Genomic DNA, 55659 nt, shown 5'->3' with positions numbered 1-55659 from the left:
GCGGCAACCTGAGTTTCTGTTTGCCCATAAAGTGCGCGGAAGAAGGCGTCGTTGCGGGCGCGGCCTGGATCGAACCAGGGTGTGTCACGCGCCGCGAGGTCAAAGGCCAGCGGATAAATCTGTGCGAACTGGTCGGTGATGGAGGCGTTCGCCAGCCGTTCCTTCGGCGGACCGTTATGAGCCGCGCCAAGTGGCAGCGTCTGGCCGCCCGTTGTCAGCGTTTTCGCTGCTTCGTCGACGGTCAGGCCGGGATATGCGGTCTCAAGTGCTGTGGCGATGGCGGACCGACCCTGCGGTAATGGCATCGCCAGAAAATCGCGGGGGACGCAGCCATCTGCACGCGCAAAACTCGGCAAGAGTCCAAGCGCAAGAGAGACAGCGACTAGCCGCGATATTAGCATCCATTGGCCCTTTCGAGCGCTTGCAGACGCTGCACCTCGCCTTGTTCGGCTGCTGTCAGGCGCGGGTTTCGAGTGGTGCATTGGCTTGTGTCAAAGGCAGCCCGCGCACGCGTGGACTGAAAGCAGAAGCCGTTGTTATGAAAAATGAGGTTGCGCGAGTACCAAAGCTGTTCGCAGGTGCTGGGCGGCGAAGGCACTGGTGCCACGGCCCTTTCGGCGGGTTGGGTAGCGGCACTGAGCGTGTCGATCCGATCCTGAGCAGCGGCGGCATAGATGGGGCAGCCCGCGTGCATGGTCATGAACGCTTCCAGCGCGGAGGTGCTAGACGTGGTTTGTAGCACCTCCCAGTCAGCGCGTGCCGCGTCGCATGGGCTGATCTGAGGGGCAGAGGGTTGGGGCGTTGGAACAGTTACTGGGAGCGGGGCGGGGCCGCCGCGCTCAAAGGTAAATGTGCCCTGTAGCTGGTCGTAGTAAGCTGGGAACTGGTTGTGGTTCACACTGGCAGCCAGTTGACGCACGTCGGTCCGCACAAGGCGCACTAGCTCGTTCAGAGGTAGGCCGGGTGTGGTCATCCGCTCCAGCAGGGAGCGAGTGAAGACCGAGTTGGGGTTTGGGTCATTGTCCGACAGTCGGTCCAGCGCCGTCTGGCCTGTACCGGCAGAAAAGAGGACGAAGGCCCCTTCGGCCGGCTCCATTCGCGATAGCCCGCTCGAGCGGCCCACGGACCGGGTACCTTGGGTGGGGAATGGGTTGTCGCGGCAGGCATCGAGTATCATCAGTGCCACGCGCGCACCGCGGGACTGGATTACATCAAGGATCTGGTCAGCAGCGATGCTTTCGCCGGTCACAAAATCTTCTTCGCCCGGACGCACTTGGGGTACGTCGGTGGGCAGCAGGTAATTGCGACCTTCTACTTCGATGCCGTGTCCTGCAAAGTAGAACACGACCTCGTCGCCAGGACTGATCTGGCGAGAGAAATCTACAAGGCCGCGCCGCAGGTCCAGCCGCTCGGGGTCGATCAGTTCGGTGACCACAAATCCGAGTTTGCTCAGCGTGGCAGAGACGGCTCGAGCGTCATTGCCTGCCTTTTGCAGGTCGTTAATATTTTCATAGCTGTCGATCCCAATAACCATCGCCAGCCGTTCCTCGGCAGTGGCGAGCGAACCGCATAGCAGTGTGGCGGCGATCCACATAAATAAACGCAAAACGGTCTCCTTAACGTTTGTCGTACCGCTCTGAATTTAAGGCTAACGTGTGTGTGAGGTCGTGTCCAACTTCACCTAGAAAGCCGGGCGGAGCGTTGTCCACATTTTTGACAATGTCGACATCCAGAGAAATGGATGATGCAAATCTTTGCTTTCGCTGCTGCGCTGAAGTTGGATGTCCGCTCCGACGCGCAGAATCTCACTGGAACCAGCCAAGTTCCAGCCGTGCGGTGCCATTAATTTGGGGCAACGTAGTGGTTTGAGGGTGCCGGTGTTTCTGCTTCTTTGATCTGCGTTCAGACGCGCTTATTGAGAACTTTGAACCAAAGATATATTTTGACCGGATTGCGAACGAAAAGGAAAGTTCATGATCAGAACTACTGCACTGACGCTCTTAGCTCTCCTCTCGGCAACCTCGGCATTCGCAACTGTCGGGCTGTATTGCGAGGCCCCTGATGGGTCAGGCGCTGTATTTGATGTCGGATTGGGAACTGTCCCTGGTCTCGCAGTCGTAAGCGCGACCATTCACGCAGACGGCAAACACTGGAGCCTTACTGAAGTCGATGGTGCGATACCAATCATCGTGGCACAGGGGGCCGATGTCGACATGCGTACTGTAATCGACTTTGCCGATCCCGAATACAGTCGGATCGTTGCCTCGGTTCGATTGATAACCGCTGTCGCAGGAGACAAATCCGTCACTGTAGGCACGCTCACGATTCCGGAAATCGGTGCCTTCCCTCTGGTTTGCGAAGGGCCGTAGCCGTCCGATGTTGTGCAGTGTACCGGGGCTAGCTCGGCGGAAGCGGTCATCCCAAATTCTGCTTTGCTTAAATGTCTGAAATGGGCCGCGAGAGAGAGTAGTTTTAGATTGGAGGTGCTGCACGTTCTGTGACCAATTGTCTGGCTACGACTCTTTCGCGATGAATCATGTACAACCCTGCACTGATGATGATTGCAATACCAAGTAGGCTAAGCGTGTTCGGGAAGTCATTGAAGACAAGATAGCCGAACAGGGTCGCTACCGGCAGCTCAAAGTACTGCAAAGGCGCCAATGTGGCCGAAGGCGCGAACGAAAGCGCATAGGTCATCATCATGTGGCTCACCGTTGCAAAAAAACCAGCTCCCAAAAGCCACAACAAAGCGATGTCTGTCGGCCAAACAGGATCGAACAGCTCCGAACCAGAGCCTTGCGCAAATATTAAGATTGGAATGGAAAACAGGCTGGCAATCAGGCCAGTGTGGAATTGCAGAGCTACGGGATGCATCCGACGCGACAATCCTCGCGTCACAAGAATGTAGAAAGCGAAAGCAACTGCCGTACCAAGCGGAATTATTGCAACCGCGCCGAAGGCCGCGAAACTGGGCTGGATGACGAACATTACCCCAACAAACCCGACAAGAGCTGCCCCGACACGACGCGGACCTACGTCTTCACCAAGGTAAAACTTACCAACCAACAAGACAATGAACGGGGCCACAAACACGATTGCCAACGCATCGGCGAGTGGCATCACACGGATGGCAGCAATGAAGCAAAATGTTGCGAACAGCAAAAGTAATGAGCGGAATGCGAGTACGATCAATTTGCCTCGCGCTACATGCAACGACAGCCCCATTATCCAGACGAACGGGGCCATCAACACGCACTGCACTACAAAGCGAGCAGCCGTAATCTGCCCAACTGGTACGCTAGCCGACGCGAGTTTTGCAGCTACGTCCAGCAAAGGAGCGGTGAGGCAAAATCCAAGCATCAGTGCAACTCCTGCAAGGATGCGATCCGTAGATTGAGGTATGGAATCAGCCGAGGACATCTCATCTTGTAGAAACGTCGCTAAACGCGTGTCTGTTCTCTATGCGACGCGGAGCAAAAATCCCTCAACTTGCGAGTTGGGGGTGGGTTAGAATTTGCGCTAGCAACGAACAGCAGGTTCGATGAGATGCGCAGCAGCAGATGGCCGGTTCAAAATTGGTCTACAAGCTCTTGATCTCGATTGCTGCTGCGATGGCAAAGGCGTCTTCAAGCTCGACGCTCAGATGCCGAACCGTGCTTACCATCTTTGCATGACCCAAGAGCAACTGAATCGCCCGAAGACTTCCTGTCTTTTCTTGTAGAACTGCGTGACTTTGGTCCGGCGCATTGATGGAGTTCCTTAGGCGCTGGCCTCGAAGCCAATGGGCTTCATCCAGTCCCGAACAATCCGCGCATACTGACGTGTTGAGATCTTCAGGAAAACTAAGTGATAGATCCACGGTCACAGCAATTACTTTCTTTTCAAGGGAGACACATAGAAAAAGCTGTAATTCCGACCCCTGTGAAGCTCTTTGTGATTGATCTGCTTGTTCGCGAATTCGAATTGGTTACTATTGTCGCATGACAAATTGGAAACCATCCCGAGATACGCTGAGTTCACCGCTGCATACGAGCCTTGCCACGATGATTGCAGGCGCGATCGAAGACGGCAGTTTGTCACCTGGACAGAAATTACCCACACACCGGAAACTGGCCGATGACCTGAGGTTGAGCGTTAATACCGTCAGCAAAGCTTACGACATTCTGCGTCGCCAAAACCTGATCGATGGTCAGATTGGGCGTGGCAGCTATGTTGTCGACACTGACAAAACCGACGGACAGCCATTCAAGTTGGAGTCAGAACCTCGAAACCTGTTCGACATGTCGATTTCGCGCCCCTTGTTTAATGGCCTGCATGTTGAGGCGATGCAATCAACGCTGAGGACTTTGCATGCCGGGCTCGACCCGGCCATATATCTTTCTACACGCCCGAATGTAGGCCACGAAACTCACCGAAAAACGGGAGTCAAATGGCTTTCACATTGCGGCCTCGAGACAAATGCAGATTCAGTCCTCATGACGAATGGGGTAACGCATGGAATGTCGGCAGCAATGTCTGCGATATTGCGTCCTGGCGACGTCATTCTGTCAGATATGGTCACGCATCACCTCTTGGTTTCGAGTGTCGCATATTTCGGATACCGACATGTTGGCCTTGAAACTGATGAGCACGGAATCCTGCCCGATGCATTGGAAAAGGCGTGCGTTGATAAGTCCCCTAAAGCATTGTATTTATTGCCATCTCTTGCCAACCCTAATGTACATATGATGCCAGAGGAACGTCGGCGCCAAATTGCTGCAATCGCCCGCAAACATAGGCTGCATATTATTGAAAACGATGCGTTTGGTCCGGTCGCAGCGGATCGCCAGCCGCCTGTTTCGATGTTCGCACCAGAACTGTCGGTCTACCTGACAACGTTCACCAAATGCACGGTCAGCGGGTTGCGTGCGGGTTATGCCGTTGCTCCGGACCATTTGCTTCCTGCCTTGACAGCGAGACTGATCGTATTTGGTTGGATGGCAACGCCGCTGATCTGCGAACTTGCCTCACGCTGGGTGGAAGATGGCACAGCACAAGCGCTGGCGGATTGGCAGCGCGCAGAAATAGTCAAGCGGTATCACATAGCATCGCAAGAGCTTGCTGGTTTTAAATGGACGGGCCATCCGGCCAGTTTGCATCTTTGGTTGCAGCTCCCTCCAGATTGGGATTCCAACAGTTTTGTCGCCCATGCCCGCGAACTAAATGTTGCGGTGTCCCCCGAAAGCCCATTCCTTTCTCCCAAGGCTACCCCAACAAATGCAGTGCGCATTTCGGTGGGAAGCATTCGCGAAATCGAACGTTTTCGCCAAGCTCTGAAGCTTCTGGCCGGTTTACTTTTGCGCCCACGCGAGCCTTTGCCGCAATTCGCTTATTAGAATGTAGCGCAACAATATAATAATTGACTCGCAGTACAATCTTCGGGATGTGGTGGAACATCACTAACAAAGAAGGTGATATCTGGGAGGATATGATGACCAAGACTGCACGTTTTGCCCTGCGCGTCTGCGCACCCCTTGCTGCTGCATTGCTAACCTCAACTGCCGCTTATGCGGACAATTGGCGCTATGCTATGGAAGAGGGGCTGACAGATCCGCAAGGCCTGTACGCCACCAAGTTCAAAGAGGAAATCGAAGCCAACTCGGATCACACAGTCCAGATTTACCCTGTGGGTACGCTTGGTGAATCGGCCGACGCCATGGAGCAGGCCCAGGCTGGATTGCTGCAGTTCATTGATCAATCTCCAGGTTTCACCGGTGCGTTGATCCCAGAAGCCGAAGCCTTTCTGGTGCCATATATCCAGCCGACGGACCCTCAAGTCGTGCGCAAGTTTTTCAAAGAAGGCGTCGCTGTAAACGAGATGTTCCACGATATCTATCGCGAACAGGGACTGGAATTGTTGTCGGTGTTCCCGGAAGGTGAAATGGTGGTCACCACAATGGAGGAATTTCGGACACCTGCCGATTTGGAAGGTATGAAAATTCGGACCATGACCTCACCATTGCTTTTGGAGACTTACACGGCCTTTGGCGCTTCCCCGATTGCCATGCCTTGGGGCGAGCTGATCGGCGGACTGAAAACTAAAATGGTTGACGGGCAGGAAAACCCGGCAATTTGGATCGAGGCCTATGATCTGGATAACCTGACTAATGTGATGACCTATACCGGACATGGTCAGTACACGACTGCTGTGATGGCAAATGCCGAGTTTTACGACGCGCTAAGCGATGCGGACAAAGAACTTGTTCAGAATGCGTCGCAAGTCGCACTCGATTATATTCTTGATGTTGCCGTCGAACTGGATGCAACCGGTCTGGCAAAAATTCAGGAGAGCAATCCGGGCTACACAATAAACCGGCTAACCGAGGAAGAGCGTGCACCCTTTAAAGAACGTGCAAAAGCGGTCGAAGCAGCCTTTGTCGAAAGAGCGGGCGAACGTGGCGCTGCCATCCTCGAGCAAATGAAGAAGGATCTAGCGGCTGCGCAGCAGTAGCGCTTAGCAACAGGCATCCATCACGTTTGCGATGTGTTCATCTGAAAAATCGGTGCAGGCCCAGAACCATAGTTCGGGCCTGCAATTTGGAAATAGTAAACCGGCGATCAGCCTATATTGCGAATGTTCGGGGGGAATATGAGCGAAACGACGAAGAAAAAGTCGGGCCTTGCCGGAATTGTTGATGGCATTGACAAGGGGATCGCTGCGCTTGAGCGGGTGATCATGGCCACAGGCGTCATTCTGATGGCAGTCAACACCATCGCAAATGTCATCAGCCGGTTTGTTTTCAACCACTCCATTATATTCGCCGAAGAGTTGAACAGTATATTCATATTGTTGGTGACATTTGCTGGTATCGGCTACGCCGCGCGCCATGGTCGGCATATCCGCATGTCCGCCATCTCAGACGCGTTACCCGAACGGGTCAGAAAAATCTTGATGGTTGTAGTCACGGGAGTCACCGCTGTGCTGTTGCTGCTCTTGGCGTGGTACGCTGTGCAATACATCATCAGCATGTACGCCAAGGGGCGGGTCTATCCTGCCCTCGGATTCCCTGTTTATCTCAGCTACATCTGGGTGCCGATTGGGCTGTTTGTGACCGGGGTTCAATACGCGCTCACTTTCATCAAAAATCTTCAGGAACCTGAAATCTACCTGTCAACTGATCTGCGAGAAGCAGATGCGCGGGAACTGGAAGTGGAGCTTTAACCATGGCACTCTTGATGTTTTCCGCAATGGTTGTCCTGCTGCTTATGGGTTTCCCGATGATGGTACCCCTCATTGCCGGCGCGTTCATCGGCGTGATCGAGTTGTTTGGCACAATCGACAAAACCGAGTTTATGATTCAGCAAATGTTGGGTGGTATCCGGCCCTCTTCATTGATCGCCGTGCCTATGTTCATTCTGGCAGCGGATATCATGACACGTGGCCAGTCCGCAGGGCGGCTGATTGATATGGTCATGGCCTTTGTTCGCCATGTTCGAGGGGGGTTGGCCGTCAGTACAGCTGCGGCTTGCGCATTGTTCGGTGCCGTGTCCGGGTCCACCCAAGCCACGGTCGTTGCGGTGGGAACGCCACTCAGGCCCCGAATGCTGAAAGGTGGCTACAAGGATTCTTTCATTTTGGCCCTGATCGTCAACTCAAGTGACATCGCGTTCCTGATCCCGCCCAGTATTGGTATGATCATCTACGGTGTAGTTGCCAAGGCCTCCATCCCTGAACTGTTCATCGCGGGCATCGGGCCCGGATTGTTAATCCTGTTCATGTTCTCGGTCTACAGTATGATCTACGCCAAAATAAATGACGTCCCCACTGAACCGGCCGCCACATGGTGCGAACGCGCGGTAGCGGTTAGACGGGCCTTGTGGCCGCTGGGTTTCCCGGTTCTGATCATCGGCGGCATCTTCTTCGGCATTTTCAGCCCGACCGAAGCCGCAGCAATCAGCGTGGCCTATGCGGTGTTGCTGGAAGTCTTCATTTTCAAAACAATGAAAATCACCGGCCTATACCAGGTCGCCCTGTCAACGGGCATGGTAACGGCGGTAGTTTTTATTTTGGTGGGTGCAGGTGCTGCCTTTGCCTGGGTTCTGTCATTCGCGCAGATACCGCAACAGATTTTGGGCGCTCTTGGCATTGATGAAATGGGGCAGATCGGCGTCCTGTTCACAATCGCGATTGCGTTCTTCATCGGCTGTATGTTCGTGGATCCCATCGTGGTCATCTTGATCTTTGTTCCGATCTTTGCGCCCGTGGTCGAGAAAACCGGGCTGGACCCAATTCTGGTCGGCACTTTGATCACATTGCAGGCCGCCATCGGCTCGGCCACCCCGCCGTTCGGATGCGATATCTTCACGGCGGTAGCGGTGTTCAAACGTCCCTATCTGGAAGTAATCAGAGGAACGCCGCCTTTCGTGATCATGCTTTTGAGTGTCTCGGTTTTGATGATCTTCTTCCCGCAGGTGGCACTGTTTTTGCGCGACATTGCATTTAACAAATAAAAGGAGCGACAAATGTTCAAATCAATACTCGCTGCTTTTGACGGGTCTGAAGGATCAGAGGCCGCCCTTCGCAAAGCCGCTGAATTGGCTAGGTTGTGTGATGCGGAAATGTTGGTACTGACGCTCTACCGTCATCATTCGATACTGGAAGGATCGATGTATGTCATTGATGCAGAAAAGCCCGATGATATTGACGGGATCATGCGCGATCACGCAAAGATAACTGCTGAACGCGGCGCGTCCATTGCGCGCGAGGCGGGGTGCGAGAACATCCGGGCCTTTGTCAAAGGCGGGCCAACGGCGCGGACTATCGTCAGCTTTTCCAAAGAACATCAGAATGACCTGATCGTCATGGGCAGCCGGGGATTGGGATCGATTGAGGGCTATTTGCTGGGCAGCGTCTCTCACAAGGTGACCAGCCTTGCGCAATGCCCGGTTCTGGTGGTGTGAGGATGGCAATGGCTTTGGATATACAATCTTCGACTTCGTCTGTGGCTCTCGCGCTGGATGCTCGCCCTGTCACACATCGTATCGGGTTGGTCACGCTGGCCACGGATCATACGACGGAAACTGATTTCGCACGCATTCTGCATGGGCATGATGTGGGCGTATATGTAAACCGGATCGGGTTTGAAAACCCAACCACACATGAAAGCCTTTTGAAGACAGGGCCGCTGCTGACCGATGCCGCAGCAGAGATCCTGCCTGGCGAGGCGCTAGATGTATTGGTCTATGGATGCACTGCAGCTTCGGTAGTGTTGGGGAACGACAAAGTGGCCGAGCACATGAACAGCGCAAAGCCAGGCACGCCATGCGTCACACCCAGCTCGGCAGCCTTTGATGCATTTGAGGCTTTGGGGGTAAAAAAAGTAAGTGTTCTTACGCCCTATACGCAGGATGTGACGGATTCTCTGGTCACCTATTTCTCGCAACACGGCCTCGACGTGGTGAACGCTGTTTGCTTTGGATTGTCCGATGATCGCGACATGGCGCGCGTCTCAAGGGACAGCATTATCGAAGGTGGTGTTGCTGCGTGCGATCCCGATGCTGATGCGCTTTTTATTTCCTGTACGGCGGTGCGTGCCGCCCCATGTGTCGCACAATTGGAGGCCCGGCTTGGCAAACCGGTTGTTACCTCCAATCAGGCGATGGTTTGGCGCTGCATGAGGCATCTTGGGATTACTTCTAATTATCCCGCGGGCGGTATGTTGTTCAGTAAATAGGAAGAAAGTCAGGACAAGAGATGAGCTCTGAAATCACACTTCAGGATAGTTTTGCTGCGCGCGCGCGGATCGCACAGTCGATCCGGGTCACGCCGACGGTGTCGTCAAACGCGCTCAGCAAAGCCACCGGCGGTGATATTCGCCTCAAGCTGGAGCAAGGCCAGATTACCGGCAGTTTCAAGCTGCGCGGGGCATCCAATGCTGTGTTGTCACTTAGCGATGCGCAGCGCGCCAAAGGTGTGGTAGGTGTATCGACGGGCAATCACGGGCGCGGTTTGGCCTATGCGGCAAAGCAGGCCGGGGTGCGGTGTATCATCTGCATGTCCGAGCTGGTTCCACAAAACAAAGTGGATGGGATCAAGGCGCAGGGCGCAGAGGTGCGCATTGTCGGGCGTTCTCAGGATGACGCACAGGTAGAAGTTGACAGGCTGGTCGCCGATGGGATGGTCATGCTTCCCCCGTTTGATCATCGCGATATCATTGCCGGGCAAAGCACCGTTGCACTGGAAATGCTGGAACAATCCCCGGATCTTGAAACGGTTCTGGTGCCGCTGTCGGGCGGCGGGCTGATTTCCGGCGTCGGGATGGTGATGAAGGCGGTTAATCCGCAGGTCCGCGTTATCGGAATTTCGATGGAGCGCGGGGCGGCTATGTATGAAAGCCAGAAGGCGGGGAAACCGGTTCTGGTCGAAGAACTGTCGACACTGGCCGACTCGCTGGGCGGTGGGGTTGGATTGGACAACCAGCACACTTTTGCCATGACTCGTGCCTTTGTTGATGATCTGATTCTTGTGACCGAGACCGAGATCGCTGCTGCTATCCGCCACGCCTATTGGCAGGAACGTCAGATCATTGAAGGGTCCGGCAGTGTCGGCATTGCCGCGCTTCTGGCGGGAAAAATCAAAGACCCAGGTCGGTGCGTCGCGCTGATCTCGGGGCAAAACATCGACATGCAACTGCACCACCGGATCATCTCCGGCGAAGATGTAGATGTAACGGCGGAGGGGTAGGATGCCGGAGATCAAAATACTGACCGAGGCCGAACTGCGAGATCTGGTGCCACTGGATATGGACGCGGTGGACTGCATCGAACAGGGCTTTACGACGCTCGCCGGGGGCAAGGTTATCATGCCGCCGATCATGACACTGATGGTCCCCGATCATAATGGCGAGGTATGTGTAAAGTCTGCTTATGTCCCCGGCATAGACAGCTTTGCCATGAAGATGAGTCCTGGCTTTTTCGATAATCCCAAGCTGGGCCTGCCCAGCACATCAGGCTTGATGGTGCTATTCTCAAGCACCACTGGCGTTCTGGAAGCTTTGCTTCTGGATAATGGTTATCTCACGGATGTGCGCACCGCCGCTGCGGGAGCGGTATCTGCGCGCCACCTTGCGCGCGAGGACGCGACACGCGCGTGTATCATCGGTGCTGGTGTGCAGGCGAAGCTACAACTCAAGGCGCTGACCCTTGTGCGCGGCATCGAAAGCGCTGTGATCTGGGCGCGGGATGCGGCCAAGGCCGAAACATTGGCTTCCAGCCTTCGCGAAGAACTTGGGGTCGACGTCACGGCCAGCACTGATAGGGCGGGTGCCGTGTCCTCGGCAGATATCATCGTCACGACAACCCCTTCGGACATTCCGCTGATCAAAGCGGACTGGCTGCAACCGGGGCAGCTTATCATTGCGATGGGTTCGGATCAGGAACACAAGGTCGAGCTTGACCCGGGTTGTATTGCCAAGGCAACGCTCTATGTGCCCGACAGCCAAGCCCAATGCGCCCTCAAAGGCGAACTGCGCAGCGCCATTGCGGTGGGCATTTTCCCGGCTGATGGCAGGTTTGCTGAACTGGGTGATATCACCTCCGACAAGGCGCCGGGGCGACAATCCGACAGTGACATCATTATTGCTGACCTGACAGGTACGGGTGTCCAGGATACCGCCATTGCCACGCTTGCTCGCCAGCGCGCGGAAAACTCAGGCAAAGGCACCACGTTTTCAAGCTAACAACGGATTAATTCTATGCCAGAACCAAAACTCCACTTCTCACGCGATGAGTTCAGCCAGCGCATTGCAAAAACCCGCGCCGCCATGGCCGAACGTGGGCTTGACCTTCTGATCGTGACGGACCCTTCGAACATGAACTGGTTGACCGGCTATGACGGTTGGTCTTTTTACGTGCATCAATGCGTAGTGCTGAGTCTCACTGGCGAGCCGGTCTGGTACGGCCGTGGACAAGATGCCAATGGCGCGCTTCGCACCTGCTTTATGGATCCCGCCAATATCATCGGTTACCCGGACCATTATGTACAATCCACCGAACGTCACCCGATGGATTACCTGTCAGGACAGCTGGCCGATCGTAAGCTGGATAAGGGCCATATCGGCGTTGAGATGGACAACTACTGGTTCACAGCTGCGGCCTTTGCCGCGCTACAGCACCACATGCCAAATGCCAAATTTTCCGATGCGACTGCGTTGGTCAACTGGCAGCGCGCGGTAAAATCTGAAACCGAGCTGGAATACATGCGCCAAGCAGGCCGCATTGTGGGCCGCATGCATGAACGTATCTTTGAAAAGGTTGAGCCGGGCATCCGCAAATGCGATCTGGTGGCCGAAATCTATGATGCGGCCTTACGCTATGACGCACAGATCGGTGCGGGCGGAGACTATCCCGCGCTGGTGCCACTTTTGCCCTCAGGCGCGGATGCCTCAGCCCCGCATTTGACATGGGACGATCAGCCAATGAAATCCGGCGAAGGCACGTTTTTCGAGATCGCAGGTGTCGTCAAACGCTACCACTGCCCGCTGTCGCGCACGGTCTTCCTTGGAAAGCCCACGCAAACATTCCTCGACGCTGAAAAGGCTGTGCTTGAGGGCATGGAGGCCGGGCTGGAGGCTGCAAAAGAGGGCAACCTCTGCGAGGATGTCGCCAATGCCTTCTTCAGCGTGCTAAAGAAATACGGGATCACCAAAGATAACCGCACCGGTTACCCGATCGGTGTCAGCTACCCGCCTGACTGGGGCGAGCGGACCTTCTCGCTTCGCCCTGGCGACAAGACGGTTCTGCAGGAGAACATGACCCTGCACTTCATGACCGGCCTCTGGATGGAGGATTGGGGTTTTGAGATTACTGAAAGCATCCGCATCACCAGAACCGGCCATGAGTGCCTGGCCAACGTGCCCCGCAAAATGGTTGTGAAGGACTGAGTAATGACACCCAACCCAATTTCCCCGACGATCCCGCTGGATAGCGATGGTATCCACCACGGTTTCCTACGGCTGCCTTACAGCCGGGATGACAGTGCATGGGGGTCAATTATGATCCCGCTAACGGTTATCAAAAACGGAGATGGGCCTACGGCTTTGCTGACCGGCGCCAACCATGGCGATGAATATGAAGGGCCCGTGGCGTTGCAAGAACTGACGGTTACGCTAAAGCCCGAGGACATCACCGGACGCGTGATCATCGTGCCTGCCTTCAATTATCCCGCTTTTCGCGCCGGGTTACGCACGTCCCCCATCGACAAAGGCAATATGAACCGTGCCTTTCCGGGCCGGCCAGATGGCACCCCAACCGAAAAGATTGCCGACTATTTCCAGCGCGTTCTTTTGCCAATGGCCGATATTGCGGTGGATTTTCACTCAGGCGGAAAAACGCTGGATTTCGTGCCCTTCGCGGCGGCCCATATCCTTGAAGATAAAGCCAATGAAGCGGCCTGTTTCGCCGCGATGGCCGCCTTTAACGCCCCCTATTCGGTGCAGCTACTGGAGATCGACAATGTCGGAATGTACGACACCGCGGTCGAAGATATGGGTAAGGTTCTGGTTTCAACAGAATTGGGCGGTGGTGGCTCTGCCACAGCCAAGTCGATTGCTGTTGCAAAAAAGGGCCTGCGCAATGTGCTGATCCATGCAGGAATTCTGAAGGGCGAGATGCAGATTGATCCAACCGTGCGCCTGGATATGCCCGATGGTAACTGCTTCGTGTTCTCGGAAAACGATGGCCTCTACGAGCCGATGGTTGATCTTGGTGAACAGGTCAACCAAGGCGATGTTGTGGCCCGCGTTTGGCCCGTTGATCGCACCGGGATTGCCCCGATTGAATACCGTGCCAAAGTTACGGGCCTTTTGATCAGTCGCCACTTTCCCGGTCTCATCAAAGCGGGCGATTGCGCGGCGGTGATCGGGTTGAACGTTGGATAACTTTATTCCCCGGAGGTGAGACCATGCGGCTCGACGCCCGCGATCTGGATATTCTACGGGTGCTTTCAACCGACGGGCGCATCACAAAAACGGCTTTGGCCGACCGCGTTGGCCTGTCGCCCACCCCCTGCTGGGAGCGGCTGAAAAAGTTGGAAAAAGCCGGGTTGATCAAGCGATATAGAGCCGAGATCAACCTGCGCAAACTTGGGCCACATGTAACTGTCTTTGTTGCGGCCGAACTGTCCGATCATACCGCTGCCAGCTTTCAGGCTTTTGAGGCCGCAATGCAACGCTATGAAGAAGTGTTGGCCTGCTGGGCGCTTGGCGGAGGATTTGATTACATCCTGCAAATCGTGACGCGCGATATCGATGCCTATCAACGCCTGATTGATGAAATGCTCAATGCTGACATTGGTCTGGAAAAATATTTTACCTATATTGTCACCAAACCAGTGAAGGGGCAGGGCGTTCCGCCGATTTCCCTCATTGCTGGATGGCAGGAGTAACCCTCTGCCTGAGAGATGGTTGACAGTAGAATACTCTGCTTTGGCCCTGAAATTTGGTCTCATCCTTTGCCTGTAATGCCCGACATTGTCGGGCATCGAGGGAGAGGTATCCATGAAAGACACTGCACTTTCTGCGCGCGATGATATTGCTGACAAATCTTTGGCGCGTAGTTTTTCCTATGTGAATGGTAAATGGTGTGCAGCTTCGTCGGGTTACACCATCCGCGTCACCGATCCGGCAACTGGCGATGTTATCGGTGAGGCCGCCAGCCTTTCGGCAGAGGAATCCTCTGCCGCCGTGGATGCGGCACAGGCCGCCTTTCCGACCTGGTCGGGCCTCTTGCCACAAGACCGATCCGCCATTCTGCGCCGTTGGTTCGACCTAATGCTGCACCACAAAGAAGATCTGGCACGGATCATGGTACTGGAACAGGGCAAGCCCCTGTCCGAGGCGCGCGGTGAAATTGATTATGCTGCGTCTTTTGTAGAATTCTACGCCGAAGAGGCCAAGCGACCCAATATTGAAGGCGTCACCAGCCATCTGCCCGATGCCGAGGTCGAGGTTTGGCTAGAGCCGGTCGGGGTGGTGGCAATGATCACACCGTGGAATTTCCCTGCTGCCATGCTGACCCGCAAAGCAGCAGCAGCCATGGCCGTGGGGTGTACGGTTGTGGCTCACCCCTCAGGTGAAACCCCGTTTTCGGCCCTCGCGTTGGCTGAACTGGCGGAAAAGGCGGGTATTCCGGCGGGCGTGTTCAACGTGGTCACCGGCCAGGCCTCGACCGTGGTCGAACCTTGGACGAAAGACACCCGTGTTCGGGCACTCTCGTTCACAGGCTCCACCGAAATCGGACGGTTACTTTACCGTCAGTCCGCCGACACAGTGAAAAAACTTGTAATGGAACTAGGCGGGCATGCACCGGTGATTGTGTTCAAAGGGGCCGATCTTGAAATTGCGGTTTCTGAAACGATCAAGGCCAAATTCGCCACATCCGGGCAGGACTGTCTTGGCGCCAATCGGATATTTGTGGAGCGCTCAATTTACGACGCATTCTGCTCGCAGTTCACCGAAGCGACCCGCAGGTTGTCCCTTGGTATCGGTATGGACGACCCCGACATCGGCCCTCTGATGAATGAAAAGGCGGTTCAAAAGCAGGAAGAACATGTCGCCGATGCGCTGGCCAAGGGGGCCAAACTGGCGTGCGGAGGTGCAAGGGATCCTCTCGGCCCGCTGTTTTATCAGCCCACGGTTCTGACCGACGTGACTGCCGATGCCGTGGTTATGTCAGAGGAAACATTTGGCCCTGTGGCGGCCATTGCGCCCTTTGATACCGAAGAAGAGGTGATCGCCCGGGCCAATGACACCGAATACGGTTTGGTTGCGTATCTGCACAGCCATGACCCACGCCGTATTTACCGCGTATCTCGTGCATTGCAATTTGGCATGGTGGCGGTGAATCGCACCAAGGTCACCGGCGCGCCGATCCCCTTTGGCGGCACCAAACAATCCGGTCTGGGCCGTGAGGGGGCAAGACGGGGAATGGAAGAGTTTACCGAAATCAAATATGTCTGCCGCGACTGGGCATGAGGAGTGAAAAGATGCTGAAGAACGATCAACTTGACCAATGGGACCGCGAGAACTTTTTCCATCCCTCCACTCATCTGGCCCAGCACGCGCGGGGCGAAACAGCGACCCGTGTGATCAAAACCGCAAGCGGGGTCCATATCGAAGACCGTGATGGTACCAAATTGCTGGACGCCTTTGCAGGACTTTATTGCGTGAATGTGGGCTATGGCCGTCAGGAAATTGCCGAAGCGATTGCGGATCAAGCCCGCGAGTTGGCCTATTATCATTCCTACGTGGGCCACGGCACAGAAGCCTCCATCACCCTGTCCAAGATGATCCTTGATCGCGCGCCTTCGAACATGTCCAAGGTCTATTTCGGCCTGGGCGGTTCAGATGCAAATGAGACCAACGTCAAATTAATATGGTATTACAACAATATCCTGGGCCGCCCCGAAAAGAAAAAGATCATCTCGCGCTGGCGAGGGTATCATGGCTCGGGCCTTGTCACCGGGTCGCTGACTGGGCTGGAACTATTCCACAAAAAGTTCGATCTGCCGCTCACGCAGGTGGTTCATACCGAAGCGCCCTATTATTTCCGCCGCGATAATCTGGACCAAAGCGAAGCCGAATTCGTCGCGCATTGCGTGACTGAACTGGAGGCGCTGATTGAACGTGAAGGCGCTGATACAATCGCCGCGTTTATTGGCGAGCCGGTGTTGGGAACCGGCGGTATCGTGCCCCCGCCGGAAGGCTACTGGGCCGCCATCCAGACCGTATTGCGCAAGCATGACATCCTGTTGGTTGCCGATGAGGTTGTGACCGGGTTTGGCCGCCTGGGCAGCATGTTCGGCTCTGAGCATTACGGCTTGGAATCCGATATCATCACCATCGCCAAAGGCCTCACCTCGGCCTACGCGCCGCTGTCAGGTTCGATTGTTTCGGAAAAAGTGTGGAAGGTGCTGGAACAGGGCACAGATGAAAACGGCGCCATCGGCCACGGCTGGACCTATTCGGCACACCCGATCGGGGCCGCGGCCGGTGTGGCAAACCTCAAATTGATTGATGATCTGAACCTGATCGAAAACGCAGGCAACGTCGGCGCTTATCTGAAACAGTCGATGAAGGATGCACTGTCAGCACACGGCAATGTCGGCGATGTGCGCGGCGAAGGAATGTTGTGCGCGGTCGAGTTCGTGAAGGATAAAGATAGCCGCACCTTCTTTGACTCCGCGGACAAGATCGGCCCGCAAGTCTCAGCCGCTCTTTTGGCACAGGATAAGGTCATCGCACGCGCTATGCCGCAAGGCGACATCTTGGGCTTCGCGCCACCGTTTTGCCTGAGTCGTGAAGAAGCTGATACCGTCGTCGCGGCAACTCTGCGCGCGGTTACAGCAGTATTGGGCTAGGGGATGTCTGTCTCGCCCATCCTTGGCTGAGTTGACAGCGGTAAACATTACCGCATCAAACTCTGGGGTGGGCGCAGCACTCGATTGAGACCGCTTTGATTTGGCAATATTGCCTGGATCAGGCCGCAATTCCAAGATTCCTTACTATACGGCCCAATCCGGTCAAAGCGGCCAGGATTGAAACTTGAAACAAGCACACGTCACTATTGTCGCAATGTGCTACAGACCAGGTATTATCAATCATGGGTGGAGCGGCGGAAAAGTCCGCAACGTGTGGGTTGCCATTCCTGTAGCCAGACAGACGATGAAGCAGGAAGAGCTCAAGCGGAAGTTGGAAGATTTCGAAGTTCCGCAAAGGAATTTTGAAGAGATGTTCGAACCGGTCGCCAAAATTCTGTCAAAATCTTGGAAAGTATGGAAAAAAAAGCGACTATAGGGGCAAGAGAGCGCTGCTTAGAATGCTATTTGTTCAGAAGGGAAGTTACTCTTCCAAATCGGATCTTCGAACCGGTGAATTATCTTTTCCATTCAGATTCTTAAGTGACGCAAATTATCTGAATGAGGTTTTGGTGGAGCCTAGGGGAGTCGAACCCCTGACCTCTTGCATGCCATGCAAGCGCTCTCCCAACTGAGCTAAGGCCCCATACAGGTACTGCAGAAGCAGTGGGCGGACGTTTATGAGACAGTGGCGCTAAGCGCAAGTCCAAAAACAGGCGTCGCCGTTAAAATTTTGCAACCAGATTGCAAATGGCGCGAGGCGGCGCGAGGCCGCCTCTGACCGTGATCAGCTATCGTCCTCTGCTGGAATGTCAGTGATGTCGTCCAGCGGAACTTCATCACTGCTGTCATCATCGTCATCCAGCAGATCATCATCCAGATCGACTTCGACTTCGTCGTCGTCATCCAGAACCAGTTCTTCCTCAGGCGCGTTTTCACGCGCCTTGGCCGATGCAGCATCTTCTGCATCTGCTGCGATCATCCGGCTTTTACCGGTTTCGAGTTCCACGATCTCGCCGGTATAAGGGCTAACGATCGGGTCTTTGTTCAGGTCATAAAACCGTTTACCGGTGGTCGGGCAAACGCGCTTTACACCCCATTCTTCCTTGGGCATGTCCAATCCCCTTGATATCAGGTGAGTCGTATCGACGATTCAGGTCAGGTGCCACAAGCAGCGGGCACTGTCAAAGCCTTTGAGCAGGAGAAACAGACCTATGGGAGATCACGCACTGCCAGGATCGCCTCCGGTGCCGCTGACATTGCGCAAATCGGCGCGGGCACGGCGGATCAGTCTGCGTATATCCCAGTTGGACGGGCGTGTTACACTGACCTATCCAAATGGCGTTGCTGAATCCGATGCGTTGAACTTTGCCCGCCAAAAAGAAAGCTGGATTCGGCAGCACCTGAGTGATCGGCCAGACCCCTCGGTGGTTCAATTTGGGCAGCATATTCCTGTTGAGGGCACCCAACGGCGCATTGTCCGGGCAACGGGCCGACGCGTTCTGTTGCAGGCGGACCAGATTTCAGTACCTGAAGGCGCTGAAGCGCGACGTTTGGCGCGCTTCTTGAAAGAACTGGCACGCGACCGGCTGACCGGCGCATGTGATGACTACGCAGCGATGTTGGGTAGGGCTTATGCCAGCATCTCTATTCGGGATACCCGATCGCGCTGGGGATCATGCAGTTCTGAGGGTGGGTTGATGTTTTCCTGGCGGCTGATTCTCGCTCCACCAGACGTCCTGCATTATGTTGCCGCACATGAGGTGGCGCATCTGGCCGAGATGAACCATTCCCCAGCCTTTTGGGTCCAGGTCGAGCGGTTATTCGGAGATTACAAAGAACAGCGGCGCTGGCTGCGCGACAACGGGGCGCAGTTGCATCAGTACAGATTTGACGCGCCTGCGAGTTGACCTGTGCGGTGTTTGTGATCACATAGAGAAATGCTGAACACACGCCCCTCTGAAACGCAGACCGCAACGCATGACCGGGTGTACCGGGCTCTGCGATCCCGCATCATGCATGGCGACATCGCCCCCGGTCAGGCGCTGACCTTGCGGGGAATTGGTAAAGAGTTTGGAGTCTCGATGACACCGGCCCGCGAGGCGGTGCGTCGGCTTGCGGCTGAAGGGGCGCTATTTCTGTCGTCCTCGGGCCGCGTCTCGACGCCCGAGCTGACCAATGACCGGATCGAGGAGCTTGCTGCGCTGCGGGCCTTGCTTGAGGTCGAGCTGGCCAGCCGGGCATTGCCCCGTGCGCATATTGCTCTGATTGACCGATTGCAGAGCATCAACATGACGGTAGCCGAGATGGTCACCAAACGTGATGCCGTTGGATATATTCGCACCAATCTGGAGTTTCACCGAACTCTGTATCTGCGGGCGCAGGCCCCAGCGATGCTGGCGATTGCCGAAACCGTATGGTTGCAGCTTGGGCCGACGATGCGCGCGCTTTATGGGCGGCTGCGGCGAACGGAACCACCGCATCACCACAAGCTGATAATTGCGGCGCTAAAGGCCGGGGATGAGCCGGGTCTGCGCCTTGCGGTTCGCTCGGATGTTACACAGGGCCTGCGGATGCTGGTCAGCTAAGCGGCTTGTTGCCGAAGCTGCCGAAATCGCCCGGTTCGGTATCGCTGTTCTGGCCCCGGCGATTTCTCTGCGCTAGGCTGTGAGAAATCACAATAAGAGCAGTTTTCAACCATGATTGATCGACGGTTATTTTCCCTTGGGCTGGGCTCCGGCTTGTTGGTTGCCTGTACGGACAGCGTGACTTCTTCTTCGGTGCCGGCCGCGCGCATGCAACCGGTTCGGAACGCGGGCTGGGACGCCTGGGTGGCGGGCTTCAAAAGCCGCGCGGCCGCACAGGGGATTTCGCAAAGCACAATTAACCGCGCCTTCCAGGGCGCCGGATATCTGCCCGGAGTGATCGAGCGGGACCGAAATCAGGTCGAGTTCAAGAGGTCGCTTGAAGACTACCTGGCGATTGCAACCTCAGATGAACGGATCGCGACCGGCAAGCAAATGCTGGTGCGTCATGCGGGAACGCTGTCTCAGATCGAGGCGCAGTACGGCGTGGACAAAGAAGTTGTCGTGGCAATTTGGGGGCTTGAAAGCCGTTATGGTGCGCGGCGTGGGGATGTGCCTGTTGTATCGGCCCTGTCGACGCTGGCCTATGACGGTCGGCGCGGGCAGTTCTTTGAGAGCCAACTGATGGCAGCGATGAAGATTCTGCAGAACGGCGACACGACGCCTGCCAACATGACAGGCAGTTGGGCTGGTGCTATGGGGCACACGCAGTTCATCCCGACCTCTTATCTGGCCTATGCGGTGGATTTCACCGGCGATGGACGGCGCGATATCTGGTCCGACGATCCAACGGATTCGCTGGCATCAACGGCGGCTTATCTGGCGCGTTCCGGTTGGGTGCGTGGGCAGCCTTGGGGCGGTGAGGCCGGGACGGTATCCGGTACGCCGGTTGCTGTGCTGCAACCCCAGGTGCCAGGGCCCCGCATCGCCGTGTTCCGCAATTTTCAGGTGATCAAACGGTACAATAACTCGGACAGCTACGCGATCGGGGTAGGGCATCTATCAGACCGGATTGCCGGAGGTGCGCCGTTCCAGGCCTCTTTCGGACCGGATGCGACTGGTCTGACGCTTGAAGATCGCAAAGAGCTGCAGCGCCGCCTGACATCCGCCGGGTACGACACCGAAGGCGCAGATGGTGTAGTCGGTAAAAACACGACATCCGCGATTTCTGCGTACCAGCGGGCCAATGGGCTGCCCGCGACAGGAGAACCCTCAGTTGCGCTGCTGAGGCAGTTGGGGGGCTGAGGGTTACGCAGCCAGCCCTTTTGAGCCGATGTCGAGGAATTTTTGGCGACGATCTCTGATCAGGGCGGCAGAATCCTTGCCGTCCAGATCCTTGAGCATCGCCGTAATCGCATCCCGCACGGAGTCCACGGTCGCGGCGCGATCACGATGTGCGCCGCCTTTGGGTTCCGAAATGATCCGGTCGCAAACGCCCAGCTTGTGCAGGTCTTGCGCGGTCAGCCGCAACGCTTCGGCTGCTTCGCGCATTTTCTCTGAATCTTTCCAAAGGATCGAGGCGCAGCCTTCGGGTGAAATGACCGAATAGACCGAATGTTCCAGCATCGCGACACGGTTTGCCGTTGCAAAAGCCACCGCACCGCCTGATCCACCTTCGCCGATGATGACCGAGACCAACGGGACGCCGATCTTCAGGCACATTTCGGTCGAGCGGGCAATCGCCTCGGACTGGCCGCGCTCTTCGGCGCCTTTGCCGGGATAGGCGCCAGCCGTGTCGATCAAGGTGATAACCGGCAGTCCAAAGCGTCCTGCCATCTCCATCAGTCGGACAGCCTTGCGATACCCTTCGGGGCGAGCCATGCCGAAATTGCGTTCGATGCGCGATTTGGTGTCGCTGCCCTTTTCGTGGCCGATCACCATAACGGGTTGATCGTTGAACCGCGCCAGACCGCCGATCACGGCCAGGTCGTCAGCAAAATTCCGATCGCCTGCCAGAGGTGTGAATTCGGTGAACAGATCTTCCACGTAGTCTTTGCAATGGGGACGTCCAGGGTGACGAGCGACCTGACATTTTCTCCATGGCGTCAGATCGGCATAGAGTTCGTCCAACAGCTTTTCAGCCTTGGCATCCAGAGCGGCGGCCTCTGCGGCCACATCCATCTCTTCATTGGCGCGCGCCAGCGCACGCAGTTCCTCGGCCTTTCCTTCGATCTCGGCCAAAGGTTTTTCGAATTCCAGATACTGGGTCATGACGCCTCTCAACGCGGAAGTTCCCTGCTATATGGCCTGACGTTGCCCCGGATGCAACTCAGCAAGATTTAAAGGGTTGGTAGGGGTGCCCGTATTCACCCTCAAAAGGACCTTGATGACCGGTCATTGCTAGCCTGCGAACGTTCTCAAACGGGCCAAAGCACAGGGTAGAGCGATGCAACCAGAAGCCCAGCCATCACCCAGTTGAACAGCATCAGTCGGTGTGGGTTCGTGAGAATCCGCGCCATCTGCTGCCCGAGTACCGTCCACGTGCTGACCGAAGGTAAATTGATTGCGCCGAAAACAATCGCGACACCAACGATGGCGTTCAGCGTCCGGTCGGGGGTGTATACGGTTGTTGCTGTCAGGGCCATGGCCCAGGCTTTTGGATTGACCCATTGGAATGCTGCGGCCTGTAAAAACGTCATCGGTGTTCCCGCAGGCGCGCCCGCTTCGGCTGGGACCGAATGCGCGATTTTCCATGCCAGATACAGCAGGTATGCGACTGAAGCCGCTTTCAACACGGTATAGCTGATCGGATAGGCATCAAACACCTGTACCAGCCCTGTTCCGACCAGAAGGACCATCACTGTAAAGCCCAACCCGATTCCGAACATATGTGGGATTGTGCGTCGAAACCCGAAATTCGCGCCCGAGGCCATCAGCATCAGGTTATTGGGTCCCGGCGTGATCGACGAGACGAAGGCAAAGGTGACGAGGGCAAAAAGCAATTCAGGATTCATAGCGCAGATAATTGATGGAATCCGCCCAAATGAAATTGCGTTTGCGCTGGTTATTGCGGTAATTCTGCAATTAATGATCAAGTTGGATGGAATAAATCGCCATATATTGCGTGAGCTGACACGTGATGGACGGATAAGCAACCTTGAATTGGCCGATCGGGTCGGGCTGTCAGCCTCGGCCTGTTTGCGCCGTGTTCAGGAATTAGAGCGCGCGGGCGTGATCTCGGGCTATCGTGCTGTATTGAACCCACCTGCGCTGGGCATCGGCTTTGTCGCCTATATTGGCGTGGGGCTGGGCGAACATACAAAGGCCGCTCAGGAAGGGTTCGAGCGTGCATTGCAGCGCGCGCCTGAGGTGGTGGAGTGCCATAATATCACCGGCACGATCGAATACCTGTTGCGCGTGGAATGTGCCGATCTGTCGTCTTACAAAACTTTTCACACCGACGTTCTGGGGACTTTGCCCCATGTCACGTCGATCACGTCCTATGTCGTCATGGGCTCGCCCAAGGATATGCGGGCCTGACATTGCAAAGATGATTCTGTACCGGCTTGCCGGAGTTGGATTCACGTTTTACTGTCTTGCCAAAGATTTGACCAAAAATGGGGACAACCCCAACCGGTCGTATTCAGGGAGAAGACGATGAAACTTGTTCGGACCGGAGCACTGGTCGCAACTTTGGTGATGATTTCGGGTGCATCTTTTGCAGCTCCGTTAAAGCTGCAACCTGCCAACCCACAGCCCAGCCCCAAGGCGGGATTGAATGTGAATTACTTTGGCACTGGCAATCAACACAAGAAGATCCGAGATCTGAGCCATGCAAAAAGCATGCTGTCTAAAGCGCAGCCCGGACAACCGTTGCGGGGCTTGGATTACAGGGACACCAGTAAGGGTCAGGACGTCATGACGTTTGACGGCGCTTACAATGTCGCCGCCGAGATTACGGGGTACATGCGGTTCGACTCTGCTGGAATCTACGAGTTGGAAACGTGGTCAAATGACGGGATAGAGGCATTCGTCGGAGGCCAGAACATTGGCCAAGTCTCTGGCATTCAGGGCTGCGAGGCCAATCAGCGGACCGAAGTCGATGTGCCCAAAGCCGGGTGGTACGCGCTCAAGATCATCTATTTCCAGAAGCTCGGGACATCCTGTCTGATGATGAAATCTGGTAAAAAGGGTGAACGCTTCACCTGGACGCCCAATGATGTCTTCGGACGGTAAGAGAAAGGCGCCCGGTGGGGCGCCTTTTTACGTTTAGCTGTTGGCCGCGATCAATTCGGCCTGGGCCACGATCACCTCGGCCTGTTTGATCGAGGCGATATCCACCAGACGCCCCTTGTAGACCGTCGCACCTTCGCCATTGGCCTTGGCCTGCTCCATTGCGGCCAAGATCTCGCGGGCCTCTGACACGGCTTCATCGGACGGGGTAAAGACCTGGTTGGCCAGTGCGATCTGCTTGGGGTGGATTGCCCATTTGCCGACCATGCCCAAAGTGGCAGAACGTTTGGCCTGCGCGATATAGCCTTCGTCATCGCTGAAATCGCCGAACGGTCCATCCACCGGCAGCACGCCATGGGTGCGGCAGGCGGCAACGATGGCGGCCTGCGCCCAGTGCCACGGGTCGGACCAGTGTTTTTCACCTTCGCGCAGCATGTAATAATTTTCCTGCGTGCCGCCGATGCCAGTTGTCTGCATGCCCATCGAGGCCGCAAAGTCGGCGGCCCCAAGGCTCATGGCTTGCATCCGGGGGGACGAGGCAGCGATTTCTTCGACATGGGCGAGGCCAGCTGCGGATTCGATGATGACCTCAAAGCTGATCGGTTTGGTACGGCCTTTTGCGCGTTCGATGGCGGTGACCAGCGCGTCCACCGCATAGACATCCGCCGCACAACCGACCTTGGGGATCATGATCTGGTCCAGTCGATCTCCGGCCTGCTCCATCACATCCACGACATCGCGGTACCAGTAAGGCGTATCCAGCCCGTTGATTCGTACGGACATGTATTTAGTGCTCCAATCGAGGGTGTTCAGCGCCTCGATGACATTGGCACGCGCTGTGTCCTTGTCAGATGGTGCAACCGAATCCTCAAGGTCAAGATTGATCACATCCGCCGCAGAGGCCGCCATCTTGGGGAACAGCTTGGTGTTCGACCCGGGGCCGAACAACTGACAACGGTTAGGGCGCGCGGGGGCGGCGGGTTGAATGCGAAAGCTCATCTGGACCTCGTGCAGGAAAGGAAATTGCGATTTTGTTGCCTTATGGGGTATTAAATTGCGCAGGTCTCCGCAAGCACGTTTGTGCATCTGCGGCAATGCAGTCGCAGCATTCGCCGCAATGCGCCGTGTCTCTGGTGATTAAAGTTTAATCGCTTTAAAAACTTGAAAGAATTTTGCGCAAGCTACGATATTTGCGCGAAATTTTCCTGCGGGATCCAGCGATGCTGGGCGAAATCGAGAAACACTCGCCTTGCCCGTCCCATAGCCTGCGCCAGAATCAAAGGAGTGCACCGCAATGATCGAGACACCGTATCTGTTGTTTTTGGGCGATGCGCCCGACCAGCTGGCGGCCAAGGTTGCCGTTGGAATCAAGGACTGGCGTCCGGAAAACGCCGTGGGTCAATACCGGATGGAGGGTTGTAAAGCCGATCTGGGCCTGACCGACATGTCCCTGGCTAAGGCCAAAGAGGCCGGGGCCAAGACTTTGGTCATTGGCGTGGCCAATCGTGGTGGTGTGATCAGTCAGGAATGGAAAAAGGTGCTGGTCATGGCGCTGGAGGAAGGTTTCGACCTGGCCTCGGGCCTGCACAACCTTTTGTGTGATGAGCCCGATCTAGTCGCAGTCGCCGAAGCAACAGGCCGCAAGCTGCATGATGTGCGGGTTCCGTCGGTCGACTATCCAATCGCCAACGGCATCAAACGTAAAGGTAAGCGCTGTCTTGCCGTGGGCACCGATTGTTCGGTTGGCAAGATGTACACCGCGATGGCCATGGATGCCGAGATGCGCAAGCGTGGCATGAAGTCGACCTTCCGAGCTACTGGCCAGACTGGCATTCTGATCACCGGTGACGGTGTACCGCTGGACGCGGTGATCGCGGATTTCATGGCGGGATCGGTCGAATGGCTGACACCCGACAATGATGACGACCACTGGGATTTGATCGAAGGGCAAGGGTCACTGTTTCATGTGTCATATTCCGGTGTGACAATGGCGTTGATCCATGGCGGTCAACCGGACGCGTTGATCCTGTCCCATGAACCCACCCGCAAGCATATGCGCGGTCTGCCGACCTATAGTTTGCCATCTTTGCAGGCTCTGCGGGACACGGCGCTGGCGCTGGCCAAGGTTGCCAATCCTGAGTGTCAGGTCATCGGTGTTTCGGTCAACACGCAGCATATGAGCGAAGCAGACGCATCCGCCTATCTGGCGCAGGTCGAAGCCGACATGGGGCTGCCCGCGACGGACCCGTTCCGTTTTGGTGCAGGCAAGCTGGTCGACGCGCTGGCAGCAGTATAAAGCGGTCTGGTCCCGCCGGCCCGGATCTAAATTGGAAAATCCGGGCGGCTCTGCCAGGAAAAGGTATGTTATGCAAATTGACGTCTCTCGCGATGTGTTCAGGCTGGCTCAGGTCTTTACGATTTCACGTGGGTCACGGACCGAGGCCAAGGTTCTGACTGTACGCATTTCTGACGGCCAGTATCAGGGCTGGGGCGAATGTGTGCCCTATGCGCGTTATGGTGAAACACTGGATTCGGTCGAGGCTGAAATTGCCGGATTGCCCGACAGTTTCGACCGAGTGCAACTGATGGACTTATTGCCTGCGGGCGCTGCACGGAATGCCGTAGATTGTGCGCTGTGGGATCTTGAGGCCAAGCGAGCCGGTAAACGTGTCTGGGATCTGGTTGGACTGCCTCAGCCTGGCCCCGAAATCACGGCCTATACATTGTCGTTGGACACCGCCGAGGTGATGCAGGCGCAGGCGGCTGCGAATGCACATCGCCCGCTTTTAAAGATCAAACTGGGCACGCCGGATGACATGCCCCGACTTGAAGCCGTTCGCGCAGGCGCACCGGATGCGACGATCATCGTGGACGCAAATGAAGGTTGGTCCGCCGCCGTTTACACCGATCTTGCGCCACATCTTGTGCGCCTGGGTGTGGCCTTGGTCGAGCAACCTCTGCCCGCCGGTGACGATGAAGCGCTGATCGGGATGGAGCGCCCGGTTCCCGTATGCGCCGACGAATCCTGCCATGATCGTGCCAGCCTGCCCAAACTGAAGGGCAAATATGATGTGATCAACATCAAGCTCGACAAGACCGGAGGTCTGACCGAAGCGCTGGAGCTGCGCAAAGCGGCGATTGCTGAAGGCTATGACATCATGGTCGGCTGTATGGTCGGCAGCTCTTTGGCGATGGCCCCTGCGACATTGCTGGCGCAGGGTGCGATGGTAACGGACCTTGACGGACCACTTCTGTTGGCCGAAGACCGCGACAACCCGCTGACTTTTGATGATGCCGGAGTGTACCCGCCATTGGCGGCGCTCTGGGGCTAAGGAGATTGACATGACCCGCACCGTTTATGTGAATGGCGACTACCTGCCCGAAACCGAAGCCACAGTGTCGATCTTTGATCGTGGCTTCCTGATGGCCGATGCCGTGTATGAGGTGACCAGCGTTCTGGACGGCAAGCTGATCGACTTCGAAGGCCACGCGGTCCGCCTCAAGCGCTCGCTGGACGAATTGCAGATGGCTGAACCCTGCTCGAAGGACGAGCTGCTGGAGATCCACCGCAAGCTGGTTGAGTTGAACGGCATTGAAGAGGGGCTGGTCTATCTTCAGGTCACGCGCGGCAGCGACGGCGACCGGGATTTTGCATTTCCTGCGGCTGATACCAAACCCACACTGGTTTTGTTCACCCAAAACAAGCCGGGTCTGGCAGACAGCCCTGCTGCCCGGAAAGGTGCCAAGGTCATCTCGATCGAGGATATCCGTTGGGGCCGGCGCGACATCAAGACGACACAGCTGCTCTATCCCTCGCTGGGCAAGATGATGGCCAAGGCCGCGGGCTGTGATGATGCCTGGATGGTCGAAGGCGGTTATGTGACCGAGGGCACCAGCAACAACGCGTATTTTGTCAAAGGCAACAAGATTGTCACCCGGCCGTTGTCGAGCGACATCCTGCACGGCATCACCCGCAAGGCCGTTCTGCGAATGGCAGCTGAAGCGCAGATGGTTGTCGAAGAACGCCTGTTCACTATCGACGAGGCCAAGGAGGCTGATGAGGCGTTCACCACCTCTGCCAGTGCTTTTGTCATGCCTGTGGTTGAAATTGACGGCACAGCGCTGGGCGACGGCACGCCGGGACCCTTAGCCAAACGTCTGCGCGAGATTTATCTGGACGAAAGCCGCAAGGCAGCACTCTAAAGAAATCCCATGCTGGGCGTTTGTGTGGCATGGGGTGGTCGCAACGAATTTGACAACATTTGGTGCCGCGTGCAGGTCTTGGTCGGGATGAACGGCGCAAAGAGGGTGCGGCACCAAAATCTCTGAGCGCGATCTGAACACGATAGTTGGTGATCCTGCATCCTGACAGGCCGCTTTGAGAATAGGCATACTCAGCCTGACAAAGGGTATTGGTATGGCCGAAACCAGGCGGCATATTACGCGCTGAGTTGCGGTTTTCAGGAGCCAACTTCACACATGATGATGGCGAAGCCCCTACGTGTTGCTGGTGTAGCTAGGGGACAGAGGGCCGGAGATGCCCCGTCACACGACTAATGGGCCTCAATGGCCGCTATTGGCGCCGATGAAAATGTTGGTCTATCATGTCCTCCTGTGGTCCATTTCAAATGAGTTAACTTATGGCCGATCCATACTCTGACCTCGGCGCGCAAGACACCGCCCTTCAAGAGCGGATCGCAACAGCAATGGAAGTGCGCTGTTTAGAGCCTGCGCAGATTGCAATTCGCAAAGCCTACATGGAAAACCTGAGGCTCCCCAAAGGTGCACGGGCGCTGGAGCTTGGTTCAGGAACAGGACACGTTACCCGAGATTTGTTGGAGCTTGCAGGAGCCGCAACGGCTCATGGAATTGAACCCTCGCCCGTCATGGTCGCACGGGCCCAGAAGAGCTTTGGGGATGATGATCGACTTAGCTTTGATATCGGGGATGCCAAAAACACAGGTTTTGAAAGCGAGACCTTTGACCTTGTGTTAATGCACACGTTGTTGTGCCACGTCCCTGGACCTGAAGACGTTGTTCAAGAGGCCTTCCGCCTTTTGAAGCCCGGAGGTGTGCTGGCAATTTGTGATGGCGACTACAGTACCGCAACTGCGCAGATCGCGGATTTTGATCCGCTCGATCAACTCATCAAATTCATGATCAATCAAAATGTCACTAATCTTTGGATAATGCGTCAGATTTCAGGCATCCTGGTCGATGCCGGATTTCAACTTGGGGCCCGGAAAGGTCATGGATATGTGGCAGAAGGGGAAGCGACCTATTTTCTCACCGTAATTGAACGCGGAGCAGACCGCATGGTGGAAGAGGGTCTGTTATTTTCCGAAACTGCAGAGGCTTTGAAATCAGAAGCGAAACGCAGAGTATCTGCCAAGATGTTTTTTGGTTTTATGTCCTATGTGAGCCAAATCGCGAATAAACCCAAGATCGTTTGACCGTTCTCAGTAATCGAGCAGACAGACATTGCACAGCATCCGGCCTTCTTGGTTCAAAGCGGACCCTACCAGTTACCAGTAACAAAAAAGGCCGCCCCAAACGGAACGGCCCTTTATTCACTGTCTCTTTACAGAGGATCAGGCGGTCAGAGCAGCCTGAGCCTGGGCGACGATCGCGCCGAACGCTTCCGGTTCGTGCACGGCCAGATCGGCCAGAACTTTACGGTCCACTTCAATACCGGCCAGATTCAGGCCGTTGATGAAGCGGGAATATGTCAGGGCTTCGTCATGCGAACGTACAGCAGCGTTGATCCGCTGGATCCACAGCGCGCGGAAGTTACGCTTGCGGTTCTTACGGTCACGGGTTGCATATTGGTTGGCCTTGTCTACGGCCTGACGGGCAACCTTGAAGGTGCTTTTGCGGCGGCCATAGTAACCTTTGGCGGCCTTGATAACCTTCTTGTGACGGGCGTGAGTTACGGTTCCACCTTTAACGCGGGACATGTCTTAATCTCCTCTTATCGATCGTAGGGCATATAGCCCTTGACGATTTTGGCGTCGGGGGCGGACAGGGTGGTGTTGCCACGAGCATCGCGGATGAATTTCTTGGTCCGCTTGATCATGCCGTGACGTTTGCCGGCCTGGCCAGCAAGGACCTTACCGGTCGCAGTCACCTTAAAGCGCTTTTTGGCGCTCGACTTTGTCTTCATCTTAGGCATTTCCGTCTCCTTTCGGGGTTCGGTTCGAAACGCGACTCGGCATGCCATCTCGGCCGGTCACGCGATCAGAAGCGCCGTTTACGCAAGTTCGACCATACTGGCAAGGGGGTTTTGGCTGAATCTGCAATTTTAGCAGCCCAGTCAGGCACCGGGGCGACGCAGGCCGCCCCGGTGGTCTATTTAGTGACCGTATTTGCGGATCTCACCGCTTTTCAGTCTTTCACTATACGATGCCAGTTCCTGACGAACGATCTTCATCAGGAAGTAGAGCGCAAAGACGTTCACAACCGCCATCGCAAAGATCGCCGCATCCGAGAAGTCGATAACCGGGCCGAGGTTGGCCGCAGCACCGATCACCACGAAGACGCAGAAGATGATCTTGAACACCAGCTCTTTGGTGTGCCCCTCACCGAACAGATAGGTCCAGGCCTTGAGGCCATAGTAGGACCAGCTGATCATAGTCGAGAAAGCAAACAGGATCACCGCAATCGCCAGAACATAGGGGAACCAGCTGAACGCGCTGCCAAAGGCGGCAGAGGTCAGGCTGACGCCTGAGTTGCCGTCAACGGTCGCAATAGCGCTTCCTGCTTCGTTCAACATATAGTTGCCGGTCTCGGGGTCGATGATCAACTGCTGAGTAATGATGATCACCAGCGCAGTCATGGTACAGATCACGACCGTATCGATGAACGGCTCAAGCAGCGAAACAAAGCCTTCTGTGATCGGCTCCTTTGTGCGCACCGCCGAGTGGGCAATCGCAGCAGACCCAACGCCGGCCTCGTTCGAGAACGCGGCCCGTTTGAAGCCCTGGATCAGAGCACCGACCATGCCGCCGGCCACACCAAGACCGGTAAACGCACCGGCAAAGATCTGACCAAAGGCCCAACCGATCATATCCGCATTCATGACGATGATGACCAGAGCCGCCGCGACATACATCACGCCCATAAAGGGCACAACTTTTTCAGTCACTCGCGCGATGGATTTAAGTCCACCGACGATCACCATGAACACGACAACCGCAAAGACCACACCGGTGATCCAACCCGGGTAATTCCCGACGATGCCTGCAATCTGCTGATGCGCCTGATTGGCCTGGAACATGTTGCCCCCGCCCAGCGCTCCAAGAATACAGAAGATCGAGAACACAACCGCCAGGATCTTACCTCCGGGTAGGCCAAGCTCGTCAAAACCCTTGGACATATAGTACATCGGGCCGCCCGAGACGCTGCCGTCTTCGTATTCGTTGCGATACTTGACGCCAAGTGTACATTCGGTGAATTTTGACGCCATGCCCAGAAGACCAGCCAGGATCATCCAGAAGGTCGCCCCGGGGCCACCAATGCCAACAGCAACGGCAACGCCTGCGATATTGCCAAGCCCGACCGTGCCCGACAGGGCAGTGGCCAATGCCTGAAAGTGGCTAACCTCACCCGCATCGTTGGGATCGGAATAGTCGCCTTTGACCAGACTTATCGCGTGGCCGAAAAAGCGCATCTGCACAAAAGCAAAGTACAGAGTAAAGACCGACGCCGCGATAACCAACCACATCACGATCCAGGGAAATCCTGTCCCGGGAATTGGTGCGAATATGAAGCTAACGAATGGCCCAGTGATATCAGCAAAAGCCTGATTGATCTTTTCGTCCAACCCGGGCGCCTCTTGCGCGGCGACGGGGCTGGCCATCAGGGTGGCGGCTGCCAATCCCAGTTGAGATAGTGTTTTCATTCCTGTGCCTCCCTCAATTCACGACCGTGACCGGTACATCGGCATGCATTACAAGGTTTTGCGTAGAGCTGCCGAAGATACGCTTTTTGAGGCCATCCGCGGACGAGCGTCCAACGACAATCTGTACGGCCTTGCTGTCTACCGTGATGGCATTCAGCGTTTCAGCCACATCTCCGTGGCGCACCACTCCGGTCGCGGCGAAGCCCGCGGCCTTCAGGGCGTCGACGGCAGGTGCCACCACCCGTGTCGTTGCTAGTTCAATCTCCTCCTCACGCCGCATGTGCCGCTTTGCGTTTTCTTCAGGTGTCTGAAAAGTGTAGGGCGACCATTCAATGACATATGCAACCAGAAGCTCGCATGAACCAATCCTTTCAGCCAAATCTTTGGCGAAAGCGATGGCACGTTCTCCGGATTCTGTCCCGTCCAGTCCTATGACAATTTTTGTTGTCATCTCGTTCCTCCATTTATTGTTCATTTGACCGGGGCCCGTGCCCCCGGCAGGGCAGCCGGAACTTGGAGCATTTATTGTAGACTGCCCTCAAGCCAGTATCAGGAAAAATCACTAGGAAATGGTGTTATTTTTGGTCTATTCTCAGTAAATTACCCCATTATACGCCAAAATTACAGGGAATTTTCCTAATGGACAGAGAATTGGACAAGATCGATCAACGCATCCTGCGGGAATTGGAAGCCAATGGCCGCCTGCCGATCGTCGAGCTTGCCATGCGGGTAAACCTGACCAACACCCCGTGCTCAGAGCGTGTAAAACGACTGGAAAGAACCGGCTATATCACCGGATACAGCGCCGTTCTGGACAAGGAGCGGTTGGGTCTCGGGCATATGACGGTTGTGCAGGTTTCCCTGGCTGCAACGTCTGAGAACTCATTGGATAAATTCAACGATGCCGTGCGCGATGTCACCGAAATTGAAAGCTGCCTGATGGTGGCGGGGTCGTTTGACTATCTGTTAACCGTTCGCACACGCGACATCGCCCATTTCCGCCAGACCCTGGGGGAAAAGATCAATAAGCTTCCGGGCATTCACCAGACCAGTTCCTTTACCGTGATGGAAATCGTCAAGGAACCAGTCGGGCAGAATGTCATACCCGCCTGATCAGCCAGGATCCGTGTTATAGATCAGCCTTTCGTCGCAAGGCGCGATCCGCAGGATATTGGTCGTGCCGGGCACGTTGAACGGAACACCAGCGGTGACAACGATCTGATCCGTGTCAGTTGCAAATCCACCAGAACGAGCAGCACGGGCGGCGCTGACGACCGCCCCTTTGAAACGCTCAAGCTCGGGCGTCATTACGCAATGGCAGCCCCAGCTCAGGCATAACCGACGGGCCGTTCCCTTTGCCGGGGTCATTGCAATGATCGGAACTCCGGGGCGTTCGCGCGCGGTCAACAGCGCAGTTGTGCCGCTTTGAGTGAAACAACAGATGGCCTTGATATCCGTTTTCTCGGCAATTTCGCGAGCGGCGGCGACGATGCCGTCGGCCACGGTAGTCCCCTTCGCCGTGCGCGATGCTGCGATAATCTGATCATAAGTGGGGTCGGCTTCGACCTCGATGGCGACCTTGTTCATAGTCTGCACGGCCTCGATCGGATATGAGCCAGCGGCAGATTCCGCACTCAGCATGATGGCATCCGTGCCTTCGTAGATTGCGGTTGCCACATCTGAAACCTCGGCCCGCGTGGGCATCGGGCTTTCGATCATGCTTTCCAGCATCTGTGTGGCCACAATCACCGGCTTGGCGGCGCTACGGCACCGGCGGACCAGACGTTTCTGGATCGGGGGCACTGCAGAAACCGGCAGTTCCACACCCAGATCGCCGCGCGCAACCATAATGCCGTCCGAGGCATCGAGGATGTCGTCAAACGCTTCAACAGCGGCGGGTTTTTCAATCTTGCACAGGATTGAGGCGCGCCCGTCGGCCAGCGCTCGAGCCTCGAACACATCTTTGGCACGCTGAACGAAACTCAGCGCCAGCCAGTCTACACCCAACTGGCAGACAAATTCCAGATCGCCACGATCCTTGGCCGACAGAGCTGCCAAAGGCAGCACCACGTCCGGCACGTTCACGCCTTTCCGGTTCGAAATTGTCCCACCGACCTCGACGGTACAATTCGCATGATCCTGGCCGCAATCCTGTACGATCAGGCGAATTTTGCCATCATTGACCAAGAGGCGCGCACCGGGTTCCAGCGCAGCAAAAATCTCGGGATGGGGCAGGCATACGCGGCCTGCGTCGCCCGGGGCCGGATCCAGATCCAACCGAAACACGGCACCCTCGATCAGCTCTTCCGCATCATTGGCAAATACGCCGACACGCAGCTTTGGCCCCTGCAGATCTGCAAGAATGGCGATAGGGCTGTCCAGATCCTTTTCGACCTGACGGATGATCCGGTGCCGCTCGCGGATTTCGTCATGGCTGCCATGGCTCATGTTCAGGCGAAATACGTCGGCTCCGGCTTCGTGCAATGCGCGAATGGTGTCATAGTCATTGGACGCCGGCCCCAGCGTCGCCACGATTTTCACATTTCTCAGGCGTCGCATTGACCTTGTTCTCCTCAAATCATGTCCTGAATTTGCGCGAATGTTACCGCAAACATCGACTCTGCCCGCTTATTGCGCAATTCCCTTTCCGAAGCAACTGTCCTAAACCTGCCGGAAACAACATGACAGGCTTATGACGTATTCTCCGTTTTTTATCCATGGCGCGGATCGCCCTTCCCGCTGGCTGATCACATGCGACCACGCGACCAATACTGTTCCACCGGGAATCAATGGTGGGGATCTTGGCTTGCCGCGTGAGGATATGGAGCGCCACATCGCCTATGACGTGGGCGCCTATGAAGTATCGAAACATCTGGGTGAAATTCTGAACGCGCCTGTGATCGCGGCGAATTTCTCGCGCCTTGTGATCGATCCGAACCGAGGCGAGGACGACCCGACTCTTGTGATGAAACTGTATGATGGGTCAATCATTCCCGGCAACCGTAGCGCCGATGCGGATGAGCGCGAGCGGCGTTTGAACATGTGTTACCGCCCTTACCATAGGGCATTGACTGAGCTGGCCGCACTGCCCCATGCGGTGATCGTGTCGATGCATTCTTTCACCCGGCAGTTGCGTGGACGCGAACCGCGTCCCTGGCATGTCGGTGTGCTGCACACTCCGGATGAGCGTTTTTCGCGCCCACTGATCCACCGGTTGCAGGCTGAAAAGGACCTATGTGTTGGCGTCAATGAACCCTATACTGGCGTTCTGCCGGGCGATGCGATCGACAAGCATTGCACTACCTTTGGCCGCCCTAATGCGTTAATCGAACTGCGCAATGACCTGATCGCCGATCACGCGGGGCAGCGTGCATGGGCCGAGCGCCTGGGAATTGTCCTGGAAGACGCCCTTTCGCATAGCGAATTGTGACTTTCGGCAGCTGAGAGCCCGCGCACCATTGAGCGACCACGCCCGAAACCCCATATATCAGGCGAAAGGAGGCGATCATGACGCAAGAGCTTTTGACATCTGTTTTCGGCTGGATGGTGGTGATCAACCTTGCTGTGTTACTATTTTCGACCCTGATGGTCGTGCTGATGCAGGATTGGGCGGCTGGCATCCATAGTCGGATGTTCCAGATGGACCGCGCGGATGTAAAACGTGCGTATTTCAGGTATCTGGCCAATTACAAAATTCTGGTGCTTATCTTTTCCATCGTGCCCTGGCTGGCGTTGAAACTGGCCTAGCGCACTGAGGTGTTGCTGATGATTGAAACGGCCCGCTTTGGTTGTTAGGTCATCTTGAACATATTGGGCAAGCATCCGGAGCGAGAACATGGACCAGAAAACTGAAACCGAACTTCAGGCCGCCGCATTCCGCAGGTTGCAGCAGCACCTGATGGAAGACAGGACCGATGTTCAGAACATCGACATGATGAACCTGGCCGGATTTTGCCGCAACTGCCTGTCGCGCTGGTATCAGGAAGCGGCCAATGAACAGGGCATTGAGATGGACAAGGACGAAGCCCGTCAGATCTTTTACGGGATGACCATGAGCGAATGGAAAGCCAAGTATCAGACCGAAGCCAGCCCTGAAAAACAGGCGGCTTTTGAAGTCTCATTCGAAGAAAATGTCGGCAAAAAGAGCTGAACGTGAAAATAGAAAGGCCCACCATTCCGGCGGGCCTTTTCTCAGTGAGGCGGCTGTCAACAAAGGTTTCACTGCCTCCGCTACATTCGCTTCTTACGGTTGTTCCGATCCGAAAGTGACTGGCGCGGCGAATTGCGCAAATGCCCAGCTTTACCTCAGCGCTCCTAAAGATTTGCCTTTATGGCCTGCGCCCGACATTTACGCTTTCTCCGAATTAAGGGATGGTTCTTCTGCTGACTTTCAGTGCAAGAAAGAATGTCTTTGCTCTTACTGACGGGTATGAAACGTGTTGAAACTGATCAAGAATGCGCGGCTCTATACGCCTGAGCCTGTTGGTCTAGGCCATATTCTCACCGCGGGGGAACGCATTATTTACCTCGGTAGCGCTCAACCCGAACTGCCGGATCCGCTTCAGGCTGAAGTCGTTGACGTCGAAGGTGCATCGGTTGTTCCGGGTTTGATCGACGGACATGCGCATATCACGGGTGGTGGCGGTGAAACCGGGCCAGCCAGCCGGGTGCCGCCGATGGTCTTGTCCTCGTTCACCCGTGCCGGGGTCACGTCGGTTGTCGGGGTGTTGGGGACGGACGATCTGACCCGCAACACGCAGACGTTGGTGCAGCAGGCCTATGGGCTGCGGGAGGAGGGGCTTTCGGCTTGGTGTCACACTGGTGGCTATCACGTCCCACTGACTACCCTGACCGGTTCCGCCCGGGGTGATATCGTATTCCTTGATCCGGTTATCGGCGTTGGGGAGCTGGCGATCAGTGATCACCGGTCAAGCCAACCGACACTGGACGAGTTTCTGCGGATCGCAAGTGAGGCGCATGTCGCGGGCCTGATGACCGGCAAGGCAGGGATCGTGCATTGCCATATGGGCGACGGCGACAGGGGCCTGTCGATGTTGGAACAGGCAATCGCGACCTGCGAAATCCCCGCACGCGTCTTCAATCCAACTCATGTCAATCGCAACAAACCCCTCTTTGAACAGGCTGTCGCGTTGGCGCGGCACGGATGTTACATCGACGCGACCGCATTCCCATGCGAGCATATCGAGCCGGGCATATCAGCCGCCGAGGCCTATATCCAATTCCGCGATCAAGGTGGCCGCGCGGACCGGTTCACCATCAGCTCTGACGGGGGTGGCTGCCTGCCGGCCTTTGACCGTGAGGGCAATCTGACACGGTTTGGTGTGGGGTTGTCCGACACTCTGCCTGAAACACTGCGCGACCTGACCGATAAAGGAATGCCTCTGTCTGATGCGCTTGCTCCGATGACCTCTAATGTCGCCGATCTGCTCAGGCTACATCGAAAGGGCCGTTTGAAAGTGGGTATGGACGCCGATCTGGTGGTTCTTGACGAAAACACCGCTGTGCGGCATGTGATGGCCCGGGGGGAATGGCATGTCCGCGATGGCCAGATAGCCCGGCGCGGCATGTATGAACAGATTTGAACGTCCGCGCGGTCCCCGGTGGCTGCCCGCTATAGCTCCGGAAGGTAGTTAAGATATGTGCCCTGCACCCATTGATGCAGAGACCCCGCGCGGGTTCATCATCCCGATCGGCGGTGGCGAAGACCGCGTCAAGGAAATGCAGATTCACCGCAAATTCGTGGAGCTGTCCGGCGGCGGCGATGCGGATATTGTCGTGATCCCGACAGCCTCGATGCTGGAAGAAACAGGGCCGGATTATAACCGCATTTTCTCTGAGCTTGGAGCGGGTCAGGTTGAGTTCCTGCCCATCTCGCGCCGCGCCGATTGCGACAATCCCGACTATGCCGAGATGTTGGACCGCGCCACTGGGATATTCATGACCGGCGGGAACCAGCTTCGGTTGTCGGCGATTCTGGGTGGCACGCTTGTTGCTCAGAAAATCCGGCGCCGGAATGCGGCGGGGATACCGATTGCGGGAACCTCAGCCGGGGCGTCGGTCATGTCCGAGCATATGGTTGCAGGCGGCAGCAGCAATTCGGCCCCGGCTGAAGGCAATATCACTCTGGCCCCGGGCATGGGTTTGACCAATGCGGTCATCATTGACCAGCATTTCACGCAGCGTAACCGCCTGGGGCGCCTGTTAACCGCCTCATCTTTCAACCCTTTCCTGATCGGGCTGGGCGTTGACGAAGACACGGCGGCCTTCATTGGGCCCGATAACGTCCTTGAGGTAGTGGGCAGCGGAACGGTCACTGTGGTGGATGCCAGCCATCTGACGCATTCATCGATGTGGGATGCCCGTCGCGGAGAGGCGTTGAGCCTTCTGGGACTTCGGCTTGACGTTCTGGGCGAAGGGTGCCGTTATGATCTGACGGCTCGCCAGGCGTTTCCGCCGGATGAGCATATGGCGTTCTGTACATTGCCGGACCTGTCCGGGGACGAGGGCGCCGGCGGGGGAAAATAAAAACTAACCAACAGGGTGCCTCATGAAAATAATTTCGACCAACGTCTTTGTCGGCCCGAATGTTTGGGCAAGTTTTCCGGTTATTCGCCACGTTATCGATCTGGGTATTCTGGAAGAATGGCCTTCGGCAAAGATTGGTTCGGAATTTATCGACGCTCTGGTCGCGGCACTTCCCGGTTTGACAGAACATGGCTGTTCCTATCGCGAACCCGGCGGGTTCATCCGCCGCCTGCGCGAAGATGAAGGCACCTGGCTGGGTCATGTGCTGGAACATTGCGCTATCGAGGTGCAGAACGTAGCTGGTACGGATGTGACTTTTGGCCGAACGCGCGGCACTGGCGAACCCGGCCAGTACAACATGGTCTATGAGTACCGCCAGCGCGATGTCGGACTGGATGCGGGCAAGCTGGCGATGCGTCTGCTAATGCATCTGTTGCCACACTCCCTCAAGGACCAGGTGGATTACGATTTTGATCCGGATTTCAACTGGGATGATGAGTTACGCAGCTTTGTGCTGCGGGCGCAGCGCAAAGAATTTGGCCCCTCGACCGGCTCGTTGGTCAAGGCGGCACAAGAGCGGGACATTCCGTGGATCAGGCTGAACTCTGGCTCGCTGGTGCAGTTCGGACACGGGAAGTATCAGAAACGCATCCAGGCTACCATCACTTCTGAGACCAAACATATCTCGGTCGAGATTTCCTGCGACAAGGAAGATACCCACAATCTGCTGAACGATCTGGGTCTGCCGGTACCACAGCAGCGCATGGTCTATTCGGCACGCGAGGCGGCAAAAGCAGCGGGACGTATCGGGTTTCCTGTTGTCGTCAAGCCGCTCGACGCCAATCATGGGCGCGGTGTTTCGATCAATCTGAATTCAGAGTCCGAGGTCGAGGCCGGTTTTGCCGAAGCCAAGGAACATTCTCGGAGCAGGGCCATTCTAGTGGAAAGCTTCATCACCGGTTTTGACCACCGAATGCTGGTTGTGAACAACAAACTGGTTGCGGTGGCCAAGCGTGTCCCCGGACATGTCGTTGGCGACGGCACACACACGATTGCCGAACTGGTTGACATCGTGAACCAGGATCCGCGCCGTGGCATCGGACACGAGAAAGTGCTGACCATGTTGGAAATCGACAATCAGGCCAAACGCCTGATGGAGAATGCGGGCGTGACCGAAGAAACGGTGCTGTCGGAAGGCGAGATCTTCTATCTCCGTTCAACGGCAAATCTGTCGACGGGGGGGACAGCGATTGATCTGACGGATGTGGTGCATCCTGACAATCGTGACATGGCCGAACGCGCCATCATGGCGGTTGGATTGGATGTGGGAGGTGTGGATTTTCTGATCGACGACATCACCAAATCCTACAAGGATATCGGCGGTGCTATCGTCGAGGTGAACGCCGCCCCGGGCTTTCGGATGCACGTGGCGCCGTCCGAAGGTCAGCCCCGCGACGTGGCGGGCAGAGTGATCGACATGTTGTTCCCCGCCAATGAGGAAACCCGCATACCGATTGCGGCGATCACAGGTACCAACGGCAAGACAACGACCTCGCGGATGCTGGGTCACATCATGAAAACCAGCGGCAAGACCGTTGGGATGACCTCGACCGATGGCGTCTATGTGGACGGTAAACTAAGCGTCAAGGGCGACATGACGGGACCGAAATCCGCACAGATCGTCCTGCGTGATCCGGCGGTCGATTTCGCGGTGATGGAAACCGCACGCGGCGGGCTAGTGCGGTCCGGTCTGGGCTATCAGCGGTCGAACGTGGCGGCGTGTCTGAATGTATCGGCCGATCATCTGGGTCTCGGCGGCATAAACACGGTCGAGGAGCTGGCCGTTGTCAAGCGCGTGGTGGTTGAAAGCGCTGTGGATACTGCAGTGCTGAATGCCGATGACATCAACTGTCTGAAAATGGCCGACTACGCCGGAGCGGATCAGATTTTCTATGTCACGACCAATCCAGCGCACAGTTTGGTCAAGGAACATATCAAGGCCGGCGGCAAGGCTATCGTGCTTGAAAAAGGCATGAATGGTGACATGCTGACCATCTATGACAACGGGCTTCATATCCCGGTTCTGTGGTCGCATCTGATCCCGGCGACGTTGGAAGGCAAGGCGATTTTCAACGTCCAGAATGCGATGTTCGCCGCCGCGATGGCCTATAGTTTCGGCGTGGATCTGGATAATATCCGTCATGGGCTGCGCACCTTCGACACCAGCTATTTCCAGGCACCTGGACGGATGAATGTCTATGACGAACATCCCTTCAAGGTGATCCTCGATTATGGCCATAACCCCGCCGCGCTGAAAGCGATGGCGGCGCTGGCCGATCAGTTAGAGATCAAGGGCCGCAGGCTGTGCGTTGTAGCGATGCCTGGCGACCGGCGCGACGAAGATATTGTCGATGGGGCCGCCGCCCTAGCCGGACATTTTGATCATTTCATCTGCAAGGCAGATGACCGCCGTCGCGGACGCGGGCATGACGAGGTGCCGCAGATGATGCGTCAAGCCCTGATCGACAACGGCGTGGATGCCGCAGCCATCACGGTCATCCCCGACGAGGTCGAAGCGGTCAGTGCCGCGTTGGAGCAGGCCGGACAGGGCGATCTCTTGGTGATCTTTGGTGATGACACAACGCGCTGCTGGAAACAGATCATCTATTTCAATTCTGATGGCGAAGAACCCGAGGTCGCACCTGTGGCAGCCCCCGCAGAAACCTCGTTCGAAGATATGTTCGAAGGCGACCAGAACCTGATCCGGGATGAGCGTGGCGTGCGTCTTGCCCGTGAAATCAGCGAAGACGCGGATTGAGCGGAGGCACCGGAATGGACCGGATCGAAGAGCTTGAGACCGCGCTGACAATAGAAAGCGCGACCGTCGACCATATTCAGGTGGATGACGCCCGGCGTCTGACCGGGCCGGGTCTGTTGTGGGATCGACCCGGTGCGGTAATGGACGTTTTTTTCACCGAAATTGATGCCACGCAGGTCACCGCCCTGTGGGAGAACCACGCGCGTCGTGTGCTGGATGCGCTTGGCTGGCAGGATCAGGATCTGACCCATCGCATCTTTACCGGTGGCGTCAATTTGGCGATCTCGGCGCCAATGGATCAACTCTATTCCTCGATCTTCGCTGCGCAAACCGCCTGGCATTTCTGTGCCGCTGACCTGCTGGCATCCGAGCCCGGAGATTTCGATCAGATGGTTGCGGATGTCAAAGGCGTCATGGAAATGGAAGCCAATCCCGCACTGATCGCCTTGATCGCCGCGGCTGAGGCGCATGGCGTGGATATCCTTTGCGATGATGACGAGGTGTCGATCGGGCATGGTACAGGCAGTCAGACTTGGCCTGTTGATGGGCTGCCCACCCCGGGTGAGGTGGACTGGTCTGCGCTGCATGATATCCCGGTCGCGTTCATCACCGGAACCAACGGCAAGACCACTACGACCCGGCTGCTTGAGGCTATCGCACGCGCTTCGGGCAAGGTCGCTGGGCTAACCTCGACCGAGTTTGTCCGCGTGGGCGATGATATACTGGACCGTGGCGATTACTCGGGCCCCGGCGGCGGGCGGATGTTGCTGCGCGATAAAAGGCTGGAGGTTGCCTGTCTTGAAGTCGCCCGTGGGGGCATCCTGCGCCGGGGTCTGCCGACCCGCGCCGCCACGGCGGCGGCTGTCACCAATGTAGCCAACGACCATCTGGGCCAATACGGGGTCAACACGGTTCCGGAACTGGCCCAGGCCAAATTCGCCGTACATCGAACATTGGCCGAAGGGGGCGTGCTGGCCCTGAATGCCGATGACGACTTTGTCCGTGCCGAGGCGGAGAATACCTCGGCGAATATCTGGTGGTTTTCGCTGGACGCGCAGAACGACCTGATCCGCCAGGCGCGCGATTCAGACAGGTGCTGCGCCTATATACGGCAGGGAGATATCGTCTTTTTCGACGGCACAGCGGAACAGGTGGCGATCGCAGTTTCCGATGTCCCCCTGACCATGGGCGGCGCAGCGAAGTACAATATCCTGAACGCGCTGGCGGCCTTGTGCCTGGCTTTGGCGCTGGATTTGCCCGTTCAGGCGGCTCGGGATGGGTTGGCCGGGTTCAAACCAGACGCCAAGGATAATCCAGGCCGTTGCAACGAGTTCCGATACAACGGGGCACGGGTCTTTGTGGATTTTGCACATAACCCGCATTCGATTTCCGCCGTTTGCGATGCACTGTCGAGCTTGCCAGCAAAACGGCGTTTCATCATGCTCAGCCATGCGGGGGACAGATCGGATCAGGATATCCGGGACGTAACCGCGACAGCGCTGAATTTCCAACCCGACGTGGTCGTCGCAACCGAGTTGGAAGGGTATCTAAGAGGCCGCGAGTCGGGGGAAGTTTCTGATCTGATCGAAAGGACAGCGTTGGAACATGGGTATGGTGCAGAACAAATACTCAGAGCCGCTTCGCCCAAACAAGCCGCCTCAATGATACTCGAAAAGCTACAACCGGATGATATCGCTTTGCTGCTGGTTCTGTCCGATCGTGACGCTGTTCTCGCTATGCTCGACGGGTGAGAACGGGCGTGTGTCGGGATCACAGAGAGGGCGTGTTAGGAAATGAGTTTTGGGCTGTCGGCAGTCCGCATCCGACGCCCTCACCCAATGTCAATACGGCCCTTTCGGACCTTCGTCCCTATCGTATATCCGCCTCATCCTCGGATTTTTTGCTCTGCGCATTGCATCATACAGTCCCGCAATTCGAGGCCGAGTTAGCTGGTGCGACGCCGTTCAAAGGGCATTGAGCCCCTGATCATTGGCCGTTGGGGCAGGTATGATACCTGCCCTCAACTTGCTCGTGGCTGCCGAAACGGGCTCTAGCTGCCGGCTGAGACGTGCGACGAACCCTGCGGGATCACCTCGTATCCAGGCTCTTCTGGTTCGTCATCCGCCATTTCCGCAGGGAAGCCGGGGGCAAGGATGGAAAGACCGGTGGCGTCCTCTAACCGACGGATAATGTTGGGCGATAGCTCGCGATCGCCATAGCGTGCAATGCCGTCGTCAAAAATCTGGCAAATCAAGGGAGAGACTTCCAGCGGCACATTGTTTCGTTCGGCAATACTCTGGAACAGGCCCACATCTTTTTTCACCAGATCCATGGTGAATGAGATATCGCGCGAACCGTTCAGGATTACCTGGCTTTCGGTAACATGGGAAAAGCTGTTACCGGACGAAATTTTGATCGCCTCGTAGGCTGTGTTCAGGTCCATACCTGCAGCCTTCGCCGTCACCAACGCTTCGGCATTGGCGACCAGATGGACGGTGGCCAGATAATTGGTAAGTACCTTGAGCATCGAGGCGCTGCCAAGCTCACCGGTATGCAGGATACGGCGTCCCATTGTCTTCAGTAACGGCAGAACTCGCTCGAACGTTGAGCGGTCACAGCCCGCAAAGATCGAGATATTTCCAGTGTCGGCGCGGTGGCAACCGCCAGATACCGGGCAATCGACTGCGGCACCACCGGCGGCGATGACGATACCGCCAAGGCGTTCGGCTTCGGCTTGGTCAGTGGTAGACATCTCCAGCCAGATCTTGCCTTCTTTCACCTCTGGCAGCATCTCCTGCATGACAGCGTCCGATGCGGCAGGCGAGGGTAGGCAGGTGATGACGACATCGCAATCACGCATCAATGCTGCGGCATTTTCTGCCAACTTGGCACCCTTGGCCGCCGCCGCTTCCATCAGGTCGCGGTTTAGATCAAGAACCGTCAGGTCGATTCCGTTCCGCAACAGGCTGCCTGAAAGCTTTCCGCCGACATTACCAAGTCCAATGAACCCTACTTTCATCTTCTATTCCTTCCGAGTGTACGAAAAATCCAAACAAACAGATCCGCTAGGTGAGCGGTCGATAAGCGATTCCCGAGAACAAGGTGCCACCGACCCCTTTGTCTGATGAACGACGTTGGAACCTGCAATAACGCCAGGACCGGCCGCGTTTGCCACGAAGTCGAAGCCAAGCGCCGGATTGGCCACGAATGCGGCAATCCTGACTTTCGTCGATGAGACGTCTGGTTTGATCAAGTCCAGATTCCCTGTTCGGATTTGAGACAATTCAAAAACTTGTATCGCGACCTGAGCCGCAAGTGAAAATGATAAAACAGGCTATCTACCACAAAAATTATTTGTCTCTAGATTAGATCAAACCCAATACCCATGGTTGGTTACGCAGCTTCGAGGCAGCGGCCCGACAATTGAACGTTTCGCATATCGATGTCGACCTGTTCAAAGCTTGGCTGCGTGGACAGTTTGCCCCGGATTAGGGATATGCGAGAGATGGTCAGGACAAAACTTGCGGCAGCCTAGCTGTACATGGTCGGCTACGTAGGTCAGCTTCGGTGGAGCCAGTGCGATATTGTCGAAACAAGGCATATCTCAACGTCATTTGCCCACCCGTTTCGGAGCTTCAAAGAAAACCAGAGGTGCAAAGATGAGATGGTGCTGCTGGAGAGAATTGAACTCTCGACCTCTCCCTTACCAAGGGAGTGCTCTACCTCTGAGCTACAGCAGCTTATCCATTTCAAAGCATCAGCACATATGCCCTACTAATGCCCTACTAGTTTTTACCTCGCCCCGCTAACTCACTGTTCGAACACACCAATTTGGAATGGACCTGCCCATTACCAAGGGAGTGCTCTACCTCTGAGCTACAGCAGCGCTGTGGGCGGGTGATTAGACTCAAACGAAACGCGGCGCAAGGGTGTCTGGACGGTTTTTTTCGCCTCCTGTAGAGAAAGGTTATGGCAGATAAAAATACACCTAAAAAACACGGCAGATCCGGCGATGTGCGCGAAGAGCGGCTGAAAGCAGCGCTCAAGGCGAATATGGCGCGGCGTAAGGCGCAGGCTAAGGCGCGGGCAACCCAGAACGGCAAAGCCGACAAAGACGAGGGATAAGAGCAGATGGATTCGATTCTGGTGACAGGCAACGGGCCGCTTAAAGGTCAGATACCGATTGCAGGGGCAAAAAACGCGTGTCTGACGCTGATGCCGGCGACCTTGCTCAGCGAAGAACCGCTGACGCTGACCAATGCGCCTCGGCTGAGCGACATAAAGACGATGACGGCTTTGCTGCAGTCCTTGGGGGCCGAGGTGTCGTCATTGCAGGATGGTCAGGTGATCGCAATGTCCAGCCACGACCTGACCAGTCAGACGGCGGACTATGACATCGTGCGAAAGATGCGCGCGTCAAACCTTGTGCTGGGTCCTTTGCTGGCGCGGTTCGGGCAGGCGGTCGTCTCGCTGCCCGGAGGCTGTGCAATCGGCGCGCGTCCGATGGATCTGCACGTCGAAGGGCTCGAGGCGCTGGGCGCTGAGATTGAGCTTAAGGACGGGTATCTGCATGCCAAAGCTGTGGGCGGGTTGAAAGGTGCCGTGCATGAGATGCGATTTGCATCCGTGGGCGCGACCGAGAACATTGTCATGGCGGCCACGCTGGCCAAAGGCACAACGGTTCTGAAAAACGCGGCGCGCGAACCTGAAATCGTCGATTTGGTTGAGTGTCTGCGGAAGATGGGTGCCCAGATTTCTGGTGAAGGCACGCCGACCATCGAAATTCAGGGCGTAGACCGGTTACATGGTGCCACCCATCAGGTTGTGACTGACCGGATCGAGCTGGGCACCTATATGCTGGCGCCGGCGATCTGTGGTGGAGAAGTCGAACTGTTGGGCGGGCGGATGTCTCTGGTGGAATCATTTGCCGGGAAACTGGATGCGGCGGGCGTGAATGTCTCGGAAACAGCAAACGGTCTTTTGGTCGCCCGCAAGAACGGGCGCGTCAAAGCCGTGGATGTCGTGACCGAGCCGTTCCCGGGTTTTCCGACCGACCTGCAGGCCCAGATGATGGCGCTGATGTGCACGGCCGAAGGTACCTCGGTGCTCGAAGAACGCATTTTCGAGAACCGTTTCATGCACGCCCCCGAATTGGTGCGGATGGGCGCGAATATCGAAGTGCACGGTGGCACGGCAACCGTGACTGGTGTCGAACGTCTGAAGGGCGCACCGGTTATGGCGACAGATCTGCGCGCTTCGGTTTCGCTGATACTGGCGGGGCTGGCTGCTGAAGGTGAAACAACTGTCAGCAGGGTCTATCATCTGGATCGTGGGTATGAGCATGTTGTGCGCAAGCTGGAAGGCGTGGGCGCCAAAATTGAACGGATCAAAGACCAATGACAGACGCAAGTTTCCACGATGGGCGTGAGGCTCCACTGAATCTGGGTGCAGAGGATGGGGATGACCTTCAGGTGATCTCGACTTTAACACAGGATGCGGTGTTCCCCGTATCCGAAATGACCTGGCATCCGTCGCAGCGCCGCTTTGGCCTGTTGCTGAACCGTTTCCGCTGGGAGGACAAGGATGCGGCCACGCGCCGGGGCCGTCCATTCGAAAGGGTGCAGTCTGTGCTGGTGTTCGCTTCCGTTCTAACCGTGGCCAGCCAGGGTATCGACCGTAGCGAGAAGGATTTGGTGATGTCCTTGCTTTCGGTCGATTTTGAACCCGGCGAAGACGGCGCGGGTCAGATTTTGCTGACATTGGCCGGAGATGGCGCGATCCGTCTATCGGTCGAGGCAATAGACGTCACGCTCAAGGATGTAACCCGCCCCTATCAGGCGCCTTCGGGGCAAGCGCCGCATCATGCAGAATAAGCGCGGTATTGCGCAGGCCTTCTCAGAACCACCCGCTGGTCTGATGTTGCGCCGCGCGACCGTGTTTGATGTCTTTGATTTAAGCCGCGTACTGATCCGTTCGATCACGCAGCTGTGCCGGGCGGATCATGGCGATGATCCGCAGGCCATCGCGGAATGGACGGCCAATAAAGACCCGGAGACCATTCGGGGTTGGATCAAGGCCGGAGCGCAGATTTGGCTGGCCGAGCGCGCAGGTCAGGTTGCGGCTGTCGGCGGATTGCGTGAGGGCGGCGAGATCACGCTGCTCTATATCGACCCGGCTCATACCGGTCTTGGGGTGGGAAGCGCGTTGTTGGCCCGGCTGGAACAGGAACTGGCCGCTGCCGGTTGCACCGAGGCACAGCTTGAGGGGACACGGACGGCCCAGGCGTTTTATATCCGGCATGGCTGGAAACCGACTGGCGGCTGCGCGGCGCGCAAAAGCATATCCTGTTTTGAGATGCGCAAATCGCTGCACCCGGTGGACTGAGGGTTGAGGACAGCCCATCCCGGCGATATGACCCGGTGAAACGCCACGGAGTGCCAGATCATGCCCGTTTTTCTAGACACCACGTCGCCCGAGTTTGACGCGGCTTTTCAGACCCTGCTGTCGGCCAAGCGCGAAGACAGCCCGGATGTGGATGCCATCGTCGCGCAGATCATTGACGATGTGCGGGTCCGTGGGGATGAGGCGGTAATCGAACTGACGGCCAAATTCGACCGGTTAGAGCTGACACCGGATACGCTGGCTTTTTCGGCAGAGGAAATCGACGCCGCCATTGCGCTGGTCTCGTACGCGGATCGTCAGGCGCTCGAACTGGCAGCCGAACGCATCCGGGCCTATCACGAGAAACAGATGCCCGCCGATCACCAATGGACGGATGAGGCCGGGGCGACCCTTGGCTGGCGCTGGTCCGCAGTGTCTGCGGCGGGGCTGTATGTGCCGGGAGGGCTGGCCTCGTATCCGTCGTCGGTTCTGATGAACGCGATCCCGGCCAATGTTGCAGGGGTCGAGCGTCTGGCCATCGCCGTGCCCACCCCAGACGGTCAGGCGAACCCTCTGGTCCTTTTGGCCGCGCGCCTGTCAGGCGTGACTACGGTCTATCGCATCGGCGGGGCGCAGGCGATTGCGGCACTGGCCTATGGAACAGATACCATTGCAGCGGTGGACAAGATCACAGGCCCCGGAAACGCCTTTGTCGCCGCGGCCAAGCGCCGTGTCTTTGGCAAGGTCGGCATCGACATGATTGCGGGCCCGTCCGAGATTCTGGTCATTGCCGACAAGGATAACGATCCGGATTGGATCGCGCTGGACCTGCTCAGCCAGGCAGAACATGACGAAAGTGCTCAATCCATTCTGATCACGGATAGCGCCGATTTTGGACGGGCCGTGGCGCAAGCCGTGGAAAAACGTCTTGAAACCCTGCAACGCCGGGCCATAGCCGGGGCCAGTTGGCGCGATTTTGGTGCGGTGATCACTGTGGGCAGTCTGGATGAGGCAGCCTCTCTGTCGAACCGAATTGCCCCGGAACACCTTGAGCTATGCGTCGCAGATCCCGTCGCTCTGAGCGAAAAGACAATTCACGCAGGTGCAATCTTTCTTGGTCAGTACACGCCCGAGGCAATCGGGGACTATGTTGGTGGGCCTAATCACGTCCTACCCACCGCCCGGTCGGCGCGTTTTTCTTCCGGTCTGAGTGTGATGGATTTCCTGAAACGCACGACTCTCAGCCAGATGACACCCGAAGCCCTGCGGGCAATCGGGCCAGCGGCAGAGCAACTTGCGCAGTCGGAAAGCCTCGAGGCGCACGGGCTGTCCGTGACCGCACGGTTGAAACGATTGAACGGTTGATCACCTATGGTCAGAGGGTCACACCTGCAATTACCTCATCCGATTTTCCCCGATAGGGCTTGAAATCAAGGGGCAAATTGCGGCGCTCTTTGTGTGCGACCGGATCTAAAGGAGGTTGATTTGGAACGTGTGGCGACCCTCTGGATCGGTAAGCGCTTTAGCTTTTTGGAACATCTGTGCCTGAAGTCCTTCGCCGATGTCGACCAGAAGCCAATCGTCTATCACTATGGCGATCTTGAAGACATTCCGGATTATATCGAGCCGCGCAATGCCCGCGAAATTTATGATACTCCCGAGATCTACCGCGATCCGATAACCCGATCCGTGGCCGTTCATGCAGATCTTTTCCGTCTGCAGTTGATGCAAAAAACCGACTATATCTGGGCCGATGCGGATGCTTATGCGGTCCGGCCATTCGAGACAAAGAACGGGTATCTTTTTCCGAATGCGAACCTCAAGAAACAACGGATCATGAACGGTGTACTTGCGTTGCCCAGCGACAGTCCGGGGCTGCAAGCCATGTGCAAATATGCTTTTGACAGCGATCTGGTGCCGCCATGGTGGACACAAGAGCATAAGGAAACCTACAGCCAAATGTTCAACGGGTCGACCTATTGGAGCCTGCCAATTTTCAGCTTTGGTCCGCCCATGCTGTTTCACTTTCTTTATGGCACACCAGAGCATGAGATGGCTGTGCACAGGTCGGTCCTCTATCCTATCCCATTGCGATATCGCGGCCTTTGGAATGACCCCGACCTTTCCAAACTGGATTTTCTGAAGTGGGACCAACAGATGTCTGTCCATTTTTTTGGATCCTGGTTCCGAAAGATCTTTCTTGGCCGCCAAATCAACTCTGGTTCACTGGTCGATACGCTGTTGCGCAAACACGGAATAGATCCGTCCGAACACCCGCTTTGACGATTTTCGTCGGACGGCCCGTCACTGCGTTGCCCATTTATTTCCATTGGGATAAGTCTGTCCCGACCTGAACGGACCAAACGACCATGACCCGAATTTCGCACATCGAACTGGATGATAGAAACTTGCCCCCGCCGACACCCGAGATCGAGCAGGAGCGCAAAGTGGCAATCTATGATCTGCTTGAGGATAACGCTTTCGCGCTGCCCAAACGCGATGATCGTGTGGTTCCGGAAGGGCCGTATCATGTGCAACTCTCGATCCGTGACAAGCGTTTGGTCTTCGACATTGCCACCGAAGCCGAAGAAAAAGCGGCCGAGTTCCATCTGTCCCTTGGACCATTCAGGCAGGTGGTCAAGGACTACTTCCAGATCTGTGAAAGCTATTTCGACGCCGTAAAGACTTTGCCGCCCAGCCAGATCGAAACCATCGACATGGCCCGGCGCGGTATCCACAACGAAGGCAGTCGGGTGTTGCAGGAACGGCTGGAAGGCAAGGCCGAAGTTGATTCAGACACAGCCCGTCGCCTGTTTACGTTGATCTGCGTATTGCATTTCGGGGGGTGACGGGTGACGTCTCTGCCGCAGTCCATCTTGTTCTGTTGCGACCACAATTCGGTCCGATCTCCGATGGCCGAAGGCATCATGAAGAAGTTTTATGGCACCGGCACCTATGTGCAATCCGCCGGGGTGCACAACGATCTTGAGATCGATGGCTTTTGCATTTCGGTCTGTCATGAAATCGACGTCGAGCTTTCACGTCACCGGTCCCGGTCGTTTGATGAAATGCAGGAATGGGGCGACGACCTCAGCTCGTTCGATCTGATTGTAGCGCTGTCGCCGGCCAGCCAGCGCCGTGCGCTGGATTTGACGCGGGTTTTTCATCTGGATGTCGATTATTGGCCAATAATGGACCCTACCGGGCTGGGCGAAAGCCGCGAGGAAAAGTTACATCACTACCGACAGACCCGCGATCAGATCATTCAGCATCTGAAGGACCGCTGGGGCGAACCAACGGAGTGACCATGAACGAAACCGTCAAAACCTATTTCGAAGCCTTCAACGCCGGGGACGTAACCGGCATGCTGGCCTGTTTGTCCGACGATGTGGCCCATCATGTGAACGAAGGCCAGATACGAGTGGGCAAAGAGAAATTCGCAGCTTTTTGTGACCACATGAACCGCTGCTATCGCGAGAACCTCACCGATATCGTTGTGTTCGCGGCCGAGGGCGGTACCCGTGCCGCCGCTGAATTCATCGTGAACGGCACCTATCTTGAGACGGATGAAGGCCTGCCCAAAGCACACGGGCAGACCTACCGCCTACCAGCCGGGTCGTTCTTTGACCTGAAGGATGGCAAGATCACGCGGGTCACCACCTATTACAACCTGGCCGACTGGACCAAGCAGGTCTCGAATGGCTGAGGTCACAGGCGTTCGCGCCTTGACCGGGGCGGCGCTTGAGGCAGCTCTGGATGATGTCGCTCGCTTGCGGATCGAGGTGTTTCGGGCTTGGCCGTATCTTTATGACGGCGATCTGGAATACGAGCGGAAATACCTGCAATCCTACCGTGACAGCGACAGAGCCATCGTTGTTGGTGCCTTTGACGGGGATCGTCTGATCGGCGCATCGACCGGCGCCCCGCTAGTCGACCATGCCGCCGATTTCGCGGCGGCCTTCGATGGCTCTGGGCTGGATTTGTCCCAGATCTTCTACTGCGCCGAATCCGTCTTGCTGCCCAACTATCGCGGGCAGGGCGTGGGGCATAGGTTCTTTGACCTGCGCGAAGCCCATGCGCGCAACTTTGGCTTCACCAAATGCGCCTTTTGCGGTGTGCAACGCACGACCGATCACCCGATGCGGCCTGATACCTACCGCCCGCTGGATGCTTTTTGGAGCGCGCGGAAGTATGAGCCGTTGCCTGGCGCTGTTGCGCAGTTTTCGTGGAGGGATATCGGCGAAGAAGGCGAGACGCTGAAGCCGTTGCAGTTTTGGGTCATGGATATCACGGCTTAGATTTTATGGCTGACGTTTGCGCCCAAGAAGGCCGTATTTTACGGCCCAAGCCCTGATTGACCGGCGTTTCCGCCTTTGCTGTCTCGGAGTTGATTTTGATAGCGCTCCACCCGTTCGGTTGAATTCGTACACGTCGATAATCCGTTCGGCGCAACCGCAGGCTTCTCCCATGCCAACCTTTGTGTAATAGAACTTTTCGAAACTTTCCCGGTTTTGCATCGCAACTCTCCTAATCTTATTTAGCCATTTCAGGCTTGAGATGCCAACTCACAATCCCTTGCAGGGCCGGTATATGCGCATATGTTCCTGTACTTTTCAGGGCGCCCTCAACTAGTGTTCGCCAAACCAGCGCAATGAAAGTTACTCCATGAAAGCTGCCACCGCCGCCTATAATCTCGATTGGCTCGATAGCTGGGCGCAGTATGAGGATAAGCTGGCCCATTGGGTCTCAGACGCCGTCGGGCAGGGGGCTGAACTACTGGTTTTCCCTGAATATGGCGCGATGGAATTGTCGACGCTGGACGGGGCCGAAGTAGCGGGTGATCTGGAACGCTCGATCCGTGCTGTTTCAGATCGGATGGGGGACGTGCAGGCCCTGCATTCGCGTCTGGCTCAAGAACATGAGACCTACATCCTGGGCGCATCCGCTCCGGTGATTGACGGGTCAGGCCGTCCGGTAAACCGGGCTGTGCTCTACGCTCCGAACGGGACGTTTGACCATCAGGACAAACAGATCATGACCCGCTTTGAACGCGAAGACTGGGATATCGCGCCGGGCGGACCACTAAAATTGTTTGATACCCCACTTGGAAAAATCGGAATCCTGATCTGCTATGACAGTGAATTCCCCTTGCTGGGCAGAGCCCTAAGTGAGGCGGACATAATCCTGGTTCCCTCATGCACCGAGGCGTTGGCAGGGTACTGGCGTGTCCGCATCGGGGCTATGTCGCGTGCGCTGGAAAACCAATGTGTTACGGTCATGGCGTCTCTGGTGGGCAAAAACGAATGGTCCGATGCGGTGGATATGAATACAGGAACGGGTGGTATTTTTGGTCCACCTGACAAGGGTTTTCCCGCGACCGGAGTGTTAGCAGAGGGTGCGCTGAACCAACCTGGCTGGACCTATGCCGACGTCGACCTGACAACGATCGCCAATGTGCGCCGGGATGGCCATGTGTTGAACCGCGCCCATTGGGACGAGCAGTGCGGTCGAGTCGAAACAGTCACAATATCCTCTCTTTAGGTGAATACGCCCTTGAAATAAGCCCCAAATAGGCTCATTTAGGCGCACATCCCCGTAGATTCTGCGGGTGCAACGTAATTATGGAGACAACATGGCCAAGGAAGATACGCTCGAATTTCCCGGTGTCGTGAAGGAACTCCTGCCTAATGCGACGTTTCGGGTCGAGCTGGAAAACGGCCATGAGATCATCGCACATACGGCAGGCAAGATGCGCAAGAACCGCATCCGTGTTCTGGCTGGCGACAAAGTTCAAGTCGAGATGACCCCCTACGATCTGACCAAAGGTCGGATCAACTATCGCTTTAAGTAACGCCCCACACATGGCGTTTATTCTTGGATCGGGCAGCCCAAGGCGGCTGGACCTGCTGGCGCAGCTTGGCGTACAGCCCGACGCGATCCGTGCCCCTGACATTGACGAAACGCCTTTGAAGGGTGAGTTGCCGGTGCCTTATTGCCACCGGATCACACGCGCCAAAGTGCAAGCAGTTCCCGCCGAAAGCGATGATGTCACGCTGTGTGCTGACACTACGGTTGCGCTGGGTCGGCGCATCTTGGGAAAGCCTGAAGATGCAGGTCAGGCGGCCGAGTTTCTGCACGCTCTGTCTGGACGGCGGCACCGGGTGATTACCTCGGTTGCGGTTCGGCGCGGCGACCGCATATCGCAACGCGATGTGGTGTCTCAGGTCAAGGTCAAGCGCCTGTCGGATGTTGAGATCAATGCCTATCTGGCAACCGGTGACTGGCAAGGCAAAGCCGGTGCATATGCAATCCAGGGGCCTGCAGGGGCGTTCATCCCATGGATTTCCGGCTCATTTACCGGCATCGTGGGACTACCATTATCCGAGACTGCCGCTTTGCTGCAGGGCATCGGCTATCCTTTGTATCGCGAGGCACTATGAAGGGGCGTACCATCGTTTTAGACCACATCAACAACCGCGAGGCAGCGGCGTTGATGGTGGACGGAAAGCTTGACGATTTCCTGATTGCTTCCGAAGCCCCGGCACCCGGTACTATCTACCGGGCGCGGGCGGATCGCCCGGTCAAGGGGCAGGGTGGGATGTTTCTGGCCACGCCGGACGGCCAGGCCTTTTTGCGACAGGTCAAAGGATTGGCCCCCGGAGAGCTCAAGCTGGTCCAGGTGACCGGTTTTGTCGAACCCGGAAAGGCGCTGCCGGTGACGGATCGCGTGCTGTTTAAAAGCCGCTTTGCGATTGTCACACCGGATGCGCCTGGCCTGAATATCTCGCGCAGTATCCGGGATGAGGATGAACGCGACCGCTTGCTGGAAATTGCACATGAGGCGATGGCGGGCAGCGAACACGGGTTGATCCTGCGGTCCTGCTGTCAGGGCGAGAATGCCCAAGAGATTGCTGAAGATATCGGCGTCATGCTGGCTCATGCCGATGCTGTGATGAACGATCCCGGTACCGAGCCTGAGGTTCTGCTCGCAGGTGATGGGCCGCATGTTTTGGCCTGGCGCGACTGGACCGACCCGGCCGAGGTCGTCACCGAGCCCGGCGCCTTTGAGGCGCATGGTGTCTTGGATGCATTGGATCAGGCGGGCGGAATATCAGAACCATTGGCCGGGGGCGGACACATCTATATCCAGCCCACCCGCGCCCTGGTGGCCGTAGATGTAAACACGGGTTCAGACACCTCGATGGCCGCCGGAACCAAGGCCAATTTCGCCTGCGCAAAAGCACTGCCACGTGCATTGCGTGTCCGTGGGTTGGGGGGGCAGATCACGCTCGACCTCGCTCCAATGCCCAAGAAAGACCGGCGCGGTTTCGAAGCCGCTTTGCGATCTGCATTCAAGTCTGATCCGATCGAGACGATTCTGGCAGGATGGACCCCGTTGGGTCACTATGAGTTGCAACGCAAACGCGGCCGGATTTCCCTTGCGGAGGTGCTGAAATGAGCTGTCCGATCTGTCACGAACCAACGGTGTCTCAATTCCGTCCTTTTTGTTCGAAACGCTGTGCAAACATTGATTTGGCCAAGTGGCTGAACGGGTCTTACGCGGTTCCTTCGCAGCGTGAAGAAGACGTTGAACAGGATGTTTCTTCAACTGAAACTGAGATGCCGCGCCCACATTGAAAAAATGTAAAAAAGCCTCTGGACACTGCCAGTAGCAAGTCATAGAACGCCTCCACCCAACGGTAAAAGCCGTATCCGTGCCCGGGTAGCTCAGGGGTAGAGCAGTGGATTGAAAATCCTCGTGTCGGTGGTTCGATTCCGCCCCCGGGCACCATTCCCAACAGGTAAGCTACTGTTTCCCTTCAGCTTTAACTGGAGCTGATCAAGGGCGTAGTACATGCTGGAG

The 55659-nt window shown here is 56.4% G+C and carries 60 protein-coding genes, 3 tRNA genes and 1 pseudogene (1 of these 64 only partly in view); 48 read left to right on the top strand and 16 right to left on the bottom strand.

Features of this window, described 5'->3' with window-relative positions; translation table 11 throughout:
* Positions 1–401 carry the beginning of a M15 family metallopeptidase gene (locus AC2FH6_RS09565; protein ID WP_496702270.1) on the bottom strand. Its footprint begins 442 nt before the window's first position, so the window shows 401 of its 843 coding nt (coding positions 1–401); the start codon lies at positions 399–401; its stop codon lies beyond the left edge, outside the window.
* A complete protein-coding gene (locus tag AC2FH6_RS09560; RefSeq protein ID WP_496702268.1) occupies positions 395–1606 on the bottom strand; it encodes a caspase family protein in 1212 nt (403 codons plus the stop codon). Before AC2FH6_RS09560 ends, AC2FH6_RS09565 begins: the two co-directional genes overlap by 7 nt.
* Positions 1607–1973: 367 nt before the next feature.
* Here AC2FH6_RS09560 and AC2FH6_RS09555 point away from each other — a divergent pair, with 367 nt between their 5' ends.
* Positions 1974–2369, top strand: a complete 396-nt coding sequence (locus AC2FH6_RS09555) for a hypothetical protein (RefSeq protein WP_496702266.1) — start codon at positions 1974–1976, stop codon at positions 2367–2369.
* Positions 2370–2472: 103 nt separating this feature from the next.
* Here the strand turns inward: AC2FH6_RS09555 and AC2FH6_RS09550 are convergent, their stop codons facing one another.
* Together AC2FH6_RS09550 and AC2FH6_RS09545 are read right to left on the bottom strand one after the other, a co-directional pair.
* A complete protein-coding gene (locus AC2FH6_RS09550) occupies positions 2473–3420 on the bottom strand; it encodes a DMT family transporter (RefSeq protein ID WP_334223312.1) in 948 nt (315 codons plus the stop codon).
* A gap of 160 nt (positions 3421–3580) precedes the next feature.
* Positions 3581–3837: pseudogene (locus tag AC2FH6_RS09545) on the bottom strand (site-specific integrase); the annotation flags it as partial.
* Between the two features lie 143 nt (positions 3838–3980).
* On the opposite strand from AC2FH6_RS09545, the gene ehuR reads away from it, so the two are divergent.
* From ehuR to AC2FH6_RS09475, 14 genes are all read left to right on the top strand, one after another.
* Positions 3981–5375, top strand: coding sequence for a MocR-like ectoine utilization transcription factor EhuR (ehuR, locus tag AC2FH6_RS09540; RefSeq protein WP_496702264.1), 1395 nt, complete (start codon positions 3981–3983; stop codon positions 5373–5375).
* Positions 5376–5470: 95 nt separating this feature from the next.
* Positions 5471–6490 carry a TRAP transporter substrate-binding protein DctP gene (dctP, locus tag AC2FH6_RS09535; RefSeq protein WP_271950046.1) on the top strand — a complete coding sequence of 340 codons (1020 nt, stop codon included), beginning with the start codon at positions 5471–5473 and terminating at the stop codon, positions 6488–6490.
* 138 nt (positions 6491–6628) lie between these two features.
* A complete protein-coding gene (locus AC2FH6_RS09530) occupies positions 6629–7201 on the top strand; it encodes a TRAP transporter small permease (RefSeq protein ID WP_281973146.1) in 573 nt (190 codons plus the stop codon).
* A gap of 2 nt (positions 7202–7203) precedes the next feature.
* Positions 7204–8490 carry a TRAP transporter large permease gene (locus AC2FH6_RS09525; RefSeq protein WP_281973145.1) on the top strand — a complete coding sequence of 429 codons (1287 nt, stop codon included), beginning with the start codon at positions 7204–7206 and terminating at the stop codon, positions 8488–8490.
* Between the two features lie 12 nt (positions 8491–8502).
* Positions 8503–8940 carry a universal stress protein gene (locus AC2FH6_RS09520; RefSeq protein WP_496702261.1) on the top strand — a complete coding sequence of 146 codons (438 nt, stop codon included), beginning with the start codon at positions 8503–8505 and terminating at the stop codon, positions 8938–8940.
* An 8-nt stretch (positions 8941–8948) separates the two neighbouring features.
* On the top strand, positions 8949–9713 hold the full coding sequence (gene eutA, locus AC2FH6_RS09515) for an ectoine utilization protein EutA (protein ID WP_496702259.1): 765 nt from the start codon (positions 8949–8951) through the stop codon (positions 9711–9713).
* 20 nt (positions 9714–9733) lie between these two features.
* Positions 9734–10723 carry a hydroxyectoine utilization dehydratase EutB gene (gene eutB, locus AC2FH6_RS09510; protein WP_496702257.1) on the top strand — a complete coding sequence of 330 codons (990 nt, stop codon included), beginning with the start codon at positions 9734–9736 and terminating at the stop codon, positions 10721–10723.
* Position 10724: 1 nt separating this feature from the next.
* Entirely contained in the window at positions 10725–11717 is a 993-nt protein-coding gene (gene eutC, locus AC2FH6_RS09505) for an ectoine utilization protein EutC (RefSeq protein ID WP_496702255.1), read from the top strand.
* A gap of 15 nt (positions 11718–11732) precedes the next feature.
* The gene (gene doeA, locus AC2FH6_RS09500; RefSeq protein ID WP_496702253.1) at positions 11733–12920 is read left to right on the top strand and encodes an ectoine hydrolase DoeA; all 1188 of its coding nucleotides are present in this window, start codon (positions 11733–11735) and stop codon (positions 12918–12920) included.
* A 3-nt stretch (positions 12921–12923) separates the two neighbouring features.
* Positions 12924–13916, top strand: a complete 993-nt coding sequence (gene doeB, locus AC2FH6_RS09495; RefSeq protein ID WP_496702251.1) for a N(2)-acetyl-L-2,4-diaminobutanoate deacetylase DoeB — start codon at positions 12924–12926, stop codon at positions 13914–13916.
* A gap of 23 nt (positions 13917–13939) precedes the next feature.
* A complete protein-coding gene (locus AC2FH6_RS09490) occupies positions 13940–14422 on the top strand; it encodes an Lrp/AsnC family transcriptional regulator (RefSeq protein WP_142637871.1) in 483 nt (160 codons plus the stop codon).
* A gap of 112 nt (positions 14423–14534) precedes the next feature.
* Complete coding sequence (locus AC2FH6_RS09485; RefSeq protein ID WP_496693018.1) at positions 14535–16010, top strand: NAD-dependent succinate-semialdehyde dehydrogenase; 1476 nt, start codon at positions 14535–14537, stop codon at positions 16008–16010.
* Positions 16011–16021: 11 nt separating this feature from the next.
* Complete coding sequence (locus AC2FH6_RS09480; RefSeq protein WP_496702250.1) at positions 16022–17395, top strand: aspartate aminotransferase family protein; 1374 nt, start codon at positions 16022–16024, stop codon at positions 17393–17395.
* A gap of 184 nt (positions 17396–17579) precedes the next feature.
* Complete coding sequence (locus tag AC2FH6_RS09475) at positions 17580–17831, top strand: hypothetical protein (RefSeq protein WP_496702248.1); 252 nt, start codon at positions 17580–17582, stop codon at positions 17829–17831.
* 131 nt (positions 17832–17962) lie between these two features.
* On the opposite strand, the gene AC2FH6_RS09470 is transcribed toward AC2FH6_RS09475, so the two are convergent.
* Positions 17963–18038 (bottom strand) — tRNA-Ala (locus tag AC2FH6_RS09470).
* A gap of 141 nt (positions 18039–18179) precedes the next feature.
* Complete coding sequence (locus AC2FH6_RS09465) at positions 18180–18506, bottom strand: TIGR02300 family protein (RefSeq protein ID WP_496693020.1); 327 nt, start codon at positions 18504–18506, stop codon at positions 18180–18182.
* A 100-nt stretch (positions 18507–18606) separates the two neighbouring features.
* On the opposite strand from AC2FH6_RS09465, the gene AC2FH6_RS09460 reads away from it, so the two are divergent.
* The 3 genes from AC2FH6_RS09460 (at position 18607) to AC2FH6_RS09450 (ending at position 21222) form a co-directional block, all read left to right on the top strand.
* Positions 18607–19302, top strand: a complete 696-nt coding sequence (locus AC2FH6_RS09460) for a M48 family metallopeptidase (RefSeq protein WP_496702246.1) — start codon at positions 18607–18609, stop codon at positions 19300–19302.
* Between the two features lie 30 nt (positions 19303–19332).
* Entirely contained in the window at positions 19333–19980 is a 648-nt protein-coding gene (locus tag AC2FH6_RS09455) for a GntR family transcriptional regulator (protein ID WP_271950069.1), read from the top strand.
* Between the two features lie 111 nt (positions 19981–20091).
* Positions 20092–21222: a lytic murein transglycosylase gene (locus AC2FH6_RS09450; RefSeq protein ID WP_496702244.1), complete on the top strand. Its 1131-nt coding sequence runs from the start codon at positions 20092–20094 to the stop codon at positions 21220–21222.
* A 3-nt stretch (positions 21223–21225) separates the two neighbouring features.
* Here AC2FH6_RS09450 and AC2FH6_RS09445 read toward each other — a convergent pair whose 3' ends face one another.
* Entirely contained in the window at positions 21226–22188 is a 963-nt protein-coding gene (locus tag AC2FH6_RS09445; protein ID WP_142637885.1) for an acetyl-CoA carboxylase carboxyltransferase subunit alpha, read from the bottom strand.
* A 146-nt stretch (positions 22189–22334) separates the two neighbouring features.
* The gene (locus tag AC2FH6_RS09440; protein ID WP_496702242.1) at positions 22335–22931 is read right to left on the bottom strand and encodes a LysE family translocator; all 597 of its coding nucleotides are present in this window, start codon (positions 22929–22931) and stop codon (positions 22335–22337) included.
* A gap of 73 nt (positions 22932–23004) precedes the next feature.
* Here AC2FH6_RS09440 and AC2FH6_RS09435 point away from each other — a divergent pair, with 73 nt between their 5' ends.
* Complete coding sequence (locus AC2FH6_RS09435) at positions 23005–23457, top strand: Lrp/AsnC family transcriptional regulator (RefSeq protein ID WP_496702240.1); 453 nt, start codon at positions 23005–23007, stop codon at positions 23455–23457.
* A 117-nt stretch (positions 23458–23574) separates the two neighbouring features.
* On the top strand, positions 23575–24153 hold the full coding sequence (locus AC2FH6_RS09430; RefSeq protein WP_496693971.1) for a PA14 domain-containing protein: 579 nt from the start codon (positions 23575–23577) through the stop codon (positions 24151–24153).
* A 33-nt stretch (positions 24154–24186) separates the two neighbouring features.
* Here AC2FH6_RS09430 and AC2FH6_RS09425 read toward each other — a convergent pair whose 3' ends face one another.
* The gene (locus AC2FH6_RS09425; RefSeq protein ID WP_496702238.1) at positions 24187–25149 is read right to left on the bottom strand and encodes an L-malyl-CoA/beta-methylmalyl-CoA lyase; all 963 of its coding nucleotides are present in this window, start codon (positions 25147–25149) and stop codon (positions 24187–24189) included.
* 295 nt (positions 25150–25444) lie between these two features.
* Here AC2FH6_RS09425 and dgcN point away from each other — a divergent pair, with 295 nt between their 5' ends.
* The 4 genes from dgcN to AC2FH6_RS09405 all read left to right on the top strand — a co-directional run bounded on the left by dgcN (position 25445) and on the right by AC2FH6_RS09405 (position 29603).
* Complete coding sequence (gene dgcN, locus AC2FH6_RS09420) at positions 25445–26446, top strand: N-acetyltransferase DgcN (RefSeq protein WP_496702236.1); 1002 nt, start codon at positions 25445–25447, stop codon at positions 26444–26446.
* 70 nt (positions 26447–26516) lie between these two features.
* Complete coding sequence (dgcA, locus tag AC2FH6_RS09415) at positions 26517–27482, top strand: N-acetyl-D-Glu racemase DgcA (RefSeq protein WP_496693026.1); 966 nt, start codon at positions 26517–26519, stop codon at positions 27480–27482.
* A gap of 10 nt (positions 27483–27492) precedes the next feature.
* Complete coding sequence (locus AC2FH6_RS09410; protein WP_282022056.1) at positions 27493–28353, top strand: D-amino-acid transaminase; 861 nt, start codon at positions 27493–27495, stop codon at positions 28351–28353.
* A 437-nt stretch (positions 28354–28790) separates the two neighbouring features.
* Positions 28791–29603: a methyltransferase domain-containing protein gene (locus AC2FH6_RS09405; RefSeq protein WP_345742204.1), complete on the top strand. Its 813-nt coding sequence runs from the start codon at positions 28791–28793 to the stop codon at positions 29601–29603.
* 138 nt (positions 29604–29741) lie between these two features.
* Here AC2FH6_RS09405 and rplT read toward each other — a convergent pair whose 3' ends face one another.
* The 4 genes from rplT to AC2FH6_RS09385 form a co-directional block, all read right to left on the bottom strand.
* Positions 29742–30107: a 50S ribosomal protein L20 gene (rplT, locus tag AC2FH6_RS09400; protein ID WP_142637903.1), complete on the bottom strand. Its 366-nt coding sequence runs from the start codon at positions 30105–30107 to the stop codon at positions 29742–29744.
* 14 nt (positions 30108–30121) lie between these two features.
* Positions 30122–30322, bottom strand: coding sequence for a 50S ribosomal protein L35 (rpmI, locus tag AC2FH6_RS09395; protein ID WP_010443552.1), 201 nt, complete (start codon positions 30320–30322; stop codon positions 30122–30124).
* Positions 30323–30502: 180 nt separating this feature from the next.
* Complete coding sequence (locus tag AC2FH6_RS09390) at positions 30503–32050, bottom strand: alanine/glycine:cation symporter family protein (protein ID WP_271950089.1); 1548 nt, start codon at positions 32048–32050, stop codon at positions 30503–30505.
* A 13-nt stretch (positions 32051–32063) separates the two neighbouring features.
* Complete coding sequence (locus AC2FH6_RS09385) at positions 32064–32501, bottom strand: universal stress protein (RefSeq protein ID WP_142637907.1); 438 nt, start codon at positions 32499–32501, stop codon at positions 32064–32066.
* 188 nt (positions 32502–32689) lie between these two features.
* Here AC2FH6_RS09385 and AC2FH6_RS09380 point away from each other — a divergent pair, with 188 nt between their 5' ends.
* The gene (locus AC2FH6_RS09380) at positions 32690–33163 is read left to right on the top strand and encodes an Lrp/AsnC family transcriptional regulator (RefSeq protein ID WP_142637909.1); all 474 of its coding nucleotides are present in this window, start codon (positions 32690–32692) and stop codon (positions 33161–33163) included.
* On the opposite strand, the gene pyk is transcribed toward AC2FH6_RS09380, so the two are convergent.
* Entirely contained in the window at positions 33164–34609 is a 1446-nt protein-coding gene (gene pyk / locus AC2FH6_RS09375; protein WP_496702233.1) for a pyruvate kinase, read from the bottom strand.
* Positions 34610–34742: 133 nt separating this feature from the next.
* Between pyk and AC2FH6_RS09370 the strand changes: the two genes are divergently transcribed.
* The 7 genes from AC2FH6_RS09370 (at position 34743) to AC2FH6_RS09340 (ending at position 43165) form a co-directional block, all read left to right on the top strand.
* Positions 34743–35480 (top strand): N-formylglutamate amidohydrolase, encoded by a 738-nt coding sequence (locus AC2FH6_RS09370; protein WP_496702231.1) that lies wholly within the window; start codon positions 34743–34745, stop codon positions 35478–35480.
* A gap of 77 nt (positions 35481–35557) precedes the next feature.
* Positions 35558–35797 carry a DUF6868 family protein gene (locus tag AC2FH6_RS09365; RefSeq protein ID WP_496696785.1) on the top strand — a complete coding sequence of 80 codons (240 nt, stop codon included), beginning with the start codon at positions 35558–35560 and terminating at the stop codon, positions 35795–35797.
* Between the two features lie 88 nt (positions 35798–35885).
* Complete coding sequence (locus AC2FH6_RS09360; protein WP_142637917.1) at positions 35886–36200, top strand: DUF1244 domain-containing protein; 315 nt, start codon at positions 35886–35888, stop codon at positions 36198–36200.
* Between the two features lie 286 nt (positions 36201–36486).
* A complete protein-coding gene (gene iadA, locus AC2FH6_RS09355) occupies positions 36487–37653 on the top strand; it encodes a beta-aspartyl-peptidase (RefSeq protein ID WP_282027701.1) in 1167 nt (388 codons plus the stop codon).
* Between the two features lie 55 nt (positions 37654–37708).
* Complete coding sequence (locus AC2FH6_RS09350; protein WP_142637921.1) at positions 37709–38596, top strand: cyanophycinase; 888 nt, start codon at positions 37709–37711, stop codon at positions 38594–38596.
* Between the two features lie 22 nt (positions 38597–38618).
* The gene (gene cphA / locus AC2FH6_RS09345) at positions 38619–41414 is read left to right on the top strand and encodes a cyanophycin synthetase (protein ID WP_496702229.1); all 2796 of its coding nucleotides are present in this window, start codon (positions 38619–38621) and stop codon (positions 41412–41414) included.
* A 14-nt stretch (positions 41415–41428) separates the two neighbouring features.
* Positions 41429–43165 carry a Mur ligase family protein gene (locus AC2FH6_RS09340; protein ID WP_496702227.1) on the top strand — a complete coding sequence of 579 codons (1737 nt, stop codon included), beginning with the start codon at positions 41429–41431 and terminating at the stop codon, positions 43163–43165.
* Between the two features lie 299 nt (positions 43166–43464).
* Here AC2FH6_RS09340 and AC2FH6_RS09335 read toward each other — a convergent pair whose 3' ends face one another.
* Complete coding sequence (locus AC2FH6_RS09335) at positions 43465–44433, bottom strand: NAD(P)-dependent oxidoreductase (RefSeq protein WP_496702225.1); 969 nt, start codon at positions 44431–44433, stop codon at positions 43465–43467.
* A gap of 646 nt (positions 44434–45079) precedes the next feature.
* Positions 45080–45154: transfer RNA gene (locus tag AC2FH6_RS09330), tRNA-Thr, on the bottom strand.
* Positions 45155–45383: 229 nt separating this feature from the next.
* Between AC2FH6_RS09330 and AC2FH6_RS09325 the strand changes: the two genes are divergently transcribed.
* From AC2FH6_RS09325 to AC2FH6_RS09250, 16 genes are all read left to right on the top strand, one after another.
* Positions 45384–45539 carry a hypothetical protein gene (locus tag AC2FH6_RS09325; protein WP_496696796.1) on the top strand — a complete coding sequence of 52 codons (156 nt, stop codon included), beginning with the start codon at positions 45384–45386 and terminating at the stop codon, positions 45537–45539.
* Positions 45540–45545: 6 nt separating this feature from the next.
* Positions 45546–46814 (top strand): UDP-N-acetylglucosamine 1-carboxyvinyltransferase, encoded by a 1269-nt coding sequence (gene murA / locus AC2FH6_RS09320; RefSeq protein WP_281973612.1) that lies wholly within the window; start codon positions 45546–45548, stop codon positions 46812–46814.
* Positions 46811–47287, top strand: a complete 477-nt coding sequence (locus tag AC2FH6_RS09315; protein ID WP_281973613.1) for a DUF2948 family protein — start codon at positions 46811–46813, stop codon at positions 47285–47287. The genes murA and AC2FH6_RS09315 overlap by 4 nt, the downstream gene beginning before the upstream one ends.
* Entirely contained in the window at positions 47277–47798 is a 522-nt protein-coding gene (locus AC2FH6_RS09310) for a GNAT family N-acetyltransferase (RefSeq protein WP_496701179.1), read from the top strand. The genes AC2FH6_RS09315 and AC2FH6_RS09310 overlap by 11 nt, the downstream gene beginning before the upstream one ends.
* A 60-nt stretch (positions 47799–47858) precedes the next feature.
* On the top strand, positions 47859–49160 hold the full coding sequence (gene hisD / locus AC2FH6_RS09305; RefSeq protein WP_496701177.1) for a histidinol dehydrogenase: 1302 nt from the start codon (positions 47859–47861) through the stop codon (positions 49158–49160).
* A gap of 120 nt (positions 49161–49280) precedes the next feature.
* Positions 49281–50078 (top strand): hypothetical protein, encoded by a 798-nt coding sequence (locus AC2FH6_RS09300; RefSeq protein WP_496702222.1) that lies wholly within the window; start codon positions 49281–49283, stop codon positions 50076–50078.
* Positions 50079–50164: 86 nt separating this feature from the next.
* Positions 50165–50644 carry a UPF0262 family protein gene (locus AC2FH6_RS09295; RefSeq protein WP_142639020.1) on the top strand — a complete coding sequence of 160 codons (480 nt, stop codon included), beginning with the start codon at positions 50165–50167 and terminating at the stop codon, positions 50642–50644.
* Positions 50645–50647: 3 nt separating this feature from the next.
* Entirely contained in the window at positions 50648–51100 is a 453-nt protein-coding gene (locus tag AC2FH6_RS09290; protein WP_142639018.1) for an arsenate-mycothiol transferase ArsC, read from the top strand.
* 2 nt (positions 51101–51102) lie between these two features.
* On the top strand, positions 51103–51501 hold the full coding sequence (locus AC2FH6_RS09285; RefSeq protein WP_496702220.1) for a ketosteroid isomerase-related protein: 399 nt from the start codon (positions 51103–51105) through the stop codon (positions 51499–51501).
* Positions 51494–52093, top strand: a complete 600-nt coding sequence (locus tag AC2FH6_RS09280; RefSeq protein WP_496702218.1) for a GNAT family N-acetyltransferase — start codon at positions 51494–51496, stop codon at positions 52091–52093. The genes AC2FH6_RS09285 and AC2FH6_RS09280 overlap by 8 nt, the downstream gene beginning before the upstream one ends.
* 367 nt (positions 52094–52460) lie before the next feature.
* Complete coding sequence (locus AC2FH6_RS09275) at positions 52461–53336, top strand: carbon-nitrogen hydrolase family protein (RefSeq protein ID WP_496702216.1); 876 nt, start codon at positions 52461–52463, stop codon at positions 53334–53336.
* Positions 53337–53427: 91 nt separating this feature from the next.
* Positions 53428–53646, top strand: a complete 219-nt coding sequence (infA, locus tag AC2FH6_RS09270) for a translation initiation factor IF-1 (protein WP_005978431.1) — start codon at positions 53428–53430, stop codon at positions 53644–53646.
* A 10-nt stretch (positions 53647–53656) separates the two neighbouring features.
* Positions 53657–54235, top strand: coding sequence for a Maf family protein (locus AC2FH6_RS09265; RefSeq protein WP_496692242.1), 579 nt, complete (start codon positions 53657–53659; stop codon positions 54233–54235).
* The gene (locus tag AC2FH6_RS09260; protein WP_142639006.1) at positions 54232–55254 is read left to right on the top strand and encodes a ribonuclease E/G; all 1023 of its coding nucleotides are present in this window, start codon (positions 54232–54234) and stop codon (positions 55252–55254) included. The genes AC2FH6_RS09265 and AC2FH6_RS09260 overlap by 4 nt, the downstream gene beginning before the upstream one ends.
* Positions 55251–55433 carry a DNA gyrase inhibitor YacG gene (locus tag AC2FH6_RS09255; RefSeq protein WP_496701171.1) on the top strand — a complete coding sequence of 61 codons (183 nt, stop codon included), beginning with the start codon at positions 55251–55253 and terminating at the stop codon, positions 55431–55433. The genes AC2FH6_RS09260 and AC2FH6_RS09255 overlap by 4 nt, the downstream gene beginning before the upstream one ends.
* 79 nt (positions 55434–55512) lie before the next feature.
* Positions 55513–55587: transfer RNA gene (locus AC2FH6_RS09250), tRNA-Phe, on the top strand.
* The last annotated feature ends 72 nt before the right edge of the window (positions 55588–55659 follow it).

The organism is Ruegeria sp. CDSC045 (assembly GCF_059610725.1).
The sequence above is the reverse complement of the archived record's forward strand: the minus strand, read 5'-3'. Positions and strand labels throughout refer to the sequence as shown.

Excerpts from the sequence above, each read along its gene's own strand:
- AC2FH6_RS09410 (WP_282022056.1), top strand. The coding sequence starts at position 27,493 with ATGACCCGCACCGTTTATGTGAATGGCGACTACCTGCCCGAAACCGAA.
- murA (WP_281973612.1), top strand. The coding sequence starts at position 45,546 with ATGGATTCGATTCTGGTGACAGGCAACGGGCCGCTTAAAGGTCAGATA.
- AC2FH6_RS09455 (WP_271950069.1), top strand. The coding sequence starts at position 19,333 with ATGCTGAACACACGCCCCTCTGAAACGCAGACCGCAACGCATGACCGG.
- dctP (WP_271950046.1), top strand. The coding sequence starts at position 5,471 with ATGACCAAGACTGCACGTTTTGCCCTGCGCGTCTGCGCACCCCTTGCT.
- AC2FH6_RS09365 (WP_496696785.1), top strand. The coding sequence starts at position 35,558 with ATGACGCAAGAGCTTTTGACATCTGTTTTCGGCTGGATGGTGGTGATC.
- rpmI (WP_010443552.1), bottom strand. The coding sequence starts at position 30,322 with ATGCCTAAGATGAAGACAAAGTCGAGCGCCAAAAAGCGCTTTAAGGTG.
- eutC (WP_496702255.1), top strand. The coding sequence starts at position 10,725 with ATGCCGGAGATCAAAATACTGACCGAGGCCGAACTGCGAGATCTGGTG.
- AC2FH6_RS09525 (WP_281973145.1), top strand. The coding sequence starts at position 7,204 with ATGGCACTCTTGATGTTTTCCGCAATGGTTGTCCTGCTGCTTATGGGT.
- AC2FH6_RS09360 (WP_142637917.1), top strand. The coding sequence starts at position 35,886 with ATGGACCAGAAAACTGAAACCGAACTTCAGGCCGCCGCATTCCGCAGG.
- AC2FH6_RS09260 (WP_142639006.1), top strand. The coding sequence starts at position 54,232 with ATGAAGGGGCGTACCATCGTTTTAGACCACATCAACAACCGCGAGGCA.
- AC2FH6_RS09555 (WP_496702266.1), top strand. The coding sequence starts at position 1,974 with ATGATCAGAACTACTGCACTGACGCTCTTAGCTCTCCTCTCGGCAACC.
- eutA (WP_496702259.1), top strand. The coding sequence starts at position 8,949 with ATGGCTTTGGATATACAATCTTCGACTTCGTCTGTGGCTCTCGCGCTG.
- AC2FH6_RS09490 (WP_142637871.1), top strand. The coding sequence starts at position 13,940 with ATGCGGCTCGACGCCCGCGATCTGGATATTCTACGGGTGCTTTCAACC.
- AC2FH6_RS09340 (WP_496702227.1), top strand. The coding sequence starts at position 41,429 with ATGGACCGGATCGAAGAGCTTGAGACCGCGCTGACAATAGAAAGCGCG.
- AC2FH6_RS09405 (WP_345742204.1), top strand. The coding sequence starts at position 28,791 with ATGGCCGATCCATACTCTGACCTCGGCGCGCAAGACACCGCCCTTCAA.
- ehuR (WP_496702264.1), top strand. The coding sequence starts at position 3,981 with ATGACAAATTGGAAACCATCCCGAGATACGCTGAGTTCACCGCTGCAT.
- doeA (WP_496702253.1), top strand. The coding sequence starts at position 11,733 with ATGCCAGAACCAAAACTCCACTTCTCACGCGATGAGTTCAGCCAGCGC.
- AC2FH6_RS09370 (WP_496702231.1), top strand. The coding sequence starts at position 34,743 with ATGACGTATTCTCCGTTTTTTATCCATGGCGCGGATCGCCCTTCCCGC.
- doeB (WP_496702251.1), top strand. The coding sequence starts at position 12,924 with ATGACACCCAACCCAATTTCCCCGACGATCCCGCTGGATAGCGATGGT.
- AC2FH6_RS09440 (WP_496702242.1), bottom strand. The coding sequence starts at position 22,931 with ATGAATCCTGAATTGCTTTTTGCCCTCGTCACCTTTGCCTTCGTCTCG.
- eutB (WP_496702257.1), top strand. The coding sequence starts at position 9,734 with ATGAGCTCTGAAATCACACTTCAGGATAGTTTTGCTGCGCGCGCGCGG.
- AC2FH6_RS09435 (WP_496702240.1), top strand. The coding sequence starts at position 23,005 with ATGATCAAGTTGGATGGAATAAATCGCCATATATTGCGTGAGCTGACA.
- AC2FH6_RS09295 (WP_142639020.1), top strand. The coding sequence starts at position 50,165 with ATGACCCGAATTTCGCACATCGAACTGGATGATAGAAACTTGCCCCCG.
- AC2FH6_RS09460 (WP_496702246.1), top strand. The coding sequence starts at position 18,607 with ATGGGAGATCACGCACTGCCAGGATCGCCTCCGGTGCCGCTGACATTG.
- AC2FH6_RS09265 (WP_496692242.1), top strand. The coding sequence starts at position 53,657 with ATGGCGTTTATTCTTGGATCGGGCAGCCCAAGGCGGCTGGACCTGCTG.
- AC2FH6_RS09335 (WP_496702225.1), bottom strand. The coding sequence starts at position 44,433 with ATGAAAGTAGGGTTCATTGGACTTGGTAATGTCGGCGGAAAGCTTTCA.
- AC2FH6_RS09450 (WP_496702244.1), top strand. The coding sequence starts at position 20,092 with ATGATTGATCGACGGTTATTTTCCCTTGGGCTGGGCTCCGGCTTGTTG.
- rplT (WP_142637903.1), bottom strand. The coding sequence starts at position 30,107 with ATGTCCCGCGTTAAAGGTGGAACCGTAACTCACGCCCGTCACAAGAAG.
- AC2FH6_RS09385 (WP_142637907.1), bottom strand. The coding sequence starts at position 32,501 with ATGACAACAAAAATTGTCATAGGACTGGACGGGACAGAATCCGGAGAA.
- AC2FH6_RS09315 (WP_281973613.1), top strand. The coding sequence starts at position 46,811 with ATGACAGACGCAAGTTTCCACGATGGGCGTGAGGCTCCACTGAATCTG.
- AC2FH6_RS09350 (WP_142637921.1), top strand. The coding sequence starts at position 37,709 with ATGTGCCCTGCACCCATTGATGCAGAGACCCCGCGCGGGTTCATCATC.
- AC2FH6_RS09520 (WP_496702261.1), top strand. The coding sequence starts at position 8,503 with ATGTTCAAATCAATACTCGCTGCTTTTGACGGGTCTGAAGGATCAGAG.
- infA (WP_005978431.1), top strand. The coding sequence starts at position 53,428 with ATGGCCAAGGAAGATACGCTCGAATTTCCCGGTGTCGTGAAGGAACTC.
- AC2FH6_RS09325 (WP_496696796.1), top strand. The coding sequence starts at position 45,384 with ATGGCAGATAAAAATACACCTAAAAAACACGGCAGATCCGGCGATGTG.
- AC2FH6_RS09390 (WP_271950089.1), bottom strand. The coding sequence starts at position 32,050 with ATGAAAACACTATCTCAACTGGGATTGGCAGCCGCCACCCTGATGGCC.
- AC2FH6_RS09280 (WP_496702218.1), top strand. The coding sequence starts at position 51,494 with ATGGCTGAGGTCACAGGCGTTCGCGCCTTGACCGGGGCGGCGCTTGAG.
- AC2FH6_RS09255 (WP_496701171.1), top strand. The coding sequence starts at position 55,251 with ATGAGCTGTCCGATCTGTCACGAACCAACGGTGTCTCAATTCCGTCCT.
- dgcA (WP_496693026.1), top strand. The coding sequence starts at position 26,517 with ATGCAAATTGACGTCTCTCGCGATGTGTTCAGGCTGGCTCAGGTCTTT.
- AC2FH6_RS09275 (WP_496702216.1), top strand. The coding sequence starts at position 52,461 with ATGAAAGCTGCCACCGCCGCCTATAATCTCGATTGGCTCGATAGCTGG.
- AC2FH6_RS09485 (WP_496693018.1), top strand. The coding sequence starts at position 14,535 with ATGAAAGACACTGCACTTTCTGCGCGCGATGATATTGCTGACAAATCT.
- AC2FH6_RS09285 (WP_496702220.1), top strand. The coding sequence starts at position 51,103 with ATGAACGAAACCGTCAAAACCTATTTCGAAGCCTTCAACGCCGGGGAC.
- pyk (WP_496702233.1), bottom strand. The coding sequence starts at position 34,609 with ATGCGACGCCTGAGAAATGTGAAAATCGTGGCGACGCTGGGGCCGGCG.
- AC2FH6_RS09310 (WP_496701179.1), top strand. The coding sequence starts at position 47,277 with ATGCAGAATAAGCGCGGTATTGCGCAGGCCTTCTCAGAACCACCCGCT.
- cphA (WP_496702229.1), top strand. The coding sequence starts at position 38,619 with ATGAAAATAATTTCGACCAACGTCTTTGTCGGCCCGAATGTTTGGGCA.
- AC2FH6_RS09480 (WP_496702250.1), top strand. The coding sequence starts at position 16,022 with ATGCTGAAGAACGATCAACTTGACCAATGGGACCGCGAGAACTTTTTC.
- dgcN (WP_496702236.1), top strand. The coding sequence starts at position 25,445 with ATGATCGAGACACCGTATCTGTTGTTTTTGGGCGATGCGCCCGACCAG.
- AC2FH6_RS09380 (WP_142637909.1), top strand. The coding sequence starts at position 32,690 with ATGGACAGAGAATTGGACAAGATCGATCAACGCATCCTGCGGGAATTG.
- AC2FH6_RS09425 (WP_496702238.1), bottom strand. The coding sequence starts at position 25,149 with ATGAGCTTTCGCATTCAACCCGCCGCCCCCGCGCGCCCTAACCGTTGT.
- AC2FH6_RS09430 (WP_496693971.1), top strand. The coding sequence starts at position 23,575 with ATGAAACTTGTTCGGACCGGAGCACTGGTCGCAACTTTGGTGATGATT.
- AC2FH6_RS09530 (WP_281973146.1), top strand. The coding sequence starts at position 6,629 with ATGAGCGAAACGACGAAGAAAAAGTCGGGCCTTGCCGGAATTGTTGAT.
- AC2FH6_RS09465 (WP_496693020.1), bottom strand. The coding sequence starts at position 18,506 with ATGCCCAAGGAAGAATGGGGTGTAAAGCGCGTTTGCCCGACCACCGGT.
- AC2FH6_RS09550 (WP_334223312.1), bottom strand. The coding sequence starts at position 3,420 with ATGTCCTCGGCTGATTCCATACCTCAATCTACGGATCGCATCCTTGCA.
- AC2FH6_RS09445 (WP_142637885.1), bottom strand. The coding sequence starts at position 22,188 with ATGACCCAGTATCTGGAATTCGAAAAACCTTTGGCCGAGATCGAAGGA.
- hisD (WP_496701177.1), top strand. The coding sequence starts at position 47,859 with ATGCCCGTTTTTCTAGACACCACGTCGCCCGAGTTTGACGCGGCTTTT.